We start from the raw sequence: 57,671 nt of genomic DNA, 5'->3' as shown, positions 1-57,671 counted from the left end.
CGGTGGCGTCGGCGGTCAGCCGGCACAGCAGCTCGTTGCGGGCGCCGCCGCCGACCAGGTGCACCACTGCCGGTGACGTGCCGGCGAGCTCCCGCGCCTGGCGCACCGCACGCCGTTGTGCGAGCGCCAGGCTGTCCAGGATGCACCGCGTGACCGTCGCCGGGCCCGCCTCGCCGGGAAGGCCGGCAGCTTCGCGCAGGCGACCGGTCATGTCCCCGGGCGGCAGGAAGACCGGATCGTCCAGGTCGACCACGTAGCGCAGCGCCGGCTCCCGCTCCGCCGCCCGGAGCAGCTCCGCGATGTCCGGCGAGCCCCACTCGCGCATGCACTCCTGCAACGGCCACAGGCCCATCACATTGCGCAGATAGCGAACGGTCCCGTCGACCCCGCCCTCGTTGGTGAAGTTCGCCGCGCGGGAGGAGTCGCTGAGCACCGGCGTGTCCAGCTCCAGGCCCACCAGGGACCAGGTGCCCGAACTGACGTACGCGAAATCGGTGTCCTGTGCCGGAACCGCGACCACCGCCGACGCCGTGTCGTGCGAGCCCACCGCGACCACCGGGGTTCCCTCGAAACGCCCGATCACGTCGCCCGGCCGCCGGATCGGCGGGAAGAGCTCGGCCCGCAACCCCAATTCCCCGATCAAGGGCCAGGCCCAGTCCCCGGTACGGACGTCGAGCAGCCCGGTCGTCGAGGCGTTCGTGTACTCGGCACCGATCTCCCCGGTCAGCCAGTACGCCAGCAGATCCGGCACGAGCAGCATCGTCCTCGCCGCCGCGTACTGCCGGGTCCCGGCGGCCGCCACCAACTGGTAGACCGTGTTGAACGGCAACGTCTGCAGCCCGTTGACGTCGTAGAGGTCCCGCACCCGCGCGGCGACCCCGTCCGTCCGCGCGTCCCGGTAGTGCACCGGGTTGCCGAGCAGCATCCCGTCCGCGTCGAGGAAGCCGTAGTCGACCGCCCACGAGTCGATGCCGATGCTGTCCACCGGCCCGGCCTTCTTCAGCCCGTCGAGCACCCCCCGGTACAGCCCGAGGATGTCCCAGTGCAGGGTGCCGCCCGCCCGCACCGGCTCGTTCGGGAACCGGTGCACGACGTCGAGGTCCAGCTTGCCCTCAGTGAAGGTGCCGACCACGACGCGCCCGCTGGACGCGCCGAGGTCGACAGCGGCGAACCGGTGCGTCATCGGAGGAAGGCCGCCGCGACACCCGCGTCGACGGGGATGTGCAGGCCGGTGGTGTGCGACAGGTCGCCGGCGGTGAGCACGAAGACCGCGTTCGCCACGTGGTCCGGCAGCACCTCGCGCTTGAGCAGGGTGCGCTGCGCGTAGAACTCGCCCAGCTTCTCCTCCGGCACGCCGTAGACCGCGGCACGCTGCGCGCCCCAGCCGGACGAGAAGATCCCCGATCCGCGGACGACCCCGTCGGGGTTGATGCCGTTCACCCGTACGCCGAAAGCGCCCAGCTCGGCCGCCAGCAAGCGCACCTGATGCGCCTGGTCGGCCTTGGCGGCGCCGTAGGCGACGTTGTTCGGGCCCGCGAACAGCGAGTTCTTGCTGGAGATGTAGACGATATCGCCGCCCATGCCCTGTGCGATCAGGATCCGCGCGGCGGCCTTCGCGACCAGGAACGAGCCCTTCGCCATCACGTCGTGCTGCAGGTCCCAGTCCTGCTCGGTGGTCTCCAGCAGCGGCTTCGAGATGGACAGGCCGGCGTTGTTGACGATCAGGTCCACGCCGCCGAACGCGAGCACGGCCGCGTCGAGGGCGGCCTCGACCGCGGCGGCGTCGGTCACGTCGGCGGTGACCGAGACGGCCGCGTCGGTGCCCCCGATCTCCCGCGCGACGGTCTCCGCGGTGGCGGCGTCCCGGTCGGCGACCACGACGCACGCGCCCTCGGCGGCCAGGCGCAGCGCGATCGCACGGCCGATGCCGGAACCGCCGCCGGTCACGAACGCGACCCGGGTGGCGAGGGGCTTCGGCTTCGGCATCCGCTGGAGCTTGGCCTCCTCCAGGGACCAGTACTCGATGCGGAACTTCTCCGACTCGTCGATCGGGGCGTACCGCGAGATCGCCTCGGCGCCACGCATCACGTTGATCGCGTTGACGTAGAACTCGCCGGCGACGCGGGCGGTCTGCTTGTTCGCGCCGAACGAGAACATGCCCACGCCCGGGACCAGCACGATCGCCGGGTCGGCGCCGCGGATCGCCGGGCTCTCCGGGGTCGCGTGACGCTCGTAGTAGGCGCGGTAGTCCGCCCGGTACGCCTCGTGCAGCTCCTTGAGCCGGTCGACGACCTCGTCCAGGGGCGCGTCCGGCGCGGTGTCCAGGACCAGCGGCTTGACCTTCGTCCGCAGGAAATGGTCCGGGCAGGAGGTGCCCAGCGCGGCCAACTCGGCGAGGCGCTCGCTGCCGACGAAGTCGAGGACCACGTCGGAGTCGGTGAAGTGACCGACCTGGGGACGGTCGGTCGACGCCAGCCCGCGGATCACCGGGAAGAGCTCGGCGGCGCGCTTCCTTCTCTCCGTCTCGCCGAGCGCTTGCTGCCTCACCTCACCGAAAGGTGCATTCCGGCCGTGGTCCGCGAGGTACGCCGCGGCGGTGTTGATGATCTCCTGCGAGTTGGCCTCGCACTCCTCGCTGGTCGCGCCCCAGGCGGTGATGCCGTGGCCACCCAGGATCACGCCGATCGCCTGCGGGTTCGCCTTCTGCGCCGCGGCGATGTCCAGTCCGAGCTGGAACCCGGGACGCCGCCAGTCCACCCAGAGCACCCGGTCGCCGAAGATCTCCTTGGTCAGCGCCGGCCCGTCCGCGGCCGTCGCGATCGCGATGCCGGCGTCCGGGTGCAGATGATCCACGTGCGGCGCGTCGACCAGGCCGTGCATCGCGGTGTCGATGCTCGGCGCGGCCCCGCCCCGGCCGTGCAGGCAGTAGTCGAACGCGGCGACCATCTCGTCCTCACGCTCGACCCCCGGGTAGACGCCGGTCAGCGCGCGCAGCCGGTCCAGCCGGAGCACGGCCAGGCCCTTCTCGGTCAGGGTGCCCAGGTCGCCGCCGGACCCCTTCACCCAGAGCAGGTCCACGTTCTCCCCGGTGACCGGGTCCAGGTCGCTGCCCTTGGCGGAGGTGTTGCCCCCGGCGTAGTTCGTGGTGCGCGGATCCGCTCCCAGGCGATTCGATCGCGCGATGAGCGCGGCGACGGCGGCATTCGTCATGGCGTCCCTCAGTCCCGTCCGGCGGCTAAGTGTGAAACGTTTCAGAATCACCGACAGGTTACGCAGCCACCGCACCCCCGGTCAAGGCCACCTGCTGCTCTCGGCTCCACCCGTCCGACAACTCCGAACGGCAGGCGGGGCGGGGCGCCGCTTCCAGCCTCCGGGCCGCGGCCGCCGGGTCCGACGAGCGCAGCAGCGGCGTCCGTCGACCTCCACGGCTGGCCCTCAGAGGTACATCACCACCCCGGAAACACCCTTGAACTCAAGCAGCCGCCCGGCCCCGGCTGGGCATCAAGGGTGCTTCCGGTCCGGGAGACACCCCTGAAAGCCAGCCGCCCGCGCCCGGGGTGGGGCGGGCAATGATCAAGGCGGGGGTGAGGACCTTGCCGATGCTCTCCGGGGTGACCCGAGGGGACAAAGCAGGCGGCGAGCGGGTGGTATCCGATTGATCGGGACTGCGAGGGTCCGTGCACGATCGCCCGCGGGTTCGTAATTACCGTTCTGGCGGAGATCGACGCCGCCGCGGATTTCCGACAGCCTGGGGCGCCGGGTGGTGTGACAACTTCAGCGACATGCATCGTCGTCGCTGGATTGCCGCTGCTGCCGTCGCGGCCCTCGTGGTCGCCGTGCCCGTGTCGGCGCGGGCCGCTGTCACCCCGATCGCGAAAGTCAACTTCCAACCGGCCGCGTCGGCGGTCCCGAGCGGGTACACCGCGGACACCGGCGCCGCCTTCGACGGGGCGCAGGGGTGGGTACGGCAGGACAGCCTCACCGGCACCCACGTGCCGCTCGACCTGACCCTGAACACCCGTGACCGGGCCCGGACCGGTGTCGACGCCCGCCTCGGCACGCTGATCCACCTGCAGTACGGCGACGTGAACGGCACCAGCGGCGTGACCACGGCCGGCGCGTGGGAGTACGCGGTGCCCGCCGGCACCTATCAGGTGACGGTGTCCGCCGGTGACCAGCCGGCCTACGACAGCACCCACACCGTCCGGGTCGAGGGGGTCACCGCGATCAGCGGTTTCGTCTCCACTGCCGCCGCCGAGTTCCGCCAGGCCACGGTGACCGTCCCGGTCCGTGACGGCCGGCTGACCGTCGACGCGGCCGGTGGCGTCAACACGAAGCTGAACTACGTCGAGGTCAGCCGGGTCACCGCCGACCCGCCGGCCGGGCTGACCGCGACGCCCGGCGACGGCCAGGTGGCGCTCTCCTGGACCGGCAACGCGGCGAGCTACCAGGTCTACCGGGGCGGCACGCTGCTGGCGACGGTGTCCAAGGCGTCCTACCTGGACACCGCGGTCACGAACGGGACGGCGTACGCGTACCGGGTCACCACCGACGGCGGGCCGTCGGCGACGGTGAGCGCCACCCCGGCCGCGTTCTCGCTCAAGGTCGACTTCTCGGACGCGGCCACCGCACCGGCGGCCGGCTATGTGCGGGACTCCGGCGGCGCGTACACGGCGACGCGCGGATACGGCTGGGTCGACCTGGGCGAGGGCACGCCGGCCGACCTGACCGGCAACGGCCGCAACCGCAACCCGGCCGCCGGGCAGAGCGATCCGCGGCTCGCCACCTTCATCCACGCGCAGCTCCCGGCAGGTTCGGCCGGTGTGTCCACCCCCGGCGCCTGGGAGGCGGCCGTGCCGGACGGCGTCTACACCGTCACCGTCGCGACCGGTGACGCCGGCACCGCGGTCGACAGCGTGCACTGGGCCGCCGTCGAGGACCAGAACGCGATCGCCGCGTTCCGCCCAACGGCCGCGGTCAAGTTCGCCACCGTCACCCGCACGGTGCGGGTGACCGACGGCAAGCTGACCCTCAGCCCGGCCGGCGGCACGAACACCAAGTTCGACTACATCGACGTGGTCAGCGTCCCGGCCGCCGGGGCGACGCCGGCGGTACGGGCGAGCACCCCGGCGAACAACGCGACCAAGGTCTCGCTCACCACCAGCGTCGTCGAGGATCTGGTGCTGCCCAACGGTGGCGTCGCGGCGGCCTCGCTGACCGGCTCGACGGTGACGCTGACCCGGCTCGCCGACGGTGTGGCCGTGCCGGCGACCACGATCACCAGCGGCGGCGGCGACGTGATCAACCTGTCGCCGACCGGCCCACTGACCGCGAACACGGCGTACCGGTTCACCGTCACCAGCGGGGTCACCGACGTGACGGGCAAACCGTTCGCGCCGTACTCGACGGTCTTCACCACCGGCGCGGGCACCGGCCCGGGCGGGCCGGCCGGGTTCGACAAGACCGTGGGCGTGGCCACCGGCGCGTCGTTCACCTCGGTGGTGAAGGGTCCGGACGGGCGGCTCTACGCCGGCACGCTCGACGGTTACCTCCACCGGTTCCCGATCAACGCGGACGGCACGCTCGGCGCCGCGACGGTGATCGGCACGGTCCGGGCCGACGCGTCGGCGCGCGGGCTGGCCGGCGCGCCCGCGCGCACGATCATCGGGATGGCCTTCGACCCGGCGTCGACGGCAGCCGCGCCGATCCTCTGGGTCACCGACAACTACCAGTACGTCGGCCCGCTGAACGTTCCCGACTGGTCCGGCCGGATCGGCAGGCTGACCGGCGCCGACCTGGGCACGTACACCTCGGTGGTCACCGGTCTGCCGCGCTCGGTCAAGGATCACGAGACGAACTCGCTGGCGTTCGGGCCGGACGGCGGGCTGTACCTGACCCAGGGCGCGAACAACGCGATGGGCGCCGCCGACGCGACCTGGGGCAACCGGGCGGAGCGTCTGCTCAGCGCGGCCGTGCTGCGCCTGGACCCGGCGAAGCTGCCGGCCACGTTGCCGCTCGACGTGCGGACCGAGGACGGTGGGAGCTACGACCCGTACGCCGCAAATGCGCCTTTGACTCTTCATGCGACCGGCGTGCGGAACGCGTTCGACCTGGTCTGGCACCGCAACGGGCACCTCTACACGCCGACCAACGGCTCGGCTGCCGGCGGCAACACGCCGGCCACGCCGAGCGCCCTGCCCGCCTCGTGTGCCCGGCGTGGCTACACCGGGCCGGTGGTGCCGGCGCTGACCAACGTGCCGACCGCGGAGACCGACTACGTCTTCGACGTGAAGGCGGGCCGCTACTACGGGCACCCGAACCCGGTGCGCTGCGAATGGGTGCTCGCCGGCGGCAACCCGACGAGTGGGACGGACCCGTTCCAGGTGCCCGCCTACCCGGTGGGTACCGCGCCCGATCCGAACTACGACCTGGCCGGCACCTACGACGCGGGGCTGCACGCCTCGGCGAACGGCGCGATCGAGTACCGGGGCGGCGCGCTGGACGGAAAGCTGCTGGTGGTCCGCTACTCCGACGGACAGGACATCGAGACCTTCGACGTGGCCGCCTCGGGCGCGCTGTCCAACCGGACCACGGGCATCACCGGCCTGACCGGGTTCAGCCAGCCGCTCGACGTCACCGAGGACGTGGCGACCGGCAACCTGTACGTGACCGAGCTCGGCGCGAACCGCATCACCCTGTTGAAACCACGCGCCTGACCGACGGGGAACCGCCCGGGCGGTCGGCCCGGGCGGTTCATGAAGAACGCCGCGCTGCACGGAACCGGAGTCCCGGTCAGCCGGCCTTTGCCGGGACGGGCGCGGCGTGGGACTGCACCGCGTGACGCCGGACGAAGATCAGCACCACGATCGCCGCGGCCAGCGCGGTTCCGGCCGCGACGTAGAGCGTCGCGTCGAGACCGTCGGCGAAACCGGCCGGCTGCCCGTGCGCGTCAGCGATCCGGTCCGCGAAGATCGTGCCGAAGACCGCGACGCCGACCGCGAATCCGAGCTGCCGGAATGTGTTGAGCGCGCCACCGGCCATGCCGCTGCGTTCGCGGGGCACCTCGCCGAGGACCGCCGACGACAGTGACGGCAGCACACAGCCCACACCGAGTCCGACAATGATCAGGCCGGGGATGAGGACCTTGCCGCTGCTGTCCGCGTCCAGACTCGTCTGGACCAGGTCGCCGGCCGCGATCAGCAGCAGGCCGAGGCCGACGGTCCAGCGCGGCGAGACCTTCTGCAGGAACTTGCCGGCGGCCGCGCCGACGACCAGCGAGGCGGCGGCCATCGGCAGCGCGCCGTAGAGGCCCGCGTCGACCGGGCCGTATCCGAGCACCTGCTGCAGCCAGACCGTCGCGAACGGCAGGTAGCCGAACGCGGCCGCCTGGGTCAGGAACGCCGCCACGATCAGCGCCGCGAACGCGGGCCGCCGGAACAGGGCGAGATCCAGCATCGGATGGTCGGAGCGGAGCTCGACGACGATGAACGCGGCCAGTGCGACGACGCCGGCGGCGAACGCGGTCAGCGCGATCCCGTCGGTCCAGCCGGCGTCACCGGCGCGGATCAGCCCGTACGTCACGGCTGCGGCCGCCACCGTGAACGTGACAGTGCCGGGCAGGTCGAACCGGCCGCCCCACGGCGCCTTCGACTCGGCGACGCCACGCACGGTGAACCAGACGGCGATCAGGCAGATCGGCAGGTTGACCAGGAACACCCAGCGCCAGCCGAGGTGCTCGGTGAGCAGCCCGCCGGCCAGCGGGCCGGCTGCCGCGGCGGCGCCGTTGACCGCACCCCAGACCCCGAACGCGACACCCCGGTCATGACCCTGATAGGTCACGTTGAGCAGGGCGGCGGTGCAGGCGAACATGGCCGCGCCGCCGGCGCCCTGCAGCACGCGGGCGGCGATCAGGGCCTGCTCGTTCGGCGCGAAGGCGCAGAGCAGGGAGGAGACCGCGAAGATGCCGATGCCGATCAGGTACGTGCGGCGGCGGCCGAAGCGGTCGGCGAGGGAGCCGGCGCCGAGCAGCAGGGCGGCGAGAGCTAGAGCGTACCCGTCGAGCACCCACTGCAGGTCGGCGTAGCCGGCCTGGAACTTGTCGGCGATCGAGGGCAACGCGACGACGACGATGGTGACGTCCACCAGCAGCAGGAAGGTGCCGAGGCAGACGGCGATCAGTGGTGACCATTTGCGCATGCCCCGTAGGATGCCCGCTTTTCCTCGCAGAGGCCGCATCAGCAACGCTCATGCTGCGGATCTCGACTTTTGGCTACGCTTGCGCGGTGGAAATCGACAGGCTGGACCGGCAGGTCACGCACGCGCTGCGGATCAACGGCCGCGCGGGATACCGGGAGATCGGCACGGTCCTCGGCGTCTCCGACCAGACCGTCGCGCGGCGTTATCGCCGGCTGCGCGAGGAGGCGCGGCTGCGGGTGGTCGGCCTGCCCAACCCCATCGAGCTGGGGTACGAGACCTGGGCGCTCCGCCTGCGTGCGGCGCCCGACGCGGCTCTGCCGATCGCCTCGGCCCTGGCCCGCCGCCCGGACACCACCTGGGTCTCGATCACGTCCGGCGGCACCGAGATCACCGGCAGCGTGCACGTGCCGGCGTCCGCCGACCGGGAGGCGCTGCTGCTGCAGAAGCTTCCGCGGACCCCCCGGGTGGTCTCGGTGAGCGCGCACTGCGTGATCCACAACTATGTGGGCGGCGCGGTCGGCCCGGACCTGCGCGACGACTCGCTGACCGCCGAGCAGATCGCGGCGCTGGCCCCGTCACCTCCGGCCGGCGGCCGCTCCGCCACCCACCTCGCCGACGCCGACGCCCCGCTGATCGAGGCGCTCTCCTGGGACGGGCGGCGCAGCTACGCCGAGTTGTCGGCCGCGACCGGCTGGCCGGAGTCGACGGCCCGCCGCCGGGTCCAGGAGCTGTTCGAGTCGGGCTCGCTCTACACCGATGTCGAGATCGAACCGAGCCTGTACGGGTTCCGGGCGGTCGTCGTGATGTGGCTCTCGGTCGCGCCGTCGCGGGTCGCGTCGGTCGGCAACGCCCTGGCCCGGCACGAGGAGATCGTTTTCGCGGCGGCGACCACCGGCCCGTCGAACCTGCAGGCCACCGCGATCTGCGAGGACATGCCCGCCTTCTACAGGTACGTGACCGAGCGCCTCAGCCAGCTCGACGGCGTCGAGCGGATCGAGTCGGCGCCGGTGCTCAAGCACGTGAAGCAGATGGGCTCGGTGCGTTGACATACCGCCAACAGCAGGGACCCATCGGTATTACCGACTGGTAAGAATCTCGTCAATACTATTCACCAGTATCGATCTAGATCGGTCTCCCACACCCATCCCCTGTTGGGAGAACCACATGTCCCTCCGTTCCCTGCTGGCCGCCGCGACCACCGTGGCGGCCCTCATCGCTCTCCCGGCGGCCCCCGCGCAGGCCGCCAATCCGTACGAGCGGGGCCCCGCTCCGACCACCGCCAGCATCGAGGCCGCGACCGGCCCGTTCGCCACCGCCTCCACCACCGTGGCGCGCACCAGCAGCTTCGGTGGCGGCACCATCTACTACCCCACCAGCACCAGCGCCGGCACGTTCGGCGCGGTCTCGATCGCCCCCGGTTACACCAACTCGAAGTCCGCGGTCGCCTGGCTGGGCCCGCGCATCGCGTCGCAGGGTTTCGTGGTCATCGTCATCGACACCCTCAGCGTGTACGACTACCCGGACAGCCGGGGCACGCAGCTGCTCGCCGCCCTGGACTACCTGACCGGCTCCAGCACCGTCCGCACCCGCATCGACGCGACCCGGCTGGGCGTGATGGGTTACTCGATGGGTGGCGGCGGAAGCCTGTCAGCGTCGAGGACCCGCCCGTCGCTGCAGGCCGCCGTCCCGCTCACGCCGTGGCACACCACCAAGAGCTGGACCACCGACAAGGTGCCGACCCTGGTCATCGGCGCCGAGAACGACACCACGGCGCCCGTCGCGTCACACGCCGAGCCGTTCTACACCAGCCTGCCGAGCACCCTCGACAAGGCGTACCTGGAGTTGAACAACGCCACCCACTCGGCGCCGACCTCGGCGAACGTCACCATCGCGAAGTACAGCATCTCGTGGCTGAAGCGCTTCATCGACAACGACACCCGTTACGAGCAGTTCCTCTGCCCGGCACCGTCGGGCTCGGCCATCCAGGAATACCGCGACACCTGCCCGCATTCCTGACAAACCCGATTTCCCCGTACGGGGGAACGCCGGCGACCCTGGGGTCGCCGGCGTTTCCGGGGTCGGCCGCGCTTCCGCGGTCGGCCTTGTCGGCGTCAGTGCGGTTCGAGGCCGGCACCCTCACGGCCGGCGCGCTCGGGTCAGCGCCAGAAGACCGCGACCGCCGCGTTCACCAGCGTCAACGTGATGATCCCGATGTAGTGGCCCTTGTTGACCGCCTCCCGCTTCCGCGGGATGAACACCATGATGAAGATCATCAGCGCGATCACCAGCTTCACGCCGAGCTTGATCGGATCCGGCTCGTGGTCACCGCCACCCCGCAACGGCGCCGCCAGCCCCAGCCCGCTGACCAGCTGGATGATCGAACCCCACAGGACCGCCGGACTGATCCGGAACGTCCCCGACAGGAACTGCGCGATCGCCCCGCCCAGCAGCAGGGCGAAGCCGACAAGGTGCACGAAGAGCAGGATCAACCGGAGTGCTTCCACAGCCGGACAGCTTGCCAGCTCACCGACCAGCCGATAAATCCGGGTCAGCGGCGGACCGTGCCCGTGGAGGCGCGCGCCACCAGCGCCGGGACGAACGTGGCCTGCTCGTGCTGGTGATCAGGGTTCGTGGCCTCGTCCAGGACCAGTCGCGCGGCTGTCCGCCCCAGCTCCTGCCGCGGCTGCCGGACCGACGTCAACGGGACGGCCGCGGCTGCCGCGAAGTCGATGTCGTCGAAGCCGACGATCGCCAGGTCGTCCGGAACCCGCAGCCCCGCGGTCACCGCGTGCTGCAGCAAGCCGAGCGCGAGCAGATCGTTCGCACAGAACGCGGCGGTCGGCCGGCGGCGCGACGGCAGCCCGGCCAGGCGCTCGCCCGCGGAACGTCCCTCGCTCACGGTCAGCGCCTCGGTCGGCAGGTGGATCAGATCCTCGGCCGGCTTGCCGAACTCCTCCCACACCTCGCGCGCCCCCTGATACCGCTCACGCACCTGGCCGATGCTCTCCGGCCCGCCCACGAACGCCACCCGATCGTGTCCGCGATCGATCAGATGCTCGACGGCGATCCGGCCGCCCAGCACGTCGTCGACGGCGACCGAGCAGTGATCCCCCGTGCTGCTGAGCCTGTCCACCATCACGAACGGGATGCCGCGCCGGGCGATGTCGGCCACGTGCGACGCGTCCGGGTCGACCGGAGTGATCAGGATGCCCTGCACCCGCTGCTGGACCAGCCGGTCGAGGTGCTTGGACTCACGCTCGGCACGACCACCGCTGTTGCAGACGAACAGCGACAGGTCGGCGGCGTCCGCGGCGTTCTCGATGCCCTCGGCGACGTCCTGGAAGAACGGGTTCCCGCCGTCGAGCATCACGTAGGCCAGCGCGCGGCTCGTGCCGGCCCGCAGCTGACGTGCCGACTCGTTGCGGATGAACCCCAGGTCGGCCATGGCGCGCTCGACCCGCTCCCGGGTGGCGGTGCTGACCACGGCCGGCCGGTTCAGCACGTTCGACACCGTGCCGAGGGAGACGCCGGCGGCAGCCGCCACGTCCTTGACGGACGGCGCCCGGCCGTTGCGTGGCTGCTGAGTCAACCCGTTGCCCCCTCGCTGGAACGATGGATTGAAACGCATTCTAGGGTGAGCGCTCCCCTCCGTGGACGTCAGCATCGCACCACGAATGAAACATTTCAACCGCCATCGCCACAGCGGGACGAACCACCCGATCCGACCACCCCACCCCACCGGCGCTCCCCACAACCACCCTTCCCCAGGCAGCACTCCGCCCACCAACCACCCGCGACACACCCCGCAGCACCAGCCGCCGAACCCCAGCTGGCTCCCACGGGTGCCAAACAGCCCGGACACACCCCCCAGCACCAGCCGCCGGACCTCGGCTGGCACTCACGGCTGCCGAACCGCCCGGACACAACCCTCAGCACCAGCCGTTGCATAGCGGCGCTTCGGAGCTGCTCCCCGGGGGTCGCCGGCCGGGCAGGTCTAGAGGATGGCTAGGTGGGCGGCGACGATCTGCCATCCGGCGTCCTCGCTGTGGGACCACGTCCGCGTATAGCGCAGGCGTGCGCTCATCGGCGCTCCACCGAAGGTGCCGGTCACCGCGCACACGACGAAGGTGACGCCGGTCGTCCCGACGAGCAGATGCTCCAAGCTCTCCTGGGTCAGGGTTTCGATCACCGAGCTGCCCGACCGGTACGCCGCCAGGTCGTCGCCCTTGGTGTACCGGGCGCCGTCCGGCCCGATGGCGATCAGCCGGTCGTGCAGCAGCCGGCCGAGTTCGCCGGTGTCGCCGTTCCGTTGCGCGTCCTGGAGTTGCCGCTCGGCGGCGAGCAGTGCGGCGGTCAGCTCATTCTCGTTCACCGGCCCAGCGTAGGAAGGTTCCGGCCCGCACCCCTCCCCCATCTGCCGAAGGCAGAAGCGCATCTACCGGAGGGCCGGCCCGGAAACCGAGGCGGGCCGGCTCGGCCACCGAGGCGAGGCGAGGCGGGCAGGCCGGCTCAGCCACGGGGCGAGGCGGGCGGGCAGGCCGGCGGGCTCGGGTACCGGGGGACGGGTCGGTGCCTGGTGGTCGTTCTCAGGATCGTCGGCTACCGTCCGTGGCCGTGATGCGTTCCCGGATCGTTCCCGTCGCCCTGCTCTGCGCCTGCCTGGCCGGCCTTGCCGCCTGCGGTGACTCGGACACCAAGAGTGCCGCGCCGGCGCCGTCCGGTCGCAGCGTGGCGCCGCTCAGCAGCGCGGCGGCAGCGGAGGCGGCCGACGAGGCGGCCGATCGCATCGCCGAGGCCGGCGGTGGCGCGTCGACCGGGGTGAACGAGGGCGGCGACAAAGGGCTCTGCGACATCGTGAACAAGGCCGGCAGCACGATGAAGGGCACCATCCTGCAGAACCAGAAGGCGGACGGCCACGTGGACGCCGCCGCCGCGAAGGACGCCTTCGTCACGTTCCACAAGACGGTCAGCGGGGCGCTCATCTTCGCCAAGACGTCGGAGGTCACGGTGGCGGCGAAGGCGGTCGCCGACGAGGTGAGCAAGGCGGCGTCCGCCAAGGACCCGATCAGCGCGGCCGCCGACGCCGGCTTCGACAAGCTCAGCGGCAACCTCACCACCGCCTGCCAGAACATCGGCGTCAAAATCAACTTCTGACGCCGGCGGGGGTGGGGTCAGCCCATCCAGTACGCCGCGGGGGCTATGCCGACGCCCTCGACGATCTCGCGCGGATCGTCCGGCGCGGCGAACGGGTCGAGGTCGGTGGCGCTGCGTGAACCTGTCGAGAAGATGGTGAAACCGGCCGGGAACGTATATCCCAGGGCGCCTCGCTCGGGCCGGTGACCCAGCGCGACCAGCTCGGCGACCACGTCGTCCATGAACCGGAACGTCAACTGGACGCCGTCGAGGGTCGCCTGCTCGCCGCCCTCACCCGAGGAGCCGAGCTCGACAAGCTCCACCACGTCGTCGTCGTAGTCGACCACCAGGGCAGGCTCGGTGTCGTAGATGGAGCGGGCCGCGATGCCGGGATGCGGTGGTGGACCGAGACGCGTCTCCACCATGTCTCTCGTCTCGCCGACCCGAACCAGCGCGACTCCCTCTCCGGGAAGAATCTCCATGCGCCGAGCCTCCCACTCCCCTACGACATTTTCGAGCCGCCGGGCCCGGGACGATCGGCGAGGACGGCAATGGCCGCACCGGCGCGGGGTTTCAGTGCAGGAACATCGCGGGGCGCGGGCGCAGGTGGCGCGGGCGGTCGGCGCGGCGCAGCGGGGTGAGCGCGGCGAGGATGGCCAGTGCGGCGAACGGGAGCAGATCGAGATCGACCGTGATCGCGGCGATGCCGGCACCGAAGAGCAGCGGCGTCCAGACCGGCAGGCGACGGGCGGCGACCAGCAGGCCGAAAAGGATCAGCGTGCCGAGCGGGAAGAGCATCGGGCCGGCGATCGCCAGCACGTTCGGGATCGGCGCGGCGTCCCGCACGGTGGCCGAGAGGTCGCCGGCGATCACCCAGAGGAAGCAGAGGACGCCGGCGAACGTCATCGAGGCGGCCGTCGTGGCGAGGCGGTGGCGCTGCGGGAACTGGGCGCGCAGCCCCGCGGCGAGCACGCCGAACAGCGCCATCGCGGCGAAGAACGCGACGTGACCGGCGTTCCAAAGCGGGCCGGGGCCGCGGTGGCCGTCGAGACCGTCGGCGAATCGGAGGACTCCGTAGAGCAGGAGCAGGACCGGAGCGGCGAGGGCGGCACCGCGGACGACGACCGGGTTCGATGTCATGCGCCGACGCTATGACCGGCGCGGGGGCGGGAGCACCGGCGCATTCCCGGAGGCGACCCTGATTCCCGCCCTCAGGGATGTGCGTCACCACCCCTAAGGCCTCTCCGGATATTCCTATCGCTCAGATAGGAATGCTATGCTCGCCGCCACGGGGCCGGTGGCCGGAGCAGCGGAGACGCCGAAAGGCGCTCCGACCGCATCCGGCCCCACCCCGGCGACGGCGCTCGACCGGCCGCCCGGACGACCGACAGCTGAACAGACCGACAGCCGAACAGAGAAGTTACTTCCCGAGCGCCTGCGGAGGCATCGCGTGACAAACCTGACCGAGCAGGCCGCCGAGGAACTCGTCACGGCGCGGGCGTTCGCTCCCGGCCTGCCGGGCTTCGTCGGGGTCGCGGTCGACCTGCTGCTCGATCCGGCGTCCGCGCCGGCCGGTCGGCGCCCGCTGCGGCACGGCTTCCTCGACGCGCGGTCGTCGCGGGTCGCGGTGGTCAGCGCGCCCCCGTCGCCCGGGCTGGAGGTCGCGCTCCGGCGGATGTCCGACGACCTGGCCGCCGCGACCCGGGTGATGGATCAGCACGGGCTGACCGTGCTGCCGTTCGCGACCGAGGCGAGCCCCGCGGACCCGCCGCACACCTATGCGACAGGCACCGCCGGCATCCGGATCGGCCTCGAGGCGGGCCCGGACGACGACGGCCCGCTCGGGCTGCGGCGCCGCTGGGTGCTCGCGCACAACCTCGCTCCGGTGCTGGCCGCGGCGTTCGCCAACGCGCCGCTGCGCCACGGCCGCCCGACCGGCTGGCGCAGCGTCCGGCAGGCCCTGCGCCGCGATCTCGCGGTCCTGCCGGGTCACCCCGGGAACCTTCCCGTCCAGCGCATTCCGGACACGCTCGCGGCCGGCTTCGGGCCGGGGTCCGCCATCGATCCGCGTACGGCGTGGGCCGCCCACGTCATGGACTCGCCCACGATCACCGGTCGCAGCCTCCGCGAACGTTTCCGCACCGGCGCCCGCCTGACCGCGAACGATCTCGACCGTCACCTGGCCGGCCTGCGCCCGCCGGTCGCCGCGCGGGGTCACCTGGAGATCGACGTGGTGGACAGTCAGCCCGGCAACGGCTGGCGCGTGCCGGTCGCGGTGATCACGGCGCTGCTCGACGATCCGCGGGCGGCGCAGGAGGCGTACGCGGCGACCGCGCACCTGGCCGGCGAGCCGCTGCTGTGGGAACGGGCCGCCCGGGACGCGCTCACCGATCCGGTGCTCGCGGACGCCGCCCGCGCGTGCTTCCTCGCGGCCTATGGTGCGCTGGCCCGGCAGGGCGTGAGTCGTACGTTGCGGGATGCGGTCGCCGACTTCACCGAGACGTATGTGAACCGCGGCCGCTGCCCCGCCGACGACCTCCTCGACCACACCGTCCGCCCGGTCTGACCCGGCCCCCGCCGACCGGCTCGACGACCGCACCTCGGTCCCAGCCGGACGGCGACGGGGTCCGGGGTGACCTCGACCCGCCACGGAGGTCGCCCTGGAGGGGTTTGCGTTCTGGGCCGGTCACGGCCCTGCGAAGCCCGTAAGGGTCCCCGCGGGAGCGGCGGTCCGGACCACAGCGGACCTGGGACACGAAGAAGTTGATCTTGGGTGGAAAGACTTCATCGACGGCCACCGGGGTGTTGCCCGGGGTTCATCCGGTCTCCCTAACGTCCGGCCACATGGGAAAGATCGTCACTCGCACGCTTGCCGGCGCCGGCGCGCTGGTCCTCGCCGTGACCCTGACCGGCACCGCGTCGAACGCGGGCAGCCACTCGAAGGTCACCACCCCGACCCTGACCGGCTGGGCGTCGCTGCCGGCCGGCACGTTCGTCCCGGGCAGTGAGCCGTCGGGCGCGCTGGCCACCGGTGACCTGCACGGGTTCACGGCGCCGTTCGCGGACCAGCCGGTGCAGGGTTTCTCCGGGATCGTCGACAACCACGACGGCACGTTCGACGTGCTCTCCGACAACGGGTACGGCAACCAGGCCAACTCGGCCGACTTCCTGCTGCGCATCCAGAAGCTGGCCCCGGCGTTCGCGACGAACACGGTGGACGTCGTCGGCGGGCTGAACCTGACGGACCCGAACAGGCACGTCCCGTGGAAGCTGGTCCGCGACGACCGGGTGCTGACCGGCGCGGACTTCGACGTGGAGTCGATCGTCAAGGCGAAGGACGGCACGTTCTGGATCGGTGACGAGTTCGGGCCGTACCTGCTGCACTTCGACCGGGCCGGGCGGCTGCTGACCGCGCCGATCGCGCTGGACGGCGTGGTCGCGCCGGAGACCGCCGCGCGCACCGGCGTTCCCGCGACGACGACCAGCAGCAAGGGCTTCGAGGGGCTCGCCTACTCGCCGAGCGGGCGGTACGTCTACGGCCTGCTGGAGGGCACCGTGAACGGTGACACCCCGGGGCAGTTGCGGCTGAACGAGTTCGACACGCGCAAGCAGGCGTACACCGGCAAGCGCTACGCCTACCGGCTGGAGTCGGCGTCGAACGCGATCGGTGACGCCATCGCGGTCGACGACAACCGCTTCCTGGTGATCGAGCGGGACGGCGGGCAGGGCGCGACCGCGAAGTTCAAGCGGCTCTACCTTGCCGACAAGCGGGACCGCGACCACGACGGCCTGCTCGACAAGACGCTGCTGGTGGACCTGATGAACATCGCCAATCCGCGCAAGCTGGGCGGTTTCGGGACGACGTTCACGTTCCCTTTCCAGACCATCGAGGACGTCGTGATCCTCGACGACACCCATCTCGCGGTGCTGAACGACAACAACTTCCCGTTCTCCAGCGGCCGGACCGAGGGCCAGGCAGACAACAACGAGTGGATCACCATCGAGCTGCCACGGCGGCTGCACGCCGACCGGGACCTGCTGCGCTGAACGCCGAGGACGGGGTGGGGCGCGGTGGCCTCACCCCGTCGTCGATACGGAATCGACACCGCCGCGAGTACGGAAAACGATCCTTGCTGGGATAACGTCCCGGCGTGAACGAGGAGATTCCCGGGCAGCCGGTTCCGGCGCCCGGTCCGGCGCTACAGCCGGCTGATCCGTTGGCCCCGGCACCGCTCGCTAGTGATCCGCTGGCGGCACCGCCCACGGTGCCGCTGAGCCCGCCCACGGTGCCGCTGAGCCCGCCCGCGACTCCGCCGACAGCGCCGCTGAGCCCGGCGGCCGCCGAGTCCGCCCCGCCGACAGCGCCGCTGAGCCCGGCGGCCGCCGAGTCCGCCCCGCCGACAGCGCCGCTGAGCCCGCCGCCTGGTGAGTCCGCCCCACCGACGCTGCCGGTTTCCGGCCCGGTGCCGGCTCAGCAGCCCGCTTACCCGCCGACGGCCGCGTTCCCGCAGCCCGGCATCGTCCCGCCGGACGCCTTCCCGGCACCCGGTGGATATCCGCCGCCGCCGGGCCAGCCCGCGGCCTACGCTCCACCCGCCTACCCGGCGCCCGGCGGACACGCCTACCCGGCATCCGGCGGCCCTGCCTACCCGGCGCCCGGCGGATATCCGCCGGCGGCCTATCAGGCGCCCGGGGCCTATCCCCCGCCCGGCGCGTACCCGCCGCCGGGCTACGCGGGCTATCCCATGTTCGGCCCGCAGGGAAAGCGCGACCTCAACGCCGCCGCCGTCGCCGCGCTGGTCTTCGGCATCCTCGGCGGCGTCCTGTTCAGCGTGATCTTCGGTTTTCTCGGGCTGTCGCAGATCCGCCGGCGCGGCGACCGGGGCCGGGGTCTGGCGATCGCGGGGCTGAGCCTGTCCGCGTTCTGGACGGTGGCCATCGCCGCCGTGGTCGCGATCAGCGTGCTCACCGGGGACACCACCGCGACGACCACACCTGACGTCGTCGCGACCGGCCGGCCCACCGTGGAGGCCACTGAGGAGCCGACGACCGCGCCCACCGCGGAGGACGACGGCACGACACAGACCGAGGACCTTGTTCCCGGCGACTGCATCAGCGAGATCACCGACGACACGAGCGCGGACGAGTTCACCGTGGTCTCCTGCAAGGTGTCGCACGGCGGCGAGGTGTACGCGACGTACACGTTCCCGAAGGGCACCTATCCGGGCGAGCCGAAGGTCGAGTCGGAATCCCAGAAGCGCTGTGACAAGGCGCTCGACAGGTTCGCGGTCGGCAAGTTCGCCAACGCGAAGTACTGGTACATCTACCCGACGCAGGCCCTGTGGACCTCGGATCGCAAGGTCACCTGCATCGCCGCGCCGAAGTCCGGCAAGTGGACCGGTTCCATGGTCACCAAATGACCTTCGCGTGACCCTTCGTGTGACCTGAGTCATAGCACCTCACGACACCGCTCCCCTGCTCCGTCTCGCGGTAAAACACCTCGGGAAGGGGCAGGGCAATGCACAGGATCGTGGTCATCGGCGCCGGATATGCCGGCATGCTCGCGGCGGTCAGCCTGATCGGGCGGACCCGCCGGCGCGACGACGTGTCGGTCACCGTCGTGAACGCCACCGATCGTTTCACCGAGCGGCTGCGGCTGCACCGGACCGCCACCGGTCAGGACCTGCGGCAGCTGGAGATCGCGCGCCTCGTCAAGGATCTCGAGGTCGGCTGGGTGACCGGAATCGATCTCACGGCGCGGACCGTGCGGATCGACGACGAGCGGGAGATCGGGTACGACACGCTGGTCTACGCGCTCGGCGGCTCGGCGGACACGGCGGCGGTGCCGGGAGCGGCCGACCACGCGTACACCCTGGACTCGGCGAACGACGCGGACCTGTTCGCGCGCCGCCTCGCCGGGATGAGCGACGGCCGCGTGCTGGTCTGCGGCGGCGGGCTGACCGGGCTGGAGGCCGCCACCGAGATCGCCGAGCGGTACCCCCGGCTCACGGTGCACCTGCTGGGCCGGTCCGAGCCTGGCAAGGACCTCGGGCCCAAGGCCCGCGACCACCTGCGCTCCGCTCTTCACCGACTCGGCGTCTCGGTCGAGGTCGCCGAGATTGCCGCGGTACGCCGTGACGGCGCCGCCCTGGCCGACGGCAGGCTCGTTCCGGCCGACGTGATCCTGTGGACCAGCGGCGTGCGCGTGTCGCCCCTGGCGGCCAAGGCCGGGCTGACCGTCGACGATCGCGGGCGGATCGTCGTCGACGCCGCGCTGCGGTCCGTCTCGCACCCGGAGGTCTGGGCGATCGGCGACGCGGCCGCGATCACCCAGCGCTACGGGGTGATGCACGGCACCTGCCAGGGCGGCATGCCGACCGGCGCGCACACCGCCGCGCAGATCGTGCGGGAGCTGACCGGGAAACCCGTCAAAGCGTTCCGGTTCGGGTACTACCACGCACCGATCAGCCTGGGCCGCCGGGACGCGGTCGTGCAGTTCACCCACGCCGACGGTTCCCCCGGGCGGGCGGCGCTGACCGGACGGGCCGCGGTCTGGTACAAGGAGACGGTGAGCGATGCGCCGTGGCCCGTGTTCCGCCGCGCCCTGCGGATGCCCGCCTCGGCAATGGCGTGGCGCCCGTGACCGTCTTCGATCAGTACCGGAATCTGCTGTTCTCGGTGGCCTACCGGATTCTCGGCAGCGCCGCCGACGCCGAGGACGCGGTGCAGGACACGTGGCTGAGATGGTCGGCGGCGGATCGGAGTCTAATCGCCGACCCGAAGGCCTATCTCGTACGGATCGTGTCGAACCTGGCGATGGACCGGCTGCGCGCCGCCAAGCGGGAGGCCTACGTCGGCCCGTGGCTGCCCGAACCTGTCCTGACCAGCGGTGACGTGCCGGACGTCGCGCCCGCCCTGCTGCTCGTGCTGGAGAACCTGACACCGCTGGAACGGGCCGTGTTCGTGCTGAAGGAAGCGTTCGCGTTCAGCTACCAGGAGATCGCCGAGGCGGTCGAGCGGTCCCCGGAGAGCGTGCGGCAGACGGCGCACCGGGCGCGGGAGCACGTGCGGGCCGAACGTCCCCGCTTCCCGGCGGACCGGGACCGGCAGCGGGCGGTGACCGAGCGCTTCTTCGCGGCGGCGTCCGGCGGCGACATCAACACGCTGATGGAGTTGCTCGCGCCGGACGTCACGCTGTGGACCGACGGCGGCGGCAAGGTGCGCCAGGCGATGCGGCCGGTCCACGGCGCCGAGCGGGTCGCGGCGTGGCTGAGCGGGGTCGGCACCCGGCCGTACCAGGGGGTGCGCCCCGACCAGATGGTGGCCGCGCTCGTCGACATGAACGGCGGGCCCGGCCTGGTGATCAGCGGCGCCGGCCGGGTCATCGGCACGATGACCCTGGACCTGGACGACGACGGCCGGGTCGCGGCGATCCTGAACACCGCCAACCCGGACAAGCTGGCGGCTGTTCAGGGAGGTGTCCTGCGGGACCTGTGAGACTGTGGCGGTCCCGCCGCGATCAGTGGTCCTGGCGGGCCTTGCGGCGCTCGCCGATCTCCCACGCGATCACGTACTGCCGGATCATCTGCGCCAGCGGGTCAACCGTCTTGAAGATCAGCACGACGTGGTGGCCGGGCTCGTCGGCGGCCGGGCGAACCGCGTAGACCTTGCCCTTGATCTCGGCCTCGCCGTTACCGAGCCAGACCAGGGCGCGCATGTAGTCGCCCTCCTTGAACATCTTCGCGTCCGGCACCCAGAAGCGCAGGCCGCCCTCGCTGATGTCGAGCATCCTGCCCTGCAGGTACTGCGGGCCCCACTCGCCGAACAGGCGGATCGGGGCGCCGGCGCCACCACGGGCGTACTCGCGGCGGTTGCTGATCGTCGGCTCGGCGGTCGGGAACAGCGTCCAGCGGAACGGCGCCTCGTCGCTCACGCCCTTGAGCAGCACCGGCATCACGACGCGGGTGCGCGGCGGGACCCAGAAGGCCTCGAACTCGTAGCCGGGCAGGAAACCCGTGGGGCCGGTCGTCTCCAGCGGCGCCGCCACGCTGAACGTGTCGTCCTCCACCGACTCCAGCCGGGACCGGAAGTTCACGCCGTCCCCGAGAGCCAGGAACATCGGGGCACCGATCTCGGGAAGCTCCATCACACGTCGGCCTTTCACCTCGCCTTGGCCCGCACCGCGCGGGTCGCCATCCAAAGTCGGCTCGGCGCCGGGCGACGTAAGAGGTCGCAACGTTGCTATCCGGGTAGCGGCCCGCGACCTCCGCCGCCGGTCCCGGTCGCTGCCGCCGCCCCCGCTCCGCCGACTTCCCAGACCCGTCCCGCGGTACGTCGTGAGCCCGGCCCCTTGACGTCGCGCCCGCGAGCGCCGCCGTGGTCAAGCCCGCAACGCGGGTTGCGGTCTGCACCGCGCCCGCGAGCGCCGCCGTGGTCCGGCAGCGCGGGTTGCGGTTCCGGCTGGTCCTCATGGGCGTTATGAGGCACGAATAACGTCCATGAGGACCAGCCGGAACCTGGCGGCGCGCTGCTACCGGGACCACCAGCGGCGTCGCGGACTCCGGTCGGCGGCACTCATCGACGGGCTCGGGCCGGCGGCACTCATCGACGGGCTCGGGCCGGCGGCACTCATCGACGGGCTCGGGCCGGCGGCACTCATCGACGGGCGCGGGGCGGCGGCAGTCGTCGACGGGCTCCGGCCGGCGGGACTCGGCGGCGGGCTCGGAGCGGTGACCGGGGTTTCTGCTCTGAGCGGGAGCACCCACGGAGATCGCCCTTGCGGGCTGGGCGTTCTGGGCGCGCCAGCGCCCTGCTCGGCCCGGAAGGGTCCCCGCGGGAGCGACGATCTGGACCACAGCGGACGCAGGCAATGCTGAAGTTGATCTTCTGGTTGAAGCGTCAGCCGCGGACCAGCGACAGCACCGTGTCCATGTTCTTCAGCTTCTCGGCGCCGGTGCCGAGGAAACCGTCCGGGATGATCAGCTCGTCGAGGCCGGCGGCGCGGTACTCGGCGAAGGTGTCGGCGAGCTTGGCCGGGCTGCCGCCGATGACCGGCATGGGCAGGCCTTCCGGGAGCGGGCCGTCGACGACGGTGAGCGCCTGGGCGGTGCGGGCGATCGATTTCGGGTCGCGGCCGCGTTCGGCGCAGAAGCGGTCGATGATCGCGGACTTGTGGGCGATCACGTCGGGCAGGCCCCAGGTGTTCCACTGGTCGGCGTACTGCGCGACGACGTCGAGCATCCGCTTCTCGCCCTTCGCGCCGATCATGATCGGGAGCGGGTCCTGCACCGGTTTCGGCTCGCAGACGGCATCGGTGAGCTGGTAGTACTCACCTGCGAACGTGGTGCGCGGGGTGCGCAGCAGGCCGTGGATCACCTGGAGCGCCTCGACGAAACGGTCCAGGAGCTGCCGGGTCTGGGGCAGGTCGATGCCGTACTGCTGGTGCTCGTTGACCTGCCAGCCGGCGCCGACGCCGAGCGTGAACCGGCCGCCGCTGATGTGGTCGACGGTCGCGGCCATGTTGGCGACGACGGCCGGGTGACGGTAGGTGTTGCCGTAGACCAGGGTGCCGATCCGGACGCGCGGGACGGCGGCGGCGAGCGCGGCGACCAGCGAGCCGGCCTCCAGCGTCGGCGCGAGGGGGTCGCGGCCGGGGCCGGTGTTCGGCATGAAGTGGTCGGCGATCCAGATGCCGTCCCAACCGGTCTCTTCCGCGTGACGTCCGGCCTCGAGGATGCCGGACCAGGACTGACCTGCACCAGGCCAGATGGAGATGCGCATACGGTAACCCTATCGTTGCCCGATTCCATCAACAGGTGCCTATTAAAGCGATGACTACAGTCAGCCGACGACAGCTTCTGGCGGGGGCGGCCAGCGCGGCCCTCGTGCGGCCCCCGCCCCGACCACCACGCCGGCCGGGCGCACCGGGCTCGACCAGGGCACCGACCTGGCGGTCCGGTTGTCGCCGGACGGCAAACGGATCGCGATGGACCTGGTCGGCGTGCTGTGGGTGCTGCCCGCGCCGGGTGGGCGGGCCCGGCGCCTGACCGGCGACCTCTTCGACATCGCGCAACCGGACTGGGCTCCGGACGGCTCGGCGATCGCGTTCCAGTCGTACCGCACCGGGTCGTTCGACCTGTGGACGATCCGGCCGGACGGCTCCGGGCTGCGCAAACTCACCAGCGGGCCGTTCGATCACCGGGAGCCCCGCTACTCTCCGGACGGTCGCGCGCTGGCGTTCTCCGGCGATCGTGGCGGCAGCTACGGCATCCACCGGCTCGACCTGGCCTCCGGCGCGATCAGCACGATCACGGACACGAGCCTGGAGGAGTACGAACCGGCGTGGTCACCGGACGGGACCCGGATCGCGTTCGTCGTCGCGAACACCCGGATCGACGTGGTCTCGCTCGTCACCGGCGCGCGGTCCACCCGGGTCGAGGCGCCCGCCGGCCAGGTCATCCACGGGCCGGAGTGGACCCCGGACGGCTCGGGCATCCTCTACCAGGTCACGCTCGACGGCCGCAGCGAACTGTGGCGCGACGGAAGACCCGAGATCACCGGCGAGGAGGTCTTCCCCTTCCGGGTCTCCTTCGGCCCGGGTGGCGAGCATTTCGGGTACGGGTCGGACGGCGTCATCCACCGCCGCGCGCTCGGGTCGGCGAGCCGGTCGGCGATCGGCTTCTCCGCGGCGGTCACGCTGACCACGCCGGACTACCGCAAACGCCGTCGCGACTTCACGTCGCCACAGCCGCGGCCGGTGCTCGGGATCGGCAGCCCGGTGCTCTCACCGGACGGGCAGTCGGTGGCGTTCCGCGCGCTCAACGACATCTGGACGATGCGGATCGGGCAGCCGCCGCGCCCCCTCACCAAGAATCCGACCTGGTGGAAGTCGGATCCGGCGTAGTCGCCGGACGGGAGGTACCTGTCGTACTCGACGGACCGGGGCGGCAAGCTCGACATCTGGCTCCGCGACCTGACGACCGGCGAGGACCGGCAGTTGACCGCGCTGCCGGGCGCGGCGGCGGTCTCCGGGAGCTGGTCGGCGGACAGTTCCCGGCTGGCGTTCCTGGACCAGACCGGGGCGCTGTACACGGTCGAGGTGGCGAGCGGGGCGGTGCGGAAACTGTTCACCGCCACGTTCGAGCCGGGGCGGCCCAGCTGGTCGGCGGACGGGCGGACCATCGCGCTCGCCGCGATCGTGCCGTACTCGGCGCGCTACCGGGAGGGGCTCAGCAAGATCCTGCTGGTGGACACCGTGACCGGGGCCGGGCGGTACGTGGACCCGCTGCCGTCGCGGTCGCTGCAGACCCGCGGGGACGACGGGCCGGTGTGGTCGCCGGACGGGACGCGGATGGCGTTCGTCGTGGCCAGCGTGCTGTGGGTGGTGGACGTGCACCCGGACGGGACGTTCGCGGGGACGCCCCGGCAGGTCACGGACGAGGTGACCGACGCGCCGAGTTGGAGCGGGGACTCGTCGACGCTGCTGTACCTGAACAACGGGCGGCTCCGGCTGGTGTCGGCGCGGGGCGGGCGGCCCCGTGCCGTACCGCTGCAACTGACCTGGGCGAACACCGCGCCGCGCGGACGGACCGTGATCCGCGCCGGCCGGCTGTGGGACGGCGTGAGCCGGTCGGTGACCCGCGACGCCGACGTGGTGGTCGAAGGGCATCGGATCGTCGAGGTCACGACGCGCTCCACCGCCGACGGGCGGGTGGTGGACGCGCGGGACTCGGTGCCGGCACGGGATCCACGCGACCTCGCACTACCACTATCCGGCCTTCGCGTTCGGCGGGGACGGGCAGGAGCACGTCGGGGCGACGAACCGGTTCGGCTATTCGCGGACGGTGACCGCGCTCGGGTCGGCGTACTCCGACGTGGCCCGGATCTTCACCGACAGCCGGGCGACACTGACGCCCACCCTGTTCGGCGCGGTCGTGCTCCTGGGTGACGACGACGGGCTGGTGGAGGACGTCCGGGCCCGGACCCTCTACCCGAGCTGGGAGTGGGCCGCCCTGCGCGCGATCGCGGACGGCGCCCGGACCACGGACCAGACCGTCAACCGGCGCAACCTCGCCCGGCAGGTGGCCCACGTGGCGCGGGTCCTGCGCGGCGGCGGGCGGGTGATCACCGGGACGGACTCGCCGATCTCACCGAACGCGGTCAGCACCCACCTGAACCTGCGCGCGATGGTGGCGTACGGCATGACGCCGTGGGAGGCGCTGAGCACCGCCACCCGGATTCCCGGGGAGTTCCTCGAGGAGCCGATCGGGCGGATCGCCCCCGGGTTCTACGCCGACCTGGCCATTCTCGGCGGCGACCCGCTGATCGACATCGGGCAGGCCGCGAACGTACGGCAGGTGATGGCGGCCGGGGTCCTGCACGACGTGCCCTCGCTGCTGGCGCCGTTCGTCTCCGCCCGTGCGGCGCTCACCGAGAGCACTGTCGTGGGCGATCCGGCGTCGGCCGCGTTCTGGTGGCACGACCCGGCGTACGTGGAGCACAGCCGGCACGCCTGCTGCTCGGACGTAATCTAGGCCGGTGATCTTGCCGCTCGACCCGGCCCAGGCCAGCGCCGCCACCGAACTGATCAACCTCGTCTACCGCGAGTCCGAGAAGGGGCTGTGGCAGGACGGGACGACCCGGACCACCCTCGCCGAGGTGACCGCCCTCGCCCGGGCCGGCGAGCTCGTCGCCGACCTGCGGGACGGGCAGCTCGCCGGGGTGGTCCGGGTGCAACGGATGCCGGACGGGTCCGGCGAGTTCGGCATGCTCGCCGCCGACCCCGCACGGCGCGGCGAAGGGATCGGCGGCGGGCTGATCCGGTGGGCGGAGGACTTCTGCCGCTCGCGGGGCGACCACACGATGCGCCTCGAACTGCTGGTGCCGCGGGAGTTCCGGCTCGCGTCGAAGGAGTTCCTGCACGAGTGGTATTCGCGGCTCGGCTACCGGATCCTGCGCGTCGGTCGTCTGGAGGAGCAGTATCCGCAGCTCGCGCCGCTGCTGGCCGGTCACGCCGACTACCGGGTCTACACCAAGCCGCTGTAACCCGGTCAGTTGTTCCTACCCACGCGTCCTGCGGTCGGCCATCCGATCGACTGCCTGTTTCGCCTCGACCAGGCCGACACCGTTCTGCTTCCGGTAGGTGCGGATGGCCTCGACCGTCCGGCCCTGCTCCAGGTGCTCGATGACCTCCGCCTCCCCCGGCGCGGCGATGCCGAGATGCTCGATGATCAGGTCGAGCTTGCGCTGAACGGCCTCCAGCTGGACCGTCGAACTGCGCCTCTCCTGGACCCATGCACCGGCCGCGGCGGCGAGCGACCCGATTGTCGCGATGACGAGCAGAGCTGCTTCCCAGGAATCCATCGGCCCATTCCATCAGCGCGACGCAACACCGCGGGACGGCCCCGGGTTGCTCACGGGACCGCATCGACCGTACGCGCGGAGGGCTTGAAGGTCTTCCGGTAGGCGTGGTGGATCAGGGCGAGCGCCGCGAGGGTGAAGACGGCGTTGCCGAGCTGGTCGAGGATGACGGCGGCCGCGCCGACCGGGGATTCGACGAACGAGTGCCAGGCGTACGTGATCAGGGCGCCGCTGCCGATCGCCCAGTAGTGCCGGCTGGTCCAGCCCTGCCTCGCGGACCAGATCGCGATCAGGGTGAGGTAGACGGCGACGTTCACGACGAAGATCACCACCGTCGGCCAGGTGGGCACGTCGAGCAGAGTCATGCCCTGGTAGACGGCACCGGCGACGAGCGTCGTGAGCAGGACGATCCAGGCGTTTGGGGCGGCGCCGGTGCGCGGGCGCACCGTGATCGGCAGGAGAAGTCCTGCGGCGATCAGCAGCGCCAGGACGATTCCGGTGACGGTGAACTGGGCGGCGGTCGCGGTGTACGGCCACATCGACATGTTCATCGCGATGCTGATCGCGATGCCGATCACGAACAGGACGGCGGTCACGATCAGGCCCCGGCGGCCCAGCCAGGGGGTCGTGCGGCGCTCGCCGGAGATCACTTCCATGATCAGGATCGGCGCGCAGATGCTCCAGAACACGTGGAGGCCGACGACGAAGAGGGTCCACGGGACGGCGATGCCGAGCGCCGGGAGGTAGCCGTCGACGAGAAGGTGCTGGTCGGCGTAGTTCGGGTTGAACAGCGACTGGGTGGTCAGCCCTTCCTCGAGAACGCCGTAGCCGACGGCCAGGATGATCATGTTCGGCCATCCCAGGCCGCGACGGCGGGCCAGCTCCCGGATCAGGAGCGCGCCGCCGCCGTAGAGCGGGGCCAGCACGAGCACCGCGGGAAGGAACGTGATGGGCAGATTGCCGAGCAGGAACTCGGCGACGAGCGGGGCGAGGAAGAACAATCCGGCAGGGAGCATGTCTACACCAGACCATCGCCGGGACGCCGCAACCTGGGCCGGATATCAGGACCCTTCGATGACAGATGTCAGGTGGGCGCGGCAGCGCGGCCATTCCGGGGCGATGATCGAGTAGAGCGCGGAGTCCCGCAACTGCCCCTCCTCGCCCGGCGCCCACGAGCGAGCACGCCCGCCTCGACCCTCGCGAGCTGTGCGTCGAGGTAGTCGTCGACCTCCTCCGACCGGGGCACCCAGGTGAACCGGTAGGAGTCGCGGTTCTCCTCCGCCGCGATCGCGAGGTCCGCCGCGTGGCGCCTCTCCAGGGGCTCGAGGCGGACCAGGCGCCCGTCGAGAACCGGCGCGTCGAGCTTCTTGAGCAGCACGGAGTGATCCCTTTCGCGGCTTACCCGGCGCACCGCGCGCCCGGGTCCGGTCATCACCCGGGGCACCCCACCCACGAACTGGAGGGTTGCCGGCCAGCAAGCCGGGGCTTCGCGCTGGCACTCATGACTTGACTGGCACGGTATCAGGCGTCGCGACCGCAGCAATCGTGATGAACGCCTGAACTGCTCTTTCAACTCCTCGGTTGACACTTGTCGGCGAGTCGTCTACTGTTCCTTTCAACCGACGAGTTGAAACGAGGGACACGATGCCGGCGGATGAGCTGTCGCGGGTGTTCTCGGCCCTGGCGGATCCGACCCGCCGGGACATGGTCGCGCGGCTGGCCGACGGAGACGCGACGGTCAACCAGCTCGCCGAGCCGTACCGGATGTCGCTCCAGGCCGTCTACAAGCACCTCAAGGTGCTGGAGGAGGCCGGCCTGGTGAGCAGGCCGCCGGGGCCGCAGCCGCGATCGGTGCGGCTGGAGCGTGACGTGTTCGACGAGGTCGGCGGATGGATCGAGCAGTACCGGCGCCGGGCCGAGGCGCGCTACCAGCGCCTGGACGTGGTGTTGCGAACCATGCAGGACGGGAACGAGCCGAACGAGCAGAGGAGCGCGGGACAATGACCGAGGCACAGATCGAGGCGGACAAGAACGTTCCGATCATCCGGATCACCAGAGACTTCGCGGGTACGCCGGAGCAGCTGCTCCGGGCGCACACCGACCCGGAACTGTTCGCGCAGTGGTGCGGGCCGGACACGACGACCGTGCGGATCGACCACTGGGACGCGAGGAACGGCGGCTCCTGGCGGTACACGGCGGTGCGCGGCGACGACGAGTACGGCTTCCGCGGCTGCTTCCACGAGGCCGGCCCGGAGCGGATCGTGCAGACGTTCACGTTCGAGGGCCAGCCGGACAGTGTCGCCCTGGAGACCCTGACCTTCGAGGACCTGGGCGACGGACGGACCCGGCTGCACGCCCAGTCCCTGGTGGACAGCTTCGAGAGCCGGGACGCGTGGCTCAAGAGCGGCATGGAGACGGGCGTCAACGAGGGCTACGCCAAACTCGACACCCTCCTCACCAAGCGCACCGTCTGACGTTGTCCACAGGGCGACCTCACCAAGGGCACCGTCTCAGGTTGTCCACAGGGCGTGAGCGAGCCGGGCGGGAATTCACGATCCTGTCAGGATGCCGCGCAACGCCACCGTTCCCGCGTCCCTGACCACCGCGCCGTTCCGGGGTTCCACCGCCGTGGACGCGGGAACGATCAGCTGGAGCATGTTGAAGGGTCGGGTGTGGATTCGCCTCCTGCCCGACGTCTACATCTTCGCCGGCCTGGCCGTGGATCATCGGGTCAGGTGTGCCGCCCGCGGGTTGATCATGCCCGGGGGCACAGCGATCGGCGGGCCGAGCGCCGCCCACCTGTGGGGCGCGGATCTCCTGCAACCCGACCCACCGGTGACCGCGGTCGCCCCTCGTGACGAATGGATGAACCGGCTCCGCCGGGTCTCGGTGCATCACACCGTCCTCGGGCCGGAGGATGTCACCGAGCTCGGCGGGTTGCCGGTCACGACGCCGGAACGGACCGCCTTCGACCTCGGCCGGGCGGCTTCCGCGCCCCGACGCGCTGGTGCTGATCGACGCGATGCTCCACCGGGGGATTCTCGACGCGGGCGCAGTCGTGGAGCTGACCCGGCGCCGTGCCCGGTGGCCCGGGGTCCCGCTGCTGCGGGGGACGATGTCCCTGGCGGACGGGCGGGCGGAGTCACCGATGGAGACGCGCCTGCGGCTGCTGTTCCACGATGCCGGGCTGCCGTCGCCCGAGCCGCAGGTCGAGGTACGCGACGAGTCCGGGCGCCTGGCCGGGCGGGTGGACCTCGGCTGGCAGGCAGCCCGGGTCGCCGCCGAGTACGAGGGTGACCACCATCGGGAGCGCGGCCAGTTCCGCCGTGACATCGCCCGGGTCAACGCCTTGCGCCGGCTCGGCTGGACGGTCCTGCGCTTCACCGCCGCCGACGTCATCCACCGTCCCCGGGAAACAGCCGAAGCCGTGCGAGCCGAACTCGCCAAGCCCCGCCGACGCGGCCCCGAGCCGAGCCCCGCCGACGCGGCCCCAGGCCGAACTCCCCAAGCCCCGCCGACGCGGCCCCAGGCCGACGAGCGGCTCGGGGTCCCGGCTGGTTCTCATGGGCGTTATGAGGCACGAATAACGCCCATGAGAACCAGCCGGGACCGCGACCCGCGGCAGCCACCGTGACCCGAAGCGGGCCTCGCGCATGAGGTGGCGGGGCGGGGCTAGGGGCGTACTGCGGCAATCGCGAGGGTGCGGGCGGCGGAGCGGGAGAGGAGGGCGGCCTGGAGGGCGGGCCGCCCTGGGGTCAGAAGAGGTCGTCGAAGACGGCGACGCGGTCGAAGGACATGGCGTGCTCGCGGGCGCGGATCTCCATGGCGCGCTTCTCGGACTCGGGCATGTCGAGGAGGACCCGGTCGAGGGTTTCGGCCAAGGCGTTGATGTCGCCGGCCTCGACGATCACGGCGGTGTCGCCGACCGCTTCGCCGGTGCCGCCGGTCAGGGTGGTCACGATCGGGCCGCCGCCGGCCAGCATCTTCTCGGCCAGGGCGATGCCGAACGTCTCGACGAAGTCCGGCTCCGGCTTGGTGGGCAGCACGTAGGCGGCGCACCCGGCCATGAGCAGCGGCTTCTCGTCGTCGTCGACGTCGTTGAGGAAGATGATCCGGTCGTCGTCCCTGGCCATCGCGCGGACGTGGTCGAGCGCGGGCCCGTTGCCGGCGACGACCAGCGGGATCTTGTCGCGCGCCTGCATCTGGCCGTACGCGATGACCAGGTCGTAGATTCCCTTGGCCCGCGCGACCCGGGACAGGAAGAGCAGGTACTTGCCGCGTTCGAGGCCGCGCTTCTGCAGCGCCGCGTCGATCGTGTCCTCGTCGAGGTCGAGGAAGGCTGACGAGTCGATCGGCGGGTAGCTGACGGTGACCCGCTCGCGGCACTGCTGGGCGAAGGTCGTGCCGCAGTGCCGGTCGACCTCCTCGGCCGAGGCGATGATCTCGTCCTTGGTGTACTCCGAGACCGCGACCACCTCGTCGCTGGCCAGGAACGTGGTCATCAGGACGGTCGCGGCGCCGACCCGGCCCTCGCGCAGGCAGGAGCGGATGACGTTGGTGACGTCCGACCCGACGGCCTTGGCGATCGTGTGCACCTGCGGGTCGAAGCCGGCGGCGCGGGCCGCGGTGACCGCGTCGTTGATCACCTGCGTGTGCGGGACCAGGTACATCGACAGGCAGACGGTGGGCACGCCGTCGCTGAGCAGCTCGACCAGCCGGCCGGTGAGCCCGGCCAGGTGCCGGCCGTCGGGCACGCGGTAGTCGCCGACCGCCTCGGGGCGCTCGACGGTGATGCCGTCGCTGTACGGCAGCAGCCGGTCGAGCGGCTTCAACGGCAGACCGGCGGCCTGGAGCGTGGGGATCGGCCAGGTGAGCAGGCGTACGTCGTCGAAGCCCCGGGTCAGGGCCACTTCGGCGAGGTTGCGTGCTTCGCCCGAGTGTCCGCAGATAACCGGGTCGGCGCGGACCGCGATCACGAGTCTCCGAGTAGGACGGCTCATGGTCATTCCTTCTTACGTCGCAGGAGGCTGGTGAAGGGTGAAGGAGTGGGACGGCGGGCGGTTCCCGCGGCCCCACGCCGATGGTTCGGGGCCGAGCTTGAGATGCAGCCGGCCCCCGCGATGCACGTCGGTCGCGGACAGGTGCGCCTGGTCGAGGGGCTTGCCGTTGAGCGTGGCGGACTGAACGTATTGAGCCGGCGGGTCACGGTCGAGGCCGTCGACGCCGATCGGGGTCTCGCGGTGCCCGCTGGTCTCGATGATGAACTCCTCGTCACCGACGCGCAGCGCGGCCCGGGCGAACGCGGGCGTGTTGACCAGGAAGAGGTTCTGCCCGGCGACCGGGAACAGGCCCAGCGACGCCCAGACGTACCAGGCGCTCAGGCCGCCGGAGTCGTCGTTGCCGGGCAGGCCGCCGGGGCCGGTGCCGAACTGCCAGGTGAGCGCGGCGTGCACGATCTCGGCGGTGCGATCGGGGCGGCCGGCGTAGTGGTACGCCCACGGGGCCTCCATGTCCGGCTCGTTGTTCAGGCCCTCGAACCGGTTGAGCGCGTACCCGAGGGCCATCTCCGCCGGTTGCGGGCCGATTCCGGGCTGCTTGACGGGTTCCGCGCCGTACCCGAAGAACCGGTCCAGCTTGTCGATGAAGCCGGCGTCGCCGCCGGAGAGCTCGATCCGCGCGGCCATGTCGTGCAGCAGCCGGAACGAGTAGTTCCACTTGCCGCCCTCGTAGAACTCGGAGTCGCGCAGCAGGCCGGTGGACGGGTCGAACGCGTTCACCCACTGGTGGCTGCGGCGTTCCAGGTCGTCGGCGAGCTTGCGGTCGTTGAGCGCGCGGGCGACCTTCGCGGTGCAGTGGTGGGCGTACGCGAGGTCGAGCGTGTGCGTGATCGGGTGGACCAGGCCGTGCTCGAAGAAGTCCTCGCCGTACATCCGGCGCAGGTCGTCGACCATGTGCACGAGCGCCCAACCCCAGTCGACGCCGCCCCGGCCGAGCGCGTGCGCGTCCGCGATCGCGGTGTGGGCCAGGGCCGAGGCCTGCCGGAAGAACCGGTCGGCGCCGCGGGCCATCCGGTAGCCGATCGGGAAGTTGCCCTCCTCCTCGCAGACCCGGATCAGCGACTCCAGCAGGTCCATGGCGCGGTCCGGGGCGATCGCCTGCAGCAGCGGGATCTGCGTCTTGTAGATGTCCCACATGGTGCAGATGTCGAACGCGTACGGCCCGGAGTTGGGCCAGAACGGGCTCTCGTCGTCGGCGAAGCACGGCTTGATCAGCGAGTGGTAGAGCGCTGTCGCCATCACCGTGCGCCGGGCCGGGGTGCCGCCCTCGACCTGCACCCGGTCGAGGTGGTCCCGCCAGCGGTGCCTGGTGCCCGCCCGTACGCGCTCGAAGGCCGGCTCGGCGTCGGTGCCGCACTCCCGGTGCAGGTTCCGCTTGGCCTGCTCGTGGCCGCGCAGCGAGAAGCCCATCCGGACCTCGATGGTCTGCCCGGCCCGCGCCGAGCCCATGAACAGCAGGCCGAACGGGCGCAGCGTGGTGCTCCGGATGCTGTCGAAGTCCAGCCTGGTGCCGCCGGGGATCAGGCGCCGGTCGTACCAGAGCATCTGCCGCCACCCGGGGGTGTCGGCCTCCAGGTAGACCGAGAGCGGCACGCCCTCCATCACCACGGTGCCCTGCGCGCAGCCGTGGCCCATGCTCTCCACCTGCGCGCGCAGCGGAACCGTGCGGCCCAGGTCGATCGCGAGGCCACCGCACGACAGGTCGATGACGACCCGGGCGGAGTGATGGTCGGGGAAGGTGTACCGGTGCACGGCGACCTTCTCCCCCACGGTGATCTCGCTGCGCACCCCGGTGTCGAGGTTGGCGGCGTAATACCCGGGCTCGGCGCGCTCGTCGTGCAGCGCCCAGGACTGACCGAGATCGTCCAGCGGCTGGACCATCGGGGTGACCCGCACGTAGTTGTAGTACTTGCGGATCGCGCCGGTGCCGGACTGCTGGAAATGGGTGAAGCCGGAGGCCTCGGTGCGCTCGAACATCTCCTCGGGCACGCCCTCGGTGTTCTTCGCGTACCGGCCGTAACCGGTCGGGTAGGCGCCCGAATAGGCGCAGGCGCTGACCATGCCCAGGGGCGAGGTCGCGCCGGGATGCGTGTTGCCCACCTGCGGCTTCGGCCACCACCAAGTGGCGGCCAGACCGTGTGCCCTAGGCAGGTCGGTCGCCGCGGTGCCGATGAAGGGATCTACGTTGTCCAGGATTTCGGGACTCTAACCGGCGGCGAGGCCCCTTGTGGTTTCAATCAGGTGAACTGAGCCAGAGGAGTGACACACTTCCGGTTGATCAACATCTCCTGGAACTCCTCCGGTGCCCGCGGCTCGCTGAAGAAGTAGCCCTGCACGGCCGGGCATCCGGCGACCCGCAACGCCTCCCAGTCGGCCATCTCCTCGACGCCCTCGGCGATCGTGGACATGCCCAGCGACTGCGCGAGCCAGAGCACCGCCTGGATGATCGAGGACTTGCGCTGGTCCTCGGCGAGGCCCGCCACGAACGAGCGGTCCAGCTTCACGATGTCGGCCGGGACGGACTTCAGCCAGGTCAGCGAGCTGTACCCGGTGCCGAAGTCGTCCAGCGCGATCCGTACGCCGAGCTGCTTGATGGTGGCCAGGCGCTCGCTGACGTCGACCGTCGACAGGAGCAGCGCGGTCTCGGTGATCTCCAGGACCAGGCGGGACGGGTCCAGCCCGGGGTGCTGCGCGAGCAGGCCGGCCAGCATCGGCACGAAGTCCGGCTCGGCGAGCTGCCGCGGGCTGACGTTCACCGACACGTATCCCAGCCGGCCCGACCAGTAGATCAGGTGATCGATCGCCGAGCGCAGCACGTGCTCGCCGAGCGGAACGATCATGCCGGTCTCCTCGGCGGCGCCGATGAAGTGGTACGGGCTGAGGATCTTCCCGTCCGGCATCCGCATCCGCACGAGCGCCTCCGCGCCGACGATCTGCCCGGTGACGGTCGACACGACCGGCTGGAACCACAGCGGCAGCGTCCACGGCAGGTGCCCGGCGAGCGCCTGGCGCAGGCGTGCCTCGGCGGCCAGCCGCTCGTGCACCGACACCCGCATGTCCTCGGCGAACACCTCGAGCCGGTTGCCGCCGGCGCGCTTGGCGGTGTACATCGCCGTGTCGGCGGCCAGCACCACGTCGTCGGCGTGCTCGGCGCCGTGATCGGTGGCGACGCCGATGCTGACCGAGATCGGCAGCTGGTTGCCGGCCACGTCGAGCGGCTCGGCCATCGACGCCAGGATCTCCCGGCCGACGCGCAGGCCGGCGCCGTCCGGGCCGGTCACCGCGACGACGAACTCGTCACCGCCGAGCCGGGCCAGCAGCGCGCCGGCCGGCACCACGCCGGTCAGCCGGGCCGACAGCGCACGCAGCACGTCGTCGCCGGTCGCGTGCCCGGCGCCGTCGTTGACCGATTTGAACCGGTCCACGTCCAGGTAGATGACGCTCACCGGCTCGCGGCCCTGCAGGAGCTCACCCAGGTCGTTCTCGAACGCCTGGCGCGACAGCAGCCCGGTCAGCGAGTCCTGCCGCACCTGCCGGCGCAGCTCCTCCTCGTGGTTGCGGACGCCGGTGACGTCGAGGCAGTGCGCGAAGACGAACCGGAGCGTGCCCTGCTGGTCGTAGAGCGGCGTGCTGTGCACCTCGACCCAGATCAAGGACCCGTCGTCGGTACGGCGGTACTGGCGCGTCAGCGTGAGCGGATCCGCCGACGCCGACATCTGCGGGAACAGGCTGCCCTGGTTGCCGACGGCGACGAGCGGCACATCCCGTACGGAGAAATCGGGTGCAAGCTCTTCCGGAAGGCGCAGCCAGTGGCGGTAGGCCGCGTTCGTGCGCAGCACCCGCCCGTCCGGCGCGAACATCGCCATCGGCACCGGCGTCTCGTCGAACGCGACGCTGAGCTGGGCCTGGCTCTCCTGCAGGTTCTCGGCGGCGCGCGCCTCCTCGGCCTCGGTCAGCCCCCACTGCACGACCTGGAAGCCGGCCGCGAGCAGCACCGCGAGACCGTGCAGCCCGGCCCAGATCAGCGGGTGCGCCTGCGCCGACTGGTGGTCGTAGGTGTGCGTCCCGGTCAGCATGCCGAACAGGCCGTGGTGGACGGTGGTGGCCACCAGGAACGCCCCGAACGGCGCCCAGTCCCGGTAGAGGGCGAGCGCGGCGACTGCGACGAAGAACGAGAAGTGCGCCTCGGTCAGGCCGTTGCTCAGCGACACGAAGCCGGCGCACGCCACGGTGAAGCCGAACGCGACCGCGACCGAGCGCAGCCGCCGGCCCTTCAGCAGGGTCGCGGCGACCACGCACGGCAGCACGAGCAGGTCGGTTGCGAGCAGGGTGGGACCCTGGCCGGGGCGCAGCGCGCCGAACACGGTCACCACGACCACGACCACGGCGAGCAGCACGGTCAGCAGACGGTGCCGCGTCGTCCAGTCCTCGTCGCGCAGGCCCCCACCGGTCGGCAGCCGGTCTCGCAGCGTCTTCAGCCAGGTCCCCACATCGCACTTCATCGACAGCGCGGGGCGGCGGATGGAGTCTCCCGGGGTTGCCGGTCAGGAGTGAACCACGCCGGACAGCGCCCGGGTGAAGCGGTCCACGTCCTCCTCGGTGCTGCCCAGGCCCCAGCTGGCGCGGAGCAGCCCCGTCCCCGGCGAGCCGCACGCGTCCGTTCTGTCGGTGTCCACCAGGCGCCGCACCAGCGGATGCGCGCAGAACTGGCCCGCTCGCACCCCGATGCCGTGGTCGCGGCCCAGCCGGTGCGCGACCTGCGCGGGGTCGTGACCGGGAAGGGCCAGCGAGACGATGCCGACCCGGGGATGGTCCGGCCCGAAGAGGCTGACCTCCCGGACGCCCTCGGGCAGGCCGGCCCGCAGGCGTGCCAGGAGACGCTGCTCGTGCCGGTGCAGGGCGTCCCGATCGGCGGTGAGCAGGGCCGCGCAGACCGCGGCGACCGACACGGCGCCGAGCAGGTTCGGGGTGCCGCCCTCGTGCCGGGCCGGGCCGGTGGCCCAGGTCAGCTCACCGGGGTGGTCGCCGACCGTGGCACTGGCGCCGCCGCCGTGGAGGTAGGGGCCGGCGGCGTCCAGCCAGTCCGCTCTCCCGGCCAGGACTCCGGCACCGAAGGGGGCATACAGCTTGTGACCGGAGAAGGCGAGATAGTCGGCGCCGAGCTGGTCCAGGCTCACCGGCAGGTGCGGCGCCAACTGGGCCGCGTCGACGATCACGCGTACGCCGTGAGCATGGGCGAGGTCGGAGAGTTCCCTGATCGGCCACACCTCGCCCGTTACGTTGCTCGCGCCGGTGACGGTGAGCACCGCCGGGCCCGTGACCCTGGCCAGCGCGCCTTCGACCGCATTCAGCGCCTCCTCGGGCGATGCGGGGGCGGGAAGGCGCAGCGGATTCGGCCAGGGCAGCAGGTTCGCGTGGTGCTCCCCCTCGAACACGATCGTGGTGGTGCCCTCGGGCAGCGCCCGGGCCAGCAGGTTCAGCGCATCCGTCGTGTTCCGCGTGAAGATCACCTCGTCGCCGGGCCGGGCGCCGACGAACTCGGCCACCACGTCCCGGGCCACCTCGTACGCCACCGTCGAGGTCTGCGAGCGCACCCCGGTCCCCCGGTGCACGCTGCCGTACCGCGGGAGCAGCTCGGCCACGGCCTGCGCCGCGGCCTGCGCACAGGGCGCCGAGGCCGCGTAGTCGAGGTGCGCGAAACGTACCGTCTCGCCGCTGGGAAGTTCGGTCTTCAGGTCGTCGCCGACGATGTCGAGAGCCGACACGGCATGCCTCCGCCGAGGTCAGGGACCCCGAACGGGCCCGCGCTTGCCGGCGTCGGGCGACACCGGCCCGGTCCTCACCCGGGGCACCCCATCGCGAACGCAAGGGTTGCCGGTCAGCAAGCCGGGGCTACGCGCTGACACTCATGACCTGGCGACGAAGTTAGCAGAAGTCACAGGCTCCCGCCATATCCCATTCCAGAAGTAGGGATTACGGTCGATGCATGAGCAACGACTTCGCGCAGCAGTGGACGCAGTGGCACGACGAGCACGAGAAGCGGCGGGCCGATCCGCACGGGTTCCTGGCGATCACCGGCCTGCACTGGCTGGACGGGAACCCGCAGCGGTTCCCGGGCGCGCCGGGTGAGTGGAGCACCGGCCCCGACGGCGTGGTGGTGACCCTCGCACCCGGCGAGTCGCTGGACGGGATCGGCCCGGGCGAGCACCGGTTCGATCCGATCCCGGAGCGCGGCGACATCACCGTCGGTTACGGCGACGCGAAGCTGGAGATCGCCCGCCGTGGCGGGTACGACGTGCTGCGTCCCCGGCACCCCTCGCACGAGACGCTGGTGAAGTACCTCGGCACGCCGGCCTACACCCCGGACGAGAAGTGGGTGGTGAGCGGCACGTTCGTGCCGTTCGAGGAGCCGGTGCCGGTGACCGTGGGCTCGGTGTCGGAGGGGCTCGAACACGTCTACGAGTCGCCGGGCAAGGTGAGGTTCACCGTCGGCGGGCAGGATCTGGAGCTGACCGCGTTCAACGGCGGCACTCCGGGGTCACTCTTCGTGTTGTTCACCGACGCGACTTCGGGGGTGACGACGTACGCCGCGAACCGCAGTCTCGCCATCCCGGCGCCGGACGCGGACGGCACCGTGACCCTGGACTTCAACCGGGCGACGAACCTGCCGTGCGCGTACACCGAGTTCGCCACGTGCCCGCTGCCGCCGGCCGGGAACAAGCTGCCGATCGCGGTGGAGGCGGGCGAGCAGCTTCCCCGCTGACGTCGACGCAAACTCCCCGCTGACGTCGATGGGAACTCCCGCTAACGTCGATGCGATGGAGGAGCTGCTCGCGTCCGCCGAGGCGCTGATCGGAATCCGTTCCACCGCCGACCGCCCCGATGAGCTGCACCGGGCCCTCGGCCTCGTGCTCGACCTGGTCGGCCCGGGCTTCGACGTCCGCCGCTTCGAGTCCCGCGGCAAGCCGAGCGCGCTGGTCACCCACCCCGACCGCCCGGGGCGGCCCCAGGTGATCCTCAACGGTCACTTGGACGTCGTCCCCGGCACGCCGGAGCAGTTCCGGCCGCGCCGGGAGGGCGACCGGCTCTACGGCCGGGGCACGCACGACATGAAGGTGGCCGCGCTCGTGCTGGCCACCGTGTTCCGGTCCCTCGCGGCCGAGCTGCCCTACCCGATCGCGTTGCAACTGGTCACCGACGAGGAGGTCGGAGGCTTCGACGGTACGGGTCATCAGGTCGAGCAGGGAGTCCGCGGCGACTTCGTGGTCATCGGGGAGAACAGCGCCCTGCGTGTGGTGACCGAGTCCAAGGGCCTGGCCCGGGCGCGACTGATCGCTTCCGGCCAGACGGCGCACGCGGCGTACCCGTGGCTCGGGTCGAACGCGCTGCTCGCCCTGCACGCGGGGATCGGCCGGCTCCTCGAGCGCTATCCGGTGCCGGCGTCGGAGGCCTGGACCACGACGGTCAACGTGGCCCGGATCGAGACGACGAACGAAGCCGTCAACCAGGTGCCGGCCGACGCGACCGCCTGGCTGGACATCCGGTTCCCGCCCGAGGACACCGACCTGACCGGGCGCTCCCCCGACGAGATCGCCACCCACCTGCGGAAGATCACCGGCTTGGAGGTACGGGTCGACGCGCTCGGCACGCCACACCGGGCCGACCCGTCGAGTGCGCGAGTGCGTGCGCTGCAGGAGGCGGCACGCGCTACCGGCTACTCCGGCGAGCTGCTGCGCAAGCACGGGGCCGCCGACAGCCGCTTCTACTTCCCGCTCGGCGTCGACGCGGTGATCTTCGGTCCGGCCGGGAACGGCCAGCACGGCCCGGACGAGTACGTGGAGATCAGCTCGCTGGGTCCGTACGCGCAAGCCTTGTCGCTCTTTCTGAAGTCAGGTTCCTTATATACGTAACCTGCGATAACCTGCGGGGATGAGCTCCTCCCTTCAGCAGGTCGGCCTGGCCGTCAAACGCCTCCAGTGGCAGCACCATCGCAAGGCGAACCGGCGCCTGGCCCCGCTGGGCCTGTCCCTGGTGCAGTGGGACACCCTGCGCCACCTGCACGCCATCCCCGGCGCCTCCCTGCATCGGCTGGCCGAGCTGACCTTCCAGACCGACCAGTCGATGGGCGAGCTCGCCCGGCGCATGGTCGACCGCGGTCTCATCGAGCGGATCGAAGGACCCGGCCGCAAGGTTCAGCACCAGCTCACCCCCGCCGGTGACGAGCTGCGGCTGGCCGGCGCGGAGGCGGTGGACGGCGTCCTCGCCGAGTCCCTCGGGCGCCTCAGCGCCGGCGAGCGCGAAACCCTCCACGAGTTGCTGCTCAAAGCGGCCGAGCCGCAGTGAAGCCGCGGCCCGGATGACACGTCCGTGGCTAGCCGACCAGGGCGCCGTCGCCGCGTGGAACCCGCGGCTCCGCGATCGGCTCGGCGGCCACGACGCGGTTGCGGCCGGCCTCCTTCGCCCGGTAGAGCGCGGCGTCGGCCCGGGCGATCAGCTCACCGGCCGTCTCCGTGCCGTCCCAGCAGGCGAAACCCGCCGAGAACGTCTGGCCCAGGGGCGTGACCTCGAGCGTCCGCCGCAGGATCGTGGCAGCCTCGCCGGCTGTCACGCCGGGGAGCAGGGCGATGAACTCCTCGCCGCCGAAACGCGCCAGGGTGTCGACCGCGCGCAGCGAGCCGCGCCAGGCGGAACAGGCCTCGACGAGCAGCCGGTCGCCGGCCGGGTGACCGAAGGTGTCGTTGAACTTCTTGAAATGGTCGAGGTCGATCATCGCGACGACGACCGGGGCACCGGAGGCCTGTGCCTGCTTCAGGGCACGGGGAATGTCGTCGTTCCAGGCACGCCGGTTCGGCAGCCCGGTGAGCTCGTCCTGGCGCGACAGGGTCTGCACCTTCGCCGCCTGCCGCTCCACCTCCCGCACCAACTGGGCCATCCGGGTCACGACCAGCAGGAACAGCACCGCCGAAGCGAGAACGATCGCCAGGCCGTCCGCGAGCGTGTTCGTCACCAGCTGCATACCGAGCAGGACCGGGGCGATCAGCGTGGCGGCGGCGAGCGAGGCGAGCATCGGGAGGCTGAGCCGCGGAGCCGCGCCGGCGCCGGCCTGGTCCAGCTCCCGGGCGCTCGGGTGCAGCGCGGCCACGCCGAAGAGCGAATAGGCGGTCAGGAAGATCATGTCCATCCCGCGGTTGACCACCTGCAGGCCGTTGATGTCGACGCCGAGGTTGTTGAGCACCACCCACGCCGTGTCACCGACGAAGAAGGCGCCGCAGGAGGCGGCGATCCACCAGAACGCCGAGCCGCGGGTGCCGCCCGAGCGCAGCAGCCGGGTGAGCATCGCCAGCAGCAGCAGGTCACCGACCGGGTAGGCGATGGAGACCATCCGGGCCAGCAGCGTCGTGTCCGGGCTGTGCGCGGCGGGTGCGATGACGTAGACCCAGGCGAGCACGCCGAGCCCGACGGCGAAGGTGCCGGCGTCCACCATGGCAGCCCAGTTCCGGCGGGGCTCACGTCGTTTGAGCAGCAACGCCACGCCCAGCGCACAGGCCGGGTAGAGCGTCAGGAACAGCGGGTCGGCGACCGTCGGCGACTCGTCGACGTGCAGCACCTCGGCGGAGTAGATGGCCACCGCGATGCCGGAGACGTTGCCGAACAGGCCCGCCGCGAAACACCACCACGGCGCCCGCTGCCCCGGCGCGAGCCGGTGCGCGCCGACCAGCACGGCGGCGACCGCCCCGTAGCCGACGGCGACCTGCCAGGCCGCCTTCCACCACGCGCTCTCCGGGATCAGCTGATAGGCGAGCAGTGCCGCGGAGGTGACCGCACCGTACAGCTTCCACCTGTGACGGCTCATGTTTTCCCCCCGGACGGCAATGGTGCTGCCGTTCAGCACACCACCCGGCGGGGTCCGGCCGAGTTGTGCGACGGGTGCAATCCGGGAGCGGACCGTCCCCGGAGCCGCGTCAGGCGGTGAAGGAGAGCAGGTATTCGATGCGGTGGGCGATGCCACGCAGGTACGGACCCCGGTCGGCGTCCACCCGGGCGTTCCACGAGCACGGCCCGTGGCGTTCCAGCATCTCGGCGTACCGCGACGACGGGTCGACCCGCAGGCCGCTCGGGCCGACGGTCTGGTCGGCGTACGTCAAGGCGTCGGCCAGCACCGTGCGCTCGTCGGGATACGCCGCGAGCAGCTCGCTCAGCCCACGGGCGGCGGCCACGAACCGGGCACCCGAGTGGTACGCGACCAGGCCCGCCACGCGGACCGGCCAGCCGTTGCGGGTCAGGTGGTCGGCGCCGTCGAGCGGGTGGAAACCGGTCACCACGGTCTCCGCCGCATAGCCGACGTCGTGCAGCCACGCGGCGGCCGTGATCAGGTCGGCGTCGATCCCGAGCGGCGCGGCCAGCCCGGACGCACGGGCGGCGACACCTCTGGTGTGCAGCCACCGGTTGCCGAGGTCACCGAGCAGGGACTCGGCGAGCACCCGGGCGGCGGCGCTGAGCGGACCCTCGGGAAGGGTCGCGACCGGGGTGAGGACGCTGGTGGCCGTCATCGCCGAAGCGTAGGCCCCCGATGGTGAACAGCAGACGAACTGGGCATGAGCAGGCCCTGAATCACCCGGCCACCGAGGTGGCTGCCAGTGAAGAGCGCCGGTCGAGCGCGAAACTCGTCGCGGCGAGCACCAGGCCGACCCCGGCCAGGGCGACACCGGTCCAGGCCGGCGCCAGATATCCGTACCCCCGGGCGATCACCAGGCCGCCGAGCGCCGCCCCGAGACTGTTGGCGACGTTCATCGCGGACTGGTTGACCGCGGCGCCCATCAGCTGCGCCTCCGGCGCGAGCGTGATCAGCCGGGCCTGCAGGGCCGGGCCCAGGGACAGGCTGGTCGCGCCGACCAGGAACGACGCCACGAACAGGCCGATGGTCGTGTCGGCGATCAGCGCGAAGATCACCAGCGCGACGATGACCGAGCCGAACGAGACGATGGTGGCGCGGCGCAGGTCACGATCGGCGAACCAGCCGCCGAGCGCGTTGCCGACGGTCATGCCGAGCCCGACCGCGACCAGCGCCCACGGCACGACGCCGGCGGCCAGCCCGGTCACCTCGGTGGTCACCGGCGCGATGTAGCTGTCCACCGCGAAGAAGCCGGCGAACCCGATCGCGGCGGTCACCGCGATCAGCCAGACCTGCGGCCGGCGCAGCGCACGCAGCTCGGCCCGGACCGACGCGCCGGCCGCCATCGGGATGTGCGGCACCGTGGCCAGCACCGCGAACAGGGCGAGCAGGAAGACCCCGGCGATCGCCAGGTACGCCACGCGCCAGCCCGCCGACTGCCCGACCAGGGTGATCAGCGGGACCCCGGCGACGTTGGAGAGCGTCAGGCCGCCGAGCACCGTCGCGAAGCCGCGCGCCTCGTTGCCGGGGCCCATCAGGGTGGCGGCGAGCAGGCCGGCCGCGCCGAAGTAGGCGCCGTGCGGCAGCGCCGCGACGAACCGCGCGACCAGCACCAGGCCGAACGTCGGGGCGAGCGCCGACGCGACGGTGCCCGCGGTGAAGAGCACGAGCAGGGCGAGGACGAGCTTCTTGCGGGGCATCCTCGCGGACAGCGCGGCGATCAGCGGCGCACCGGTGACCACTCCCAGCGCGTACGCCGTGATGACCCAGCCGGTCTGCGCGAGCGCGTCCTCCTGCGAGCGGGCCCACGCCTGCGGCACCATGTCGCGCGCCATGTCCGGCAGCAGGCCCATCGCCACGAACTCGGTCAGGCCGATCGCGACGCCGCCCAGTGCCAGCGCCACCAGCGCGGTCCACCGCTGCCGCCCGGTCAGTTGATCCACCAGACGACCCTAGGGTGTTGCGGGGCGCGGCTTCGTCGTGGAGTGGGCGACCTCACCGGACTCATACCTTCGGCCGTACGGATGTCAGCCGAACAGATCTTGGCAGCCTCATATCGGGCTGGTTCGATCCGAAGGTTCTCTGTGCCATGAGAGTCCCGACGTCAGGAACCCCATGAGCGATACGCCCAAACCGGGGCGTCACCGGATGCAGATCAGCTGGCTCCGGCAGTACCGCAAACGCCTTCTCGGCGGCGCCGTCGCGCTGCTGTCGCTGACCCCACTGGTCTTCTTCAACACCGCGGACGCGGCCACGGCCCTGCCGCCGCAGCCCGGCACGTTCGCCGGCAAGGCCTTCGACGCGTGCGCCGCGCCGTCCAGCTCGACGATGGCCACCTGGCTGAAGTCGTCGCCGTACCGCGCGGTCGGCATCTACATCGGTGGCGCGAGCCGGGGCTGCGCCCAGCCGAACCTGACCGCGGCCTGGGTCCGCGAGCAGATCACGCGCGGCTGGAAGCTGCTCCCGCTCTACGTCGGGCCGCAGGCCAGTTGCACCACCGCCAAGAAGAGCGTGATCGACAACGCGAAGGCGGGTGCGCAGGGCACGGCGGCCGCGACCGACGCCGTCGCACAGGCGAAGGCTCTGGGTCTGTCTCCGAACAGTGTGCTGATCTACGACATGGAGGCGTACGACACGAAGAACGCCGCCTGTCAGGCCGGGGTGCTCGCGTTCATGAACGCGTGGACCTCCCGCTTGCACGCCCTCAGCTACGCCTCCGGCTTCTACAGCAGCGCCGGCAGTGGTGTCGCCGACCAGGTGGCGGTCTACAACAAGCTGGGCTACGCGCGGCCGGACTACGTCGACTTCGCCCGCTGGGACAACGTGGTCACCGTCTCCGACGCGGCGATCCCGAGCACGTACTGGACCGGTCACCGCCGGATGAAGCAGTACCAGGGCGGGCACAAGGAGACCTACGGCGGCGTCACGATCAACATCGACAGCAACTACGTCGACTTCCGCCGGATGCCGGCCACCCTGCAGGCCGACTGGAACCGCAACGGCTGGTCCGACCTGCTGGCGATCACCACCGGCTCGAAGCGGCTCTACTCCTACGCCGGCAACGGCAACTACCTCGCCACCGCCGGGACCCTGGTGGGCAGCTTCGGCGGCTTCGACCAGATCCTCCGGATGGACCTGGACAAGAACGGCATCCAGGACGTCGTCGCCCGGCAGGCGTCGACCGGCGCGCTCTACTTCTACCCCGGTCGCAGCACCGGCAAGCTGGGCAGCCGCAAGCTGCTGTTCGGCAACATGAAGTCGATGCGCGAGCTGACCGCGATCGGGGACTTCAACAAGGACGGCTACCCCGATCTGCTGGCCCAGCAGAAGAGCACCGGCAACCTGTTCCTCTACCCGGGCAAGGCGGGCGCGAAGCTCGGCCCGGCCAAGCGGGTCGCGACCGGCAACTGGTCCAACCGCAACGAGTTCACCGGCGTCGGCGACTTCAACCGCGACGGCTACCAGGACCTCGTCTGCAAGGTCATCAAGACCGGCCAGATCATGCTCTACAAGGGCAAGGCGGGCGGCTTCCAGGCCGGCGTCGTGATCGGCTCCCAGCCGGGTCTGCGCGACCTCACCGGCATCGGCGACTTCGACCGCGACGGATATCCGGACGTGGCCGGCGTGCAGGCGAGCACCGGTTACCTCATGCTGCTCCGCGGCAGTGGCACCAAGCTGAGCGGTGGCATCCGCATCGCCAGCGGTTACAAGGCCCGGGCTCAGCTCTTCTAGACCCTCATTTCGCCGTACGGCGGTGAGCCGCCACGACCATCCGGGAACCTTCCGCGGTCAAGTGGCTCACCGCCGTCGCCGCGCAAGCTCGAGGCTGGCGCTTCCGATCCGGCGGGACGCGACGAACGCTCGAGTACCGGCAGCGGCGGGCTCTACCGGTCGAGTGCCTGGGTGATCTGGCGGGTGGTGACCGCGGCGATGTGCGGGTCGGTGGCGGCGTAAGCCGTGTAGGCGATCAGGCCCGCGGAGAGCGCCCACCCACGGCCGCGCGCCCACGTCGGGTCGTCGACGCCGAGCGCTTCCCGGAACGCGGCCCGGCTGCGCGCCGACATCAGCGTGAACGCCATCATCAGGTCGACCGCCGGGTCGCCCGCGCCGAGGCCGCCGAAGTCGATGACCGCGCTGACCCGGCCGGCGGTGGTGAGCAGGTTGCCGGTGTGGAAGTCGCCGTGGAACCAGACCGGTGGCCGCTCCCAGCCGGGTGCGGCCAGGGCCTCGTCCCAGAGCCTGGTCATCGCCACCGCGTCGAAGGCGTCCGCGGCCTGCGTGATCGCGGCCCGGGTCGACGGGTCCCGGCCGGCCAGGCCGTCGTTGCCGGTCGGTGCGCCGTCGACCGGCAACGCCTGCAACGCGTGCAGGAAACCGGCGAGCGTCTCCGCGGTGGCAACCGAGTCGAGTGCCGTGGTCGCGGGTTCACCGTCCATCCAGCGGGCGACCGCCCAGTGCCACGGGTAGCCGAAGCCGGGCTCTCCCACCGCGACCGGCACGGGCACGGCCAGCGGCAGGTGCGGCGCGAGCTTCGGCAGCCACTCGAACTCCTTCGCGGCCTGGCCGATGGCGCCCTCGTGCCGGGGCAGCCGCACCGACAGCTCCGGGCCGAGCCGGTGGATGACGTGGTCGGAGCCGGCCGGGTCGACGAGGCTCAGCGGGAGCCCGGCCCACTCCGGGAACTGCGTGTCCACCAGGCGCCGCACCAGATCGGTGCTGATGTTCTGCACGACTTCCCCGTCCGATCGCGATCAGTTCTCGTCTCGGAGGCTATGCCCTCGGAGGTAAGGCCGCGAGCCGGCACCGCGCCGATGGGCGGACCAGGTCTCCACGGGAATGCCCGGATGCTGCGAGTCGGCCTGGAGCGGGCCGCGAGCCGGCGCTGCTCGGCGGGCGTGGGCAGAAAACGTACTATAAGAGCTTTTGATTGGGCAGGGTGAAGATCACCTGGGTGCCGCCGCCGGGATTCTCGGCGACCCGGATGGTGCCGCCGTGCCGGTCGACGATGCGCATGCAGCTGGAGAGGCCGATGCCGTGCCCGGCCGCGGAGGTGCCCTCCAGGCGGGTGAACATGTCGAAGACGCGGCTGCGCTGCTCCGGTGGGATGCCCATGCCGTTGTCGGCGACCGTTATCGCCCAGCAGGCGCCGTCGCGGACGGCGGTCACCTCGACGTGCGGGAGGCGGGCCGGGTGCCGGTACTTGATCGCGTTGGCGATCAGGTTCTGGAGCAGTTGCCGGGCCAGCACCGGGTCACAGGAGACCCTGGGCAGGCGGCCGAGTGCGGTGACCGTGGCGGTCCCCGCGTCGATCTCGGCGCGCAGGTCGGCGACGACGCTGTCGAACACCTCGCCGAGGTCGGCGGTGACGCAGCGGATCGGGGCGCTGCCGGCCCGGGCGTAGCCGAGCAGCGAGTCGATCAGGTCGCGCATCCGGGTGACAGCACGGGAGGCGGCGCCGACCCAGTGGCGCGACCGGCCGTCGGCGACGCCCTCGAGCAGCTCCAGACAGCCGCCGACCGCGGCGAGCGGGGCGACCAGGTCGTGACTGACCGCGCCGGCGAAGTTGGACAGGTCGGTGTTGGAGCGGCGCAACTCCTCGTTGGCGGCGGCGAGCTCGCGGCGGGCTTCCTCGATCACGCGCTGCTGAGCACGGTCGACGGTGACGTCGTTCATCGCGACGACGGCGCCGATCGGCGTGCCGTCCGGGGCGACCAGCGCCCGGCCGCTGACGGTGGCCTGGATCGGCTCGCCGCCGCGCCGCCGGATGACGACCTCGGCATTGCGGACCGTGCCCTCGTGCAGCGCCCGGAGCAGCGGGAGCCGCTCGGGCGTCAGCCGGGTCACGCCGTCGGTTTCGAAGAGGGCGTAGCGGTCCGCGTACTCGCCCGGGTCGGCACCGGGGTCGGCGTCCATCCCGTGCCACTCCCGCGCGGTCCGGTTGAACAGGGTGAGCCGGCCGTCGCGGTCGCAGGCGACCACTGCCACGTCGATCGTCTCCAGCAGCGTGTCGGTCCAGCGTTGCCGGGCTTCCGAGACGGCGGCCAGCTCCGCGTTGATCCGGGCCTGGCGGCGCCGCTCGAAGAGCGCCACGATGACCTGCGCGAGATCCTTGAGCCGGGCGATCTGGTGCTCGTCGAGCGTCGCCGGGCGGTCGTGGAAGACGCAGAGCGAACCGAGGGCGAAGCCGTCCGGGCTGATCAGCGGCGCCGAGGCGTAGAACCTGACGTCGGCGTGCACGCCGGTCACCCACGGATTTCCCCGGTACGTCGCGTCGAGGCTCGCGTCCGGCAGGTAGGTGAACTCCCCGGTCTCGAAGCGGATCGCGCACATCGAGTCGGACCGCGCCGAGTCGCCGCCGGTGAAACCGACGGTGGTCAGCTGGCACTGCCGGTTCTCGTCGATCAGGTTGAGCGTGGCGGTCGGCACCCCGGCGACGGTCGCCGCGACCCGGACGACGGCTTCCAGCTCGTCACCGGCCGGCGAGTCGAGCAGGCGGTACTCGTGCAGGGCGGCCAGTCGCCGCTGCTCCCGCTCGTCCGCCGGCGTGACCAGGTCCACCTCTCCCCTATCGGCGTCCGCCGGTCGTGCCTGACGATCGGGCGGCCAGCGCGTCGGCCAGCAGTCCGTCGATGACGTCACGCATCCGGGCCACCTCCGCCGAGCCCTCCTGCGCCTGCGGATAGCCCTCACCGGCCAGCAACTCCAGGTAACCGCCGACCGCGGCGAGCGGGGCGACCAGGTCGTGGCTGACCGCGGCGGCGAAGTTCGTCAGGTCAGCGTTCGAGCGCTCCAGCTCGGCGTTCGCCGCGGCCAGCCGCTCCCGGGCCTCCTCGATCATCCGGCGGCGCCGGCGTTCCGCGGTCACGTCGGCCTGGGCCAGGACCGCGCCGATGATCCGATCGCCGGGGCCGTGCAGCGGGCTGGCGTTGACCCGCACGTGCACCGGGTCGCCGTCCGGGCGGCGGATCACCATCTCCTTGCCGGTCACGACGGTGGCCCTGGTCAGAGCGACGTGCAGGGGCAGCTCGTGGTCCGGGACCGGAGTCACCCCGTCCGCCTCGAACAGGCCGAACCGGGCGGCGATGTCGGTCGGCGCGCGGTCGTCCTCCCCGCTGCGGCCGTGCCACTCGCGGGCCGCCCGGTTCCAGAGGGTCACCCGGTAGTGCTCGTCGCAGGCGATCACCGCGGCGTCGACCGTGTCCAGCAGCGTGTCCGTCCACTGCTCCCGGGCCTGCGCGGCGGCGGCCAGCTCCGCGGTCAGCCGGGCCTGGCGGCGGCGCTCGAAGAACGCGATCACGATCCCGGCCAGGCCGGTGAGCTGCTCCTGCTGCTGCGCGGTCAGCTCGTGCGGCTTGTCGTCGAAGACGCACAGCGTGCCGAGCGCATTCCCCCGCGGCGTGACCAGCGGCGCCGAGGCGTAGAAGCGCAGCCGGCCCAGGCTCCCGTCGACCCAGGGATTGTGCTGGTAGAGCTCGTCCAGCGAGGCGTCCGGGACGTGCGCGAACGCGCCCGACCCGAACTGGACGCCGCACATCGAATCCTCGCGGGCGCACTCGACCGGCGCGCCGCCGACCCGGACCAACTGGTACTGCCGGTGCTCGTCGAGCAGGTTCAGAGCAGCCGACGGCACCCCCGCGATCGTGGCGGCGACCCGCACCACGGCCCGCAGCTCCTCCTCCGGCGGCGTGTCGAGGAGGCGGTACTCGTGCAGATCCTGCTCCACCCTCTCCTCTTCGCCCGGACGGGCCGATTGCTGAGACGTTAAACTCCGTCGATGGACTTCCTGAAGCCCTTCGTTCTTCCCGTCGAGGCCCGCACTCCGGAACGCCACGAGTTCCTCGACCTCTACCTGCCCGACGAGCTGGCCGGTCCGCGCCCGGCGATCCTGATCGTGCCGGGCGGGCCGCTTCCCGCCGAGGTCAAGCCGACCCAGCGCGACTGGCCGGTCTTCCAGGGGTACGCGCTGCTGGCCGCCGCCCGCGGGGTGATCGGCGCGGTGGTCGATCATCGTCTGCACAGCCCCGAGGCGTACGCGGAGGGCGCCTCGAACGTGGAGGCGGCGCTGGAGACCCTGCGCAGCGACCCCCGGGTGGACGGGAATCGGCTGGCGCTCTGGTTCTACTCCGGGAGCGGGCTGTTCTCGGCCGACTGGTTCCGGGAACCGCCGTCCTGGCTGCGGGCCGTGGCGCTCAGCTACCCGCTGCTCGTGCCGTTCCCCGACTGGACCGTGGATCCGCGATTCGACCCGATCGCGGCGGTGGCCGAGGCCGGGGACCTGCCGATCGTCCTGACCCGGGTGGGCAGGGAGAACCCGTTCATGGCGCGGGCCGTGGAGGCGTTCGTGACCGCGGGGGCCAAGGCGAACCTGGAGATCGTCGACGTGCCGGACGGGCAGCACTCGTTCGACGCCAAGGATGACACCGACGAGTCGCGGGAAGCGATCTCGCGGGCCATGGAGCTGGTGCTGGCCCGGCTTGCCTGAGTCCGGTCGATGCCGCCGTCCGGGATCCGGGCGGCGGCATCGTGGCGATCAGGCGGCGTCTTCGTCGACCTTGTCGCCGCTGGCGTCGTCGCTGCTGTTGCGACCGGCGTTGTCGCTGGCGTTGCCGCTGCGACTGACGTTGCGGCTGCGACTGGCGTTGCCGCTGGCGTCGCCGTTGCTTTTGCGGCTGGCGTCGCCGCGCTCACGGGATGATTCCGGCATTTCCGAATCGTCATGGCTGCGTGCGGCGTGGCCGGTGCGGGATCCGTCCTCGCGCTGCGCGGAGGTCGCGTGCCGGGCCTCCTCACGGTGCCGGTGGCGCGGCCGATCCCGCTCGCCGTCACCCCCGGCGCTGCGGCCGAAGCCCCAGCCGTCTCCCCAGCCGAACACGCCGTCTCGGACCACGTCGAACCCGTCGTCGTCGAACCGCTCGAAACCGTCGTCGCCGGACTCGAAACCGTCGTCGAGGAACCAGCCGCCGAACGGGAACGCCTGACCGTGACCGTGACCGGCCGAGCGGGGCATGGCGATCGGCATCGCGGCCTGGTTGAACATGAAGATCTGCGAGTCCAGGTCGTCACGGCCGCCGTCGAAGCAGAACTTCGAGCCGGCGAGCCAGCCGAGGTCGGTGACGGAGTTGCAGCTGCGGTCGGCGTTGATCGGGCGATCCAGGTCGCGGACCCAGCCCGGGCGGTTCCGGGTCGCGTGGTGCTGGGCCGGCCTCACCCGAACCGGACGCTGGTGCTGGGCCGGACGATGCTGGGCCGAATGCTGCTGGGCCGGATGTTGCTGAGCAGGCCGGTGCTGGGCCGGATGTTGCTGGGCCGGGCGCTGCTGGGCCGGGCGCTGCTGGGCCGGGCGCTGCTGGGCCGGGCGCTCGCCGTGGGCTGCCGCCGGGCGGTCCGGGCTGACCTGCGGCCGGTCGGCGCTCACCGGCGGCTGGGCGTGCGGCGGCACGGCGTGCGGCAGCACGGCCAGCACCACCTTGCCGGCCTGCGCGTTCGCCGGCGGCAGGTTGTGAGCCGGCGGCAGGTTGCGGGTCGGCGGCTGGTTGTGGGCCTGCGGCAGGCCGTTCGCCGTCGGCGGGTTGTGCGCGACGACCGGCTGGGCCGGCACCGCCGGTCGCTGCGGGGCCGGTCCGGCCGGGGTCAGCGTGCCCGGGGTTAGCGTGCCAGCGGTCAGCGTCCCCGGGCGGGCCGCCGGCGCCTGACCGGCCGGACGGGAGCCGTTCCCAGCGGCCGGGGCCGGCCTCTGCCCGCCGGCCGGGGTCGCGCCGCCGAGACCGGGGCCGCCCACGCCGCCCGCGACGGGACCGGTCACGCGTGGGTTGTCGACGGCGGTGCCGCCGAGGCCGAGACCGGCGCCGCCGTGGTGGTGGTGCCCGCCCGCGCCGGGCGTGGCGACAACGGTGCCGCCGGGACCCAGCGCACGGGTGCCGACGCCTGCCTGCGACTGATCGTTTCCGGACTGCGGACCGCCGACCGCCGTACCGATGCCGCCTGAGCCCGCGTCGCCGCCCAGACCATCGCCGCCCAGGCCGTCGCCGCCCAGACCGTCACCGCCCAGAGCGTCGCCCTCCTGGAACTCGTCGCCCTGGCCGATCGTGCCGGGCTGCTCCAGGACGCCGTCGCCGTCGACGTCCGGCAGCGGCGGCTCGAGCGTCGGCCAGATCGCGCCGGGCGGCGGCAGCTCCCCCGCGAACGGCTTCTCGTCGTCGCCGGTGCAGCTGGCGGCGGTCATCAACAGGGCCGCTCCCAGCACGGCGCCGATCCGGCGCGGGCCTACGGACTTGAATTCGGCGCTCTGCATGAGTGGTCGACTCCCCGTACGTGGACGCCATGATCAGCATCCGGGCGGGGATCACTATTCACCGTCCGGCCGGGGTCGTCCGGGCGTTGGATCTTCGACACACCCCGGCCGGGGACCATTCCAGCCGCGCGGGTGACCGGCCGGGATGCCCGGCCTCCTCAGTCGTTAACCTGCCTTCGGCGGTGCCATCGCAGCGGTCCGGGGTGGATGCTCCACCAGATCCGGCGCCACCGGGAGCGGCGTTCCTTCAGGGCCGCGGCGTACGCGACGGCCTGCGCGCCGGCCCGATCCGCCTGCCCGGGGTCGGCCGCGCCCGGCGCGAACCCGACGGTGTTCAGCGCGTCGACGAGCTGGTCCAGCGGCGGCAGCGGCGCCTGCGCTTCGGGGCTCTCCAGGGCCGTCCCGTCCGGGTCGGTCCCCGGCGCTGTTGCCGTCCTCTCCGGGGCCGTCTTCTTCAGGGCTGATCTCTCGAGCACCGCCACCGCGCCCGGCGCCGCCCGCCGCAGCAACCCGCCAGGACGCGGCGCGGGCGGCTCCGCGGCGTAGGACGCCAGCTCGGTCGCCGACAGATGATCCGGCACCGGCTGCCCGGCCAGCCGCAACGCGTCGGTGAACTCCAGCCACGCCCCGGCGATCCGCTGATCAGGGCTGCCGTCGTACAGCCGGCGCCGGTGCAACCCCCGGCGCAGCCGCGCGACCACGAGCGCCGCCACCACCAGCAGGACCAGCAGCGACCCGGACGTCCCTCCGGCCACGACGCCGGCCGGCACCCCGTCCGCGGCCTCGACCGGTGCGGCCACCGCCGACGCGGACGCCGACGGCGGGTCCACGGGCGCGCTGGTCTGCGGCGGAGTCGTCGGCGGCGTGGTCGGCTTCGGCTGGAAGTCCTGCTCGACCGGTGTCGGATCGTCGCTGGTCGGCATCGGGTCGAACGCCACCCAGCCCAGATCGTTGAAGAGCACCTCGGGCCAGGCGACCGCGTCCCCACCGGTGACCTCGCCGCCCGCGGCCGGGGCGTCGAACCCGACGACCACCCGGCTGGGCAGGCCGGTCAGCCGGGCGAGCAGCGCGAACGACGCCGCGAACTGCTCCGACGTGCCCTCCTGACCGCCCTGGTCACGCGGCCCGAACAGGAAGTACGCCAGGTTCGGGTACGCGTGCCCGCTCGGCGCGTCAGCCGTCTCCCGGTAGTGCTCGGCGAGGAACTCCTGGATCGCCAGCGCCCGGTCGTACGACCCGCCGTTGCCCTCCGCGAGGTGATCGGCGAGCCGCCGCACGGAGTCGGGGACGCCGTCGCTGACCGACAGGTAGCGCACGACCTCGTCACCGGACGGGGACTGCGCGCCGGGCAGCATGTTGAGATCGGGCGTCTGCACCCGGGACGTGACGGTGTAGGTGAGTCCGCTGGTCAGGCTCTCCGGGCGGATCAAGGTGCCGGTGTCCGCGTCGTACGCCACCCGGGCGCCGGACACCCCGGTGGGGGTCGCGACCGCGGGGAGGAGACGGCCGGTCAGCCCGGCGATGGAGAACTGCTGCCGTACGTCGGTGACGGCGGCGCCCGCGAGGGTGGTCTGCTCCGGCAGCACCCGCCCGGCGTTGCGGTAGACGCCGCCGACCCTCCACGTCACGCCGTCATAATCGGACAGCACCGCGAGGCGTACCTTGACCGTCTTCGCCTTGCCGGTCGGCGCGGACTCCGGCTTGAACCCGAAGAGCTGCTGTTTCGGCGCGAGCATCCAGCCGGAGATCCGGTTCAGCGGGCTCTCGTCGAGGCTGTCCACCTGCGGCGGTTCGACGTATCGTCGCGGGTCGACCGGCGCGGCGTCGACCTGCCCGCTGATCCACGGGCCGACGACGGCGGCCAGCCCGAGCACCGCGACCAGCCCGGCGGCGCTGCCGGCGAGTGTCCTGGCGCGGGCTTTCCCGGACATGTCGGCGGGCGGGGCGGCCCGGCGGGCGGAGACCGCGAGCGCCGTCACCGCCAGCGCGGCGAACCCGAGCGTCGGCCCGGCCGCGGCGCCCTCGTTCGGGCCGACCACGTAGAGCGCGCCCGCGTAGAGCCCGGCCGGTGTCAGCGTGCCGAGCAGCACCCGCCGGGCCCGCACCCCGACCTCGACAGCCGCGAGCCCGGCCAACCAGGTGGCGATCATCGGCACGACCACCGTGTCCGGTGTCGACTCGACCGGGATCATCGCGGTGAGCAGCCGGGGAATGCCGTTGACCAGGGAATCCCGGACCGTGGTGGTGAACGGGGTGGTCACGCCGGCATGCCCCGCGGCGATCTTCAGACCGATTCCGGCGTACGCGACGAGCAGCACCGTGGAGACCGGCGCCGCGCTCCACGACGGCAGGCGGCGGGTCGCCAGCCCGGCACCGACGGAGCCGATCGCGGCGCCGGCGACGAGCTGGACCAGCAGCGCGTCGGCGTAGATCCGGCCGAGCACGACCCCGGCGAGCGTGAGCATGCCGGCGAGCGCGGCGGCCACCACGTACGGCCGGGCCCTCACCATCCGCGGACCCCGTCCCACGCGGCGGCGAACTCGGCGCCGTCGGCTGCCTCGATGACGATCAGCCGGTCACCGGCACTGACCGGCGCGGCGTCGCGGTCGCCGAACAGGCCCGCGAGCACCACCGGGTACGTCCCCCGCAGCGAGCTGAACGTGCCGAGGTCACCGCGCCCGCCCGGCCCGGTCAGGAAGACGAGCGTGTCGCCGAGCCGCTGCGCACGCAGCCGGCGCAGGGTCGCGTCGAGGTCGCCGTCGACCAGGGTCACCTCGGTGAGCACGTCCAGGTACGGCCCGGTCGCGACGGCCGAGACCAGGTGCAGGCTGACCGGCAGGTCCTCGCGCACCGCGGCGGCGACGATCGACGCGGCCGCCTCGCACGCCGACTCGAACGCCTCCGGGTCGGGGTAGGCGCGTGCCCGATCGTCGAGCAGCACCACGATCGTCGGCTCGGAGGTGTCCAGCTGCTCGCGGACCATCAGCTCGCCGACCTTGGCGGAGCTGCGCCAGTGCACGCGGCGCAGCTCGTCGCCGATCACGTACTCCCGGAGCGCGTCGAACGTGATCGTGCCCTGCGGGACCTTGTCGATCCGCCCGTCGAGGCTGCGCGCCATGCCGGCCGGAACCGCCCGCAGCAGGTGGATCGTCGGATGGACCCAGACGTTGGCGATCTCGCCGTACGTCCGGTTCAGGGTGACCAGGGCGAGCGGGTCGGCACGGGTGACCCGTAGCGGGCCGATCGGCACGATGCCGCGGCGGGTGGTCGGCACCGGGTACTCCACGGTGGTGTCCATGCCCGGGCGCAGGCGCAGCAGCGGAACGGGCACGCTCGCCGGGCCGCAGCGATCGGTGGCGACCATGCTGGCCGCGCGCATCCGGCTGGTGTTGCTGACGGTCAGGCGCATCCGTGCGGGCTCGCCGCGGGCGACCCGGTCGGGCTCGGCGACCCGCCGGACGCCGAGCTGCGGCCGCCAGTAGGCGAAGACCAGCGCGCAGCCGACCGCGACCACGGCGACCGCGCCGAGCAGAGCGAGATCCGGATAGCCGTACGCGAACCCCGCGGTCAGCAGGGCAGCCGCCGCGGCCAGCAGGCCGATGCCGCGAGCGGTCACGCGCTCGCCGGCAGCGGCACCGGCACCGAGTTGATGGCGTCGGCGAGCACCTCGGTCGCGGTGACGCCGCGCAGCTGGGCGTCCGCCGAGAGCAGCACGCGGTGCGCGAAGACCGGCTCGACCAGGGCTTTCAGATCCTCGGGGAGGACGTAGCCGCGGCCGTTGATCAGGGCGTAGGCGCACGCCGCGCGGGTCAGCGCGATCACCCCGCGGGGGCTGACGCCGACCCGGACCTGCGGGTGGTTGCGGGTGGCGGCGGCGAGCCGGACCGCGTACGCGTACAGCGGGTCGGCGACGTGGACCTGCAACGCCATCTTGACCATCTCGCCGACGGTGTTCGTGTCGGTGACCGGCTCGAGCGTGTCGGGCGAGCGGCCCGCGGCGCCGCGCAGCACCTCGATCTCGACCGCCTCGTCCGGGTAGCCGACGCTCAGCTTGACCAGGAAGCGGTCGAGCTGGGCCTCGGGAAGACGGTACGTCCCGTCCATCTCGACCGGGTTCTGTGTGGCCACGACCAGGAACGGCTGCGGGACCGGGTGCGGCACGCCGTCGACGGTGACCCGGCGCTCCTCCATCACCTCGAGCAGCGCCGACTGGGTCTTCGGCGACGCGCGGTTGATCTCGTCGGCGATCACGATGTTCGCGAAGACCGGGCCGGGGTGGAACTCGAACGCCCGGCTCGCCTGGTTGAAGATCGTGACGCCGGAGACGTCCGAGGGCAGCAGGTCGGGCGTGAACTGGATGCGCCGCCACTGCCCGCGGACCGACGCCGCGAGTGCCCGCGCGAGGGTCGTCTTGCCGACGCCGGGCACGTCCTCGAGCAGCACATGGCCCTGCGCGAAGAGCGCGGTCAGCGCCAGCCGCACGACCTCCGGCTTGCCCAGCACGATCGAGCCGATCCGGTCGGCGAGCTCACTCGCGACCTGGGCGAAGCCGGAGACGTACGACGGCGGCAGCGGTTCGGGTGTCACAGGGTCCTCATCAGCAGTTCGGCAGGTACTTCAGGTTGGCGTCGTTGCCGCCCCCGTCGATGTTGAACCAGGCCAGCGGGATGTAGGTCTTACCCTTGTAGTTGACCTGGATCCAGGTAGTGCTGCGCTTGTCATCGTTGTAGACGAACGCGTACACCTCTTCGCCGGAGTCCTTGCAGTACGCCTGCAGGTGCGTCCCGTTCTCCACCCATCCGGCCTGCTGCCCGTCGTCCTGCCGGGTGACCTTGAAGATCTCGTTGCCGTTGCGGCCGTCGACGTCCTTGTTGCAGTACGTCTTCTGGTCGCCGGTCTTGCCGTTGATGCAGGTCGCGGTACCGCCCAGGTAGTCCGTCGTCTTCGTGGAGTTCTTCGACACCGAGCCGGCCGCGTTCTTCGCCGTGACCTTGAACGTGTAGTCCGTGCCGGCCATCAGTCCGCTCACCTTGAGGCTGGAGCAGTTCCCCGAGGACGTGCCGGCCGACGTCGACACCGTGCAGGTGGCCGTCCCGCCACCGGCGTCGACGCTCAGCGACAGCGTGGCGGTGTTGAACGTCGCGTCCGTCCCGGTGATCGTCAGCGTCGGCGCGGCCAGCGTGCGCGCGGTCGCCGTCGCCGGGTCGCTCTCCCCGCCCTCGTTCACCGCGACCACCTGGACCTGCACGCTCTGACCGGTACCGAGACCATCCAGCGTGGCGGACGTCCCGGCGCTGACGTCGGTGCTCTTGTCGCCGGCCTTCACCACGTACTTGCTGATGGCACGGCCGTTGTCGGCCGGAGCCGTCCAGGTGACCTTGATCGTGCCGGCCTTGTCGCTGACCGTCGCGGCATCCAGGTTCTCCGGTTTCGCCGGCTTGCTGAACGGCACCACGCTGTTGCTGACCGCGGAAGCCTTCGACCCGGCGCCGCGCTCGTTGACCGAGACGACGGTGAACGCGTACTGCTTGCCGAAGTCGAGCTGCCCGGCCGGGATCGTCATCGAGGCGCCCTTGGTGTCGCCGATCGGCGCGCTGCCGCCCTCGCTCACCCCGGTCACCGTGTAGTGGTCGATCTTCAGGCCCTGCCCGTTCGCGGCCGGCCAGGTGACCGTGACGGTGCCGTCGCCCTTGGCCTCGGCGACCGGCGTGCCCGGCGGGTCCGGCACCTCGGCCGTCGGCTT

At 71.8% G+C, this 57,671-nt stretch carries 49 protein-coding genes and 2 riboswitches (2 of these 51 cut by a window edge); of the genes, 21 read left to right on the top strand and 28 right to left on the bottom strand.

Annotated features, from left to right (window positions below):
- A protein-coding gene (locus tag Acy02nite_RS30380; protein ID WP_203747243.1) for a rhamnulokinase crosses the window boundary here: on the bottom strand, nt 1–1,183 show its 5' portion. The gene continues 197 nt to the left of window position 1, outside the view; the window shows 1,183 of its 1,380 coding nt (coding positions 1–1,183); its start codon is at nt 1,181–1,183; the stop codon falls past the left edge of the window.
- On the bottom strand, nt 1,180–3,210 hold the full coding sequence (locus tag Acy02nite_RS30375; RefSeq protein WP_203747240.1) for a bifunctional aldolase/short-chain dehydrogenase: 2,031 nt from the start codon (nt 3,208–3,210) through the stop codon (nt 1,180–1,182). Before Acy02nite_RS30375 ends, Acy02nite_RS30380 begins: the two co-directional genes overlap by 4 nt.
- A gap of 572 nt (nt 3,211–3,782) precedes the next feature.
- On the opposite strand from Acy02nite_RS30375, the gene Acy02nite_RS30370 reads away from it, so the two are divergent.
- Nucleotides 3,783–6,716, top strand: coding sequence for an Ig-like domain-containing domain (locus Acy02nite_RS30370; RefSeq protein WP_203747237.1), 2,934 nt, complete (start codon nt 3,783–3,785; stop codon nt 6,714–6,716).
- 76 nt (nt 6,717–6,792) lie between these two features.
- Here the strand turns inward: Acy02nite_RS30370 and Acy02nite_RS30365 are convergent, their stop codons facing one another.
- Nucleotides 6,793–8,196, bottom strand: coding sequence for an MFS transporter (locus tag Acy02nite_RS30365; protein WP_203747234.1), 1,404 nt, complete (start codon nt 8,194–8,196; stop codon nt 6,793–6,795).
- Nucleotides 8,197–8,282: 86 nt separating this feature from the next.
- Here Acy02nite_RS30365 and Acy02nite_RS30360 point away from each other — a divergent pair, with 86 nt between their 5' ends.
- Nucleotides 8,283–9,242: an Lrp/AsnC family transcriptional regulator gene (locus Acy02nite_RS30360; RefSeq protein ID WP_203747231.1), complete on the top strand. Its 960-nt coding sequence runs from the start codon at nt 8,283–8,285 to the stop codon at nt 9,240–9,242.
- 118 nt (nt 9,243–9,360) lie between these two features.
- A complete protein-coding gene (locus Acy02nite_RS30355; RefSeq protein ID WP_203747228.1) occupies nt 9,361–10,212 on the top strand; it encodes a poly(ethylene terephthalate) hydrolase family protein in 852 nt (283 codons plus the stop codon).
- 140 nt (nt 10,213–10,352) lie between these two features.
- On the opposite strand, the gene Acy02nite_RS30350 is transcribed toward Acy02nite_RS30355, so the two are convergent.
- From Acy02nite_RS30350 to Acy02nite_RS30340, 3 genes are all read right to left on the bottom strand, one after another.
- Nucleotides 10,353–10,700, bottom strand: a complete 348-nt coding sequence (locus Acy02nite_RS30350) for a hypothetical protein (RefSeq protein ID WP_203747225.1) — start codon at nt 10,698–10,700, stop codon at nt 10,353–10,355.
- A gap of 44 nt (nt 10,701–10,744) precedes the next feature.
- The gene (locus Acy02nite_RS30345; RefSeq protein ID WP_239175357.1) at nt 10,745–11,785 is read right to left on the bottom strand and encodes a LacI family DNA-binding transcriptional regulator; all 1,041 of its coding nucleotides are present in this window, start codon (nt 11,783–11,785) and stop codon (nt 10,745–10,747) included.
- A 405-nt stretch (nt 11,786–12,190) separates the two neighbouring features.
- A complete protein-coding gene (locus Acy02nite_RS30340) occupies nt 12,191–12,568 on the bottom strand; it encodes a nuclear transport factor 2 family protein (RefSeq protein WP_239175356.1) in 378 nt (125 codons plus the stop codon).
- 242 nt (nt 12,569–12,810) lie between these two features.
- On the opposite strand from Acy02nite_RS30340, the gene Acy02nite_RS30335 reads away from it, so the two are divergent.
- Entirely contained in the window at nt 12,811–13,350 is a 540-nt protein-coding gene (locus Acy02nite_RS30335) for a hypothetical protein (protein WP_203747219.1), read from the top strand.
- Between the two features lie 17 nt (nt 13,351–13,367).
- Here Acy02nite_RS30335 and Acy02nite_RS30330 read toward each other — a convergent pair whose 3' ends face one another.
- Nucleotides 13,368–13,811 (bottom strand): hypothetical protein, encoded by a 444-nt coding sequence (locus Acy02nite_RS30330; protein ID WP_203747216.1) that lies wholly within the window; start codon nt 13,809–13,811, stop codon nt 13,368–13,370.
- 91 nt (nt 13,812–13,902) lie between these two features.
- Complete coding sequence (locus Acy02nite_RS30325) at nt 13,903–14,469, bottom strand: hypothetical protein (RefSeq protein ID WP_203747213.1); 567 nt, start codon at nt 14,467–14,469, stop codon at nt 13,903–13,905.
- Nucleotides 14,470–14,779: 310 nt separating this feature from the next.
- Here Acy02nite_RS30325 and Acy02nite_RS30320 point away from each other — a divergent pair, with 310 nt between their 5' ends.
- From Acy02nite_RS30320 to sigJ, 5 genes are all read left to right on the top strand, one after another.
- Nucleotides 14,780–15,895 carry a glutamate-cysteine ligase family protein gene (locus Acy02nite_RS30320; protein ID WP_239175354.1) on the top strand — a complete coding sequence of 372 codons (1,116 nt, stop codon included), beginning with the start codon at nt 14,780–14,782 and terminating at the stop codon, nt 15,893–15,895.
- Between the two features lie 278 nt (nt 15,896–16,173).
- Complete coding sequence (locus tag Acy02nite_RS30315) at nt 16,174–17,376, top strand: esterase-like activity of phytase family protein (RefSeq protein WP_203747208.1); 1,203 nt, start codon at nt 16,174–16,176, stop codon at nt 17,374–17,376.
- 104 nt (nt 17,377–17,480) lie between these two features.
- On the top strand, nt 17,481–18,749 hold the full coding sequence (locus Acy02nite_RS47295) for a DUF4190 domain-containing protein (protein ID WP_203747205.1): 1,269 nt from the start codon (nt 17,481–17,483) through the stop codon (nt 18,747–18,749).
- 98 nt (nt 18,750–18,847) lie between these two features.
- Entirely contained in the window at nt 18,848–19,972 is a 1,125-nt protein-coding gene (locus Acy02nite_RS30305; protein WP_203747203.1) for an NAD(P)/FAD-dependent oxidoreductase, read from the top strand.
- Nucleotides 19,969–20,826 (top strand): RNA polymerase sigma factor SigJ, encoded by an 858-nt coding sequence (gene sigJ, locus Acy02nite_RS30300; RefSeq protein WP_239175352.1) that lies wholly within the window; start codon nt 19,969–19,971, stop codon nt 20,824–20,826. Before Acy02nite_RS30305 ends, sigJ begins: the two co-directional genes overlap by 4 nt.
- A 22-nt stretch (nt 20,827–20,848) precedes the next feature.
- On the opposite strand, the gene Acy02nite_RS30295 is transcribed toward sigJ, so the two are convergent.
- Entirely contained in the window at nt 20,849–21,475 is a 627-nt protein-coding gene (locus Acy02nite_RS30295; protein ID WP_203747185.1) for a PilZ domain-containing protein, read from the bottom strand.
- 752 nt (nt 21,476–22,227) lie between these two features.
- A complete protein-coding gene (locus tag Acy02nite_RS30290; RefSeq protein WP_203747182.1) occupies nt 22,228–23,109 on the bottom strand; it encodes a TIGR03560 family F420-dependent LLM class oxidoreductase in 882 nt (293 codons plus the stop codon).
- Nucleotides 23,110–23,314: 205 nt separating this feature from the next.
- On the opposite strand from Acy02nite_RS30290, the gene Acy02nite_RS30285 reads away from it, so the two are divergent.
- From Acy02nite_RS30285 to Acy02nite_RS30270, 4 genes are all read left to right on the top strand, one after another.
- A complete protein-coding gene (locus Acy02nite_RS30285) occupies nt 23,315–24,232 on the top strand; it encodes a PD40 domain-containing protein (protein ID WP_203747165.1) in 918 nt (305 codons plus the stop codon).
- Nucleotides 24,233–24,325: 93 nt separating this feature from the next.
- On the top strand, nt 24,326–25,276 hold the full coding sequence (locus tag Acy02nite_RS30280) for a TolB family protein (RefSeq protein WP_203747149.1): 951 nt from the start codon (nt 24,326–24,328) through the stop codon (nt 25,274–25,276).
- Nucleotides 25,173–25,862: an amidohydrolase family protein gene (locus Acy02nite_RS30275; RefSeq protein ID WP_203747131.1), complete on the top strand. Its 690-nt coding sequence runs from the start codon at nt 25,173–25,175 to the stop codon at nt 25,860–25,862. Before Acy02nite_RS30280 ends, Acy02nite_RS30275 begins: the two co-directional genes overlap by 104 nt.
- A gap of 4 nt (nt 25,863–25,866) precedes the next feature.
- Entirely contained in the window at nt 25,867–26,373 is a 507-nt protein-coding gene (locus Acy02nite_RS30270) for a GNAT family N-acetyltransferase (protein ID WP_203747114.1), read from the top strand.
- A 15-nt stretch (nt 26,374–26,388) separates the two neighbouring features.
- On the opposite strand, the gene Acy02nite_RS30265 is transcribed toward Acy02nite_RS30270, so the two are convergent.
- The 3 genes from Acy02nite_RS30265 to Acy02nite_RS30255 all read right to left on the bottom strand — a co-directional run bounded on the left by Acy02nite_RS30265 (nt 26,389) and on the right by Acy02nite_RS30255 (nt 28,066).
- Nucleotides 26,389–26,691, bottom strand: coding sequence for a hypothetical protein (locus tag Acy02nite_RS30265; RefSeq protein ID WP_203747097.1), 303 nt, complete (start codon nt 26,689–26,691; stop codon nt 26,389–26,391).
- 50 nt (nt 26,692–26,741) lie between these two features.
- Nucleotides 26,742–27,704: a hypothetical protein gene (locus tag Acy02nite_RS30260; RefSeq protein ID WP_203747093.1), complete on the bottom strand. Its 963-nt coding sequence runs from the start codon at nt 27,702–27,704 to the stop codon at nt 26,742–26,744.
- Between the two features lie 68 nt (nt 27,705–27,772).
- Entirely contained in the window at nt 27,773–28,066 is a 294-nt protein-coding gene (locus Acy02nite_RS30255; RefSeq protein WP_203747090.1) for a hypothetical protein, read from the bottom strand.
- 11 nt (nt 28,067–28,077) lie between these two features.
- Nucleotides 28,078–28,195, bottom strand: a riboswitch (SAM riboswitch).
- A gap of 137 nt (nt 28,196–28,332) precedes the next feature.
- On the opposite strand from Acy02nite_RS30255, the gene Acy02nite_RS30250 reads away from it, so the two are divergent.
- The 3 genes from Acy02nite_RS30250 to Acy02nite_RS30240 all read left to right on the top strand — a co-directional run bounded on the left by Acy02nite_RS30250 (nt 28,333) and on the right by Acy02nite_RS30240 (nt 30,322).
- The gene (locus Acy02nite_RS30250) at nt 28,333–28,692 is read left to right on the top strand and encodes an ArsR/SmtB family transcription factor (protein ID WP_203747087.1); all 360 of its coding nucleotides are present in this window, start codon (nt 28,333–28,335) and stop codon (nt 28,690–28,692) included.
- Nucleotides 28,689–29,162 (top strand): SRPBCC family protein, encoded by a 474-nt coding sequence (locus Acy02nite_RS30245; RefSeq protein WP_203747084.1) that lies wholly within the window; start codon nt 28,689–28,691, stop codon nt 29,160–29,162. Before Acy02nite_RS30250 ends, Acy02nite_RS30245 begins: the two co-directional genes overlap by 4 nt.
- A gap of 533 nt (nt 29,163–29,695) precedes the next feature.
- Nucleotides 29,696–30,322 carry an endonuclease domain-containing protein gene (locus tag Acy02nite_RS30240; protein WP_203747081.1) on the top strand — a complete coding sequence of 209 codons (627 nt, stop codon included), beginning with the start codon at nt 29,696–29,698 and terminating at the stop codon, nt 30,320–30,322.
- Nucleotides 30,323–30,443: 121 nt separating this feature from the next.
- Here Acy02nite_RS30240 and Acy02nite_RS30235 read toward each other — a convergent pair whose 3' ends face one another.
- From Acy02nite_RS30235 to Acy02nite_RS30220, 4 genes are all read right to left on the bottom strand, one after another.
- Nucleotides 30,444–31,688: a glycosyltransferase gene (locus tag Acy02nite_RS30235; protein ID WP_203747078.1), complete on the bottom strand. Its 1,245-nt coding sequence runs from the start codon at nt 31,686–31,688 to the stop codon at nt 30,444–30,446.
- Between the two features lie 12 nt (nt 31,689–31,700).
- Complete coding sequence (locus tag Acy02nite_RS30230; protein ID WP_239175370.1) at nt 31,701–33,878, bottom strand: GH92 family glycosyl hydrolase; 2,178 nt, start codon at nt 33,876–33,878, stop codon at nt 31,701–31,703.
- Nucleotides 33,879–33,982: 104 nt separating this feature from the next.
- On the bottom strand, nt 33,983–36,235 hold the full coding sequence (locus Acy02nite_RS30225; RefSeq protein ID WP_239175351.1) for a putative bifunctional diguanylate cyclase/phosphodiesterase: 2,253 nt from the start codon (nt 36,233–36,235) through the stop codon (nt 33,983–33,985).
- 54 nt (nt 36,236–36,289) lie between these two features.
- Nucleotides 36,290–37,495 (bottom strand): aminotransferase class V-fold PLP-dependent enzyme, encoded by a 1,206-nt coding sequence (locus tag Acy02nite_RS30220; RefSeq protein ID WP_239175369.1) that lies wholly within the window; start codon nt 37,493–37,495, stop codon nt 36,290–36,292.
- A gap of 49 nt (nt 37,496–37,544) precedes the next feature.
- Nucleotides 37,545–37,659: riboswitch (SAM riboswitch) on the bottom strand.
- Between the two features lie 72 nt (nt 37,660–37,731).
- Between Acy02nite_RS30220 and Acy02nite_RS30215 the strand changes: the two genes are divergently transcribed.
- The 3 genes from Acy02nite_RS30215 to Acy02nite_RS30205 are packed head-to-tail and all read left to right on the top strand — an operon-like array spanning nt 37,732 to nt 40,088.
- Nucleotides 37,732–38,508 carry a DUF1684 domain-containing protein gene (locus Acy02nite_RS30215; protein WP_203747058.1) on the top strand — a complete coding sequence of 259 codons (777 nt, stop codon included), beginning with the start codon at nt 37,732–37,734 and terminating at the stop codon, nt 38,506–38,508.
- Between the two features lie 55 nt (nt 38,509–38,563).
- Complete coding sequence (locus Acy02nite_RS30210) at nt 38,564–39,655, top strand: M20 family metallopeptidase (RefSeq protein WP_203747055.1); 1,092 nt, start codon at nt 38,564–38,566, stop codon at nt 39,653–39,655.
- A gap of 19 nt (nt 39,656–39,674) precedes the next feature.
- A complete protein-coding gene (locus tag Acy02nite_RS30205) occupies nt 39,675–40,088 on the top strand; it encodes a MarR family winged helix-turn-helix transcriptional regulator (protein ID WP_203747052.1) in 414 nt (137 codons plus the stop codon).
- A gap of 28 nt (nt 40,089–40,116) precedes the next feature.
- On the opposite strand, the gene Acy02nite_RS30200 is transcribed toward Acy02nite_RS30205, so the two are convergent.
- The 3 genes from Acy02nite_RS30200 to Acy02nite_RS30190 all read right to left on the bottom strand — a co-directional run bounded on the left by Acy02nite_RS30200 (nt 40,117) and on the right by Acy02nite_RS30190 (nt 43,580).
- Nucleotides 40,117–41,598 carry a GGDEF domain-containing protein gene (locus tag Acy02nite_RS30200; RefSeq protein ID WP_203747049.1) on the bottom strand — a complete coding sequence of 494 codons (1,482 nt, stop codon included), beginning with the start codon at nt 41,596–41,598 and terminating at the stop codon, nt 40,117–40,119.
- Between the two features lie 109 nt (nt 41,599–41,707).
- The gene (locus Acy02nite_RS30195) at nt 41,708–42,295 is read right to left on the bottom strand and encodes an HD domain-containing protein (protein ID WP_203747046.1); all 588 of its coding nucleotides are present in this window, start codon (nt 42,293–42,295) and stop codon (nt 41,708–41,710) included.
- Nucleotides 42,296–42,356: 61 nt separating this feature from the next.
- Entirely contained in the window at nt 42,357–43,580 is a 1,224-nt protein-coding gene (locus tag Acy02nite_RS30190; RefSeq protein ID WP_203747044.1) for an MFS transporter, read from the bottom strand.
- A 172-nt stretch (nt 43,581–43,752) separates the two neighbouring features.
- Here Acy02nite_RS30190 and Acy02nite_RS30185 point away from each other — a divergent pair, with 172 nt between their 5' ends.
- On the top strand, nt 43,753–45,369 hold the full coding sequence (locus Acy02nite_RS30185) for a glycoside hydrolase domain-containing protein (RefSeq protein WP_203747041.1): 1,617 nt from the start codon (nt 43,753–43,755) through the stop codon (nt 45,367–45,369).
- A 152-nt stretch (nt 45,370–45,521) separates the two neighbouring features.
- Here the strand turns inward: Acy02nite_RS30185 and Acy02nite_RS30180 are convergent, their stop codons facing one another.
- The 3 genes from Acy02nite_RS30180 to Acy02nite_RS30170 all read right to left on the bottom strand — a co-directional run bounded on the left by Acy02nite_RS30180 (nt 45,522) and on the right by Acy02nite_RS30170 (nt 49,360).
- Nucleotides 45,522–46,367, bottom strand: coding sequence for an aminoglycoside phosphotransferase family protein (locus Acy02nite_RS30180; protein ID WP_239175349.1), 846 nt, complete (start codon nt 46,365–46,367; stop codon nt 45,522–45,524).
- Between the two features lie 181 nt (nt 46,368–46,548).
- A complete protein-coding gene (locus Acy02nite_RS30175) occupies nt 46,549–48,195 on the bottom strand; it encodes a sensor histidine kinase (RefSeq protein ID WP_239175347.1) in 1,647 nt (548 codons plus the stop codon).
- Between the two features lie 7 nt (nt 48,196–48,202).
- Nucleotides 48,203–49,360, bottom strand: coding sequence for a GAF domain-containing protein (locus Acy02nite_RS30170; RefSeq protein WP_203747039.1), 1,158 nt, complete (start codon nt 49,358–49,360; stop codon nt 48,203–48,205).
- Nucleotides 49,361–49,411: 51 nt separating this feature from the next.
- Here Acy02nite_RS30170 and Acy02nite_RS30165 point away from each other — a divergent pair, with 51 nt between their 5' ends.
- Nucleotides 49,412–50,119, top strand: coding sequence for an alpha/beta hydrolase (locus Acy02nite_RS30165; protein WP_203747037.1), 708 nt, complete (start codon nt 49,412–49,414; stop codon nt 50,117–50,119).
- 48 nt (nt 50,120–50,167) lie between these two features.
- Here the strand turns inward: Acy02nite_RS30165 and Acy02nite_RS30160 are convergent, their stop codons facing one another.
- From Acy02nite_RS30160 to Acy02nite_RS30140, 5 genes are all read right to left on the bottom strand, one after another.
- Nucleotides 50,168–51,928 (bottom strand): hypothetical protein, encoded by a 1,761-nt coding sequence (locus Acy02nite_RS30160; RefSeq protein ID WP_203747034.1) that lies wholly within the window; start codon nt 51,926–51,928, stop codon nt 50,168–50,170.
- 158 nt (nt 51,929–52,086) lie between these two features.
- On the bottom strand, nt 52,087–54,438 hold the full coding sequence (locus tag Acy02nite_RS30155; RefSeq protein ID WP_203747032.1) for a transglutaminase TgpA family protein: 2,352 nt from the start codon (nt 54,436–54,438) through the stop codon (nt 52,087–52,089).
- Nucleotides 54,432–55,544, bottom strand: a complete 1,113-nt coding sequence (locus tag Acy02nite_RS30150) for a DUF58 domain-containing protein (RefSeq protein ID WP_203747029.1) — start codon at nt 55,542–55,544, stop codon at nt 54,432–54,434. Before Acy02nite_RS30150 ends, Acy02nite_RS30155 begins: the two co-directional genes overlap by 7 nt.
- Complete coding sequence (locus tag Acy02nite_RS30145) at nt 55,541–56,515, bottom strand: AAA family ATPase (RefSeq protein ID WP_203747026.1); 975 nt, start codon at nt 56,513–56,515, stop codon at nt 55,541–55,543. Before Acy02nite_RS30145 ends, Acy02nite_RS30150 begins: the two co-directional genes overlap by 4 nt.
- A 10-nt stretch (nt 56,516–56,525) precedes the next feature.
- Nucleotides 56,526–57,671, bottom strand: the end of a protein-coding gene (locus Acy02nite_RS30140) for a fibronectin type III domain-containing protein (protein WP_203747668.1). Its footprint extends 1,419 nt past the window's final position; the window shows 1,146 of its 2,565 coding nt (coding positions 1,420–2,565); its start codon lies off the right edge, out of view; the stop codon is at nt 56,526–56,528.

The sequence above is a fragment of the Actinoplanes cyaneus genome, assembly GCF_016862095.1.
Classification (GTDB): domain Bacteria; phylum Actinomycetota; class Actinomycetes; order Mycobacteriales; family Micromonosporaceae; genus Actinoplanes; species Actinoplanes cyaneus.
The sequence above is the reverse complement of the archived record's forward strand: the minus strand, read 5'-3'. Positions and strand labels throughout refer to the sequence as shown.

Excerpts from the sequence above, each read along its gene's own strand:
- Acy02nite_RS30375 (WP_203747240.1), bottom strand. The coding sequence starts at position 3,210 with ATGACGAATGCCGCCGTCGCCGCGCTCATCGCGCGATCGAATCGCCTG.
- Acy02nite_RS30370 (WP_203747237.1), top strand. The coding sequence starts at position 3,783 with ATGCATCGTCGTCGCTGGATTGCCGCTGCTGCCGTCGCGGCCCTCGTG.
- Acy02nite_RS30365 (WP_203747234.1), bottom strand. The coding sequence starts at position 8,196 with ATGCGCAAATGGTCACCACTGATCGCCGTCTGCCTCGGCACCTTCCTG.
- Acy02nite_RS30355 (WP_203747228.1), top strand. The coding sequence starts at position 9,361 with ATGTCCCTCCGTTCCCTGCTGGCCGCCGCGACCACCGTGGCGGCCCTC.
- Acy02nite_RS30330 (WP_203747216.1), bottom strand. The coding sequence starts at position 13,811 with ATGGAGATTCTTCCCGGAGAGGGAGTCGCGCTGGTTCGGGTCGGCGAG.
- Acy02nite_RS30325 (WP_203747213.1), bottom strand. The coding sequence starts at position 14,469 with ATGACATCGAACCCGGTCGTCGTCCGCGGTGCCGCCCTCGCCGCTCCG.
- Acy02nite_RS30315 (WP_203747208.1), top strand. The coding sequence starts at position 16,174 with ATGGGAAAGATCGTCACTCGCACGCTTGCCGGCGCCGGCGCGCTGGTC.
- Acy02nite_RS30305 (WP_203747203.1), top strand. The coding sequence starts at position 18,848 with ATGCACAGGATCGTGGTCATCGGCGCCGGATATGCCGGCATGCTCGCG.
- Acy02nite_RS30295 (WP_203747185.1), bottom strand. The coding sequence starts at position 21,475 with ATGGAGCTTCCCGAGATCGGTGCCCCGATGTTCCTGGCTCTCGGGGAC.
- Acy02nite_RS30290 (WP_203747182.1), bottom strand. The coding sequence starts at position 23,109 with ATGCGCATCTCCATCTGGCCTGGTGCAGGTCAGTCCTGGTCCGGCATC.
- Acy02nite_RS30285 (WP_203747165.1), top strand. The coding sequence starts at position 23,315 with ATGGACCTGGTCGGCGTGCTGTGGGTGCTGCCCGCGCCGGGTGGGCGG.
- Acy02nite_RS30265 (WP_203747097.1), bottom strand. The coding sequence starts at position 26,691 with ATGGATTCCTGGGAAGCAGCTCTGCTCGTCATCGCGACAATCGGGTCG.
- Acy02nite_RS30260 (WP_203747093.1), bottom strand. The coding sequence starts at position 27,704 with ATGCTCCCTGCCGGATTGTTCTTCCTCGCCCCGCTCGTCGCCGAGTTC.
- Acy02nite_RS30250 (WP_203747087.1), top strand. The coding sequence starts at position 28,333 with ATGCCGGCGGATGAGCTGTCGCGGGTGTTCTCGGCCCTGGCGGATCCG.
- Acy02nite_RS30245 (WP_203747084.1), top strand. The coding sequence starts at position 28,689 with ATGACCGAGGCACAGATCGAGGCGGACAAGAACGTTCCGATCATCCGG.
- Acy02nite_RS30235 (WP_203747078.1), bottom strand. The coding sequence starts at position 31,688 with ATGAGCCGTCCTACTCGGAGACTCGTGATCGCGGTCCGCGCCGACCCG.
- Acy02nite_RS30215 (WP_203747058.1), top strand. The coding sequence starts at position 37,732 with ATGAGCAACGACTTCGCGCAGCAGTGGACGCAGTGGCACGACGAGCAC.
- Acy02nite_RS30210 (WP_203747055.1), top strand. The coding sequence starts at position 38,564 with ATGGAGGAGCTGCTCGCGTCCGCCGAGGCGCTGATCGGAATCCGTTCC.
- Acy02nite_RS30205 (WP_203747052.1), top strand. The coding sequence starts at position 39,675 with ATGAGCTCCTCCCTTCAGCAGGTCGGCCTGGCCGTCAAACGCCTCCAG.
- Acy02nite_RS30200 (WP_203747049.1), bottom strand. The coding sequence starts at position 41,598 with ATGAGCCGTCACAGGTGGAAGCTGTACGGTGCGGTCACCTCCGCGGCA.
- Acy02nite_RS30195 (WP_203747046.1), bottom strand. The coding sequence starts at position 42,295 with ATGACGGCCACCAGCGTCCTCACCCCGGTCGCGACCCTTCCCGAGGGT.
- Acy02nite_RS30185 (WP_203747041.1), top strand. The coding sequence starts at position 43,753 with ATGAGCGATACGCCCAAACCGGGGCGTCACCGGATGCAGATCAGCTGG.
- Acy02nite_RS30165 (WP_203747037.1), top strand. The coding sequence starts at position 49,412 with ATGGACTTCCTGAAGCCCTTCGTTCTTCCCGTCGAGGCCCGCACTCCG.
- Acy02nite_RS30160 (WP_203747034.1), bottom strand. The coding sequence starts at position 51,928 with ATGCAGAGCGCCGAATTCAAGTCCGTAGGCCCGCGCCGGATCGGCGCC.
- Acy02nite_RS30155 (WP_203747032.1), bottom strand. The coding sequence starts at position 54,438 with ATGGTGAGGGCCCGGCCGTACGTGGTGGCCGCCGCGCTCGCCGGCATG.